This is a genomic window from Haloferax sp. Atlit-6N (assembly GCF_003383195.1).
In the GTDB taxonomy this organism is placed as follows: Archaea; Halobacteriota; Halobacteria; order Halobacteriales; family Haloferacaceae; genus Haloferax; species Haloferax gibbonsii.
In genome coordinates this window covers 1154876-1210020 of sequence record NZ_QEQJ01000001.1, presented here as the reverse complement: position 1 = coordinate 1210020, position 55145 = coordinate 1154876, and the positions used below count along the sequence as shown (strand labels likewise).

Annotated in this window: 57 protein-coding genes, 1 tRNA gene and 1 pseudogene (2 of these 59 running past the window's edge); 33 read left to right on the top strand and 26 right to left on the bottom strand. The window is 68.7% G+C overall.

Annotated features, from left to right (window positions below; translation table 11 throughout):
- On the top strand, positions 1-360 hold the end of the coding sequence (locus tag DEQ92_RS06225) for an ATP-binding protein (RefSeq protein ID WP_115820568.1). Its footprint begins 1779 nt before the window's first position; only the last 360 of its 2139 coding nucleotides appear in the window; its start codon lies beyond the left edge, outside the window; it ends in the stop codon at positions 358-360.
- A gap of 6 nt (positions 361-366) precedes the next feature.
- Here DEQ92_RS06225 and DEQ92_RS06220 read toward each other — a convergent pair whose 3' ends face one another.
- Entirely contained in the window at positions 367-627 is a 261-nt protein-coding gene (locus DEQ92_RS06220; RefSeq protein ID WP_115820567.1) for a glutaredoxin family protein, read from the bottom strand.
- A 352-nt stretch (positions 628-979) separates the two neighbouring features.
- Between DEQ92_RS06220 and DEQ92_RS06215 the strand changes: the two genes are divergently transcribed.
- Positions 980-1477 carry a hypothetical protein gene (locus tag DEQ92_RS06215; RefSeq protein WP_004973284.1) on the top strand — a complete coding sequence of 166 codons (498 nt, stop codon included), beginning with the start codon at positions 980-982 and terminating at the stop codon, positions 1475-1477.
- A 158-nt stretch (positions 1478-1635) separates the two neighbouring features.
- Positions 1636-1791, top strand: coding sequence for a hypothetical protein (locus DEQ92_RS23790; protein ID WP_004973279.1), 156 nt, complete (start codon positions 1636-1638; stop codon positions 1789-1791).
- A 42-nt stretch (positions 1792-1833) separates the two neighbouring features.
- Here DEQ92_RS23790 and DEQ92_RS06210 read toward each other — a convergent pair whose 3' ends face one another.
- The 5 genes from DEQ92_RS06210 to mutS all read right to left on the bottom strand — a co-directional run bounded on the left by DEQ92_RS06210 (position 1834) and on the right by mutS (position 8978).
- Positions 1834-2478: a DUF6663 family protein gene (locus DEQ92_RS06210; protein WP_115820566.1), complete on the bottom strand. Its 645-nt coding sequence runs from the start codon at positions 2476-2478 to the stop codon at positions 1834-1836.
- A gap of 61 nt (positions 2479-2539) precedes the next feature.
- Positions 2540-3496 (bottom strand): bifunctional 2-dehydro-3-deoxygluconokinase/2-dehydro-3-deoxygalactonokinase, encoded by a 957-nt coding sequence (gene kdgK1 / locus DEQ92_RS06205; protein ID WP_004973274.1) that lies wholly within the window; start codon positions 3494-3496, stop codon positions 2540-2542.
- Positions 3497-3584: 88 nt separating this feature from the next.
- A complete protein-coding gene (locus DEQ92_RS06200) occupies positions 3585-3887 on the bottom strand; it encodes a hypothetical protein (protein WP_115820565.1) in 303 nt (100 codons plus the stop codon).
- Positions 3888-3996: 109 nt separating this feature from the next.
- Entirely contained in the window at positions 3997-6243 is a 2247-nt protein-coding gene (gene mutL, locus DEQ92_RS06195) for a DNA mismatch repair endonuclease MutL (RefSeq protein ID WP_115820564.1), read from the bottom strand.
- Complete coding sequence (gene mutS, locus DEQ92_RS06190) at positions 6240-8978, bottom strand: DNA mismatch repair protein MutS (protein WP_115820563.1); 2739 nt, start codon at positions 8976-8978, stop codon at positions 6240-6242. The genes mutL and mutS overlap by 4 nt, the downstream gene beginning before the upstream one ends.
- A 284-nt stretch (positions 8979-9262) precedes the next feature.
- Between mutS and DEQ92_RS06185 the strand changes: the two genes are divergently transcribed.
- The 3 genes from DEQ92_RS06185 (at position 9263) to DEQ92_RS06175 (ending at position 14826) form a co-directional block, all read left to right on the top strand.
- Positions 9263-10441 carry an ABC transporter substrate-binding protein gene (locus DEQ92_RS06185; protein WP_394325149.1) on the top strand — a complete coding sequence of 393 codons (1179 nt, stop codon included), beginning with the start codon at positions 9263-9265 and terminating at the stop codon, positions 10439-10441.
- A complete protein-coding gene (locus DEQ92_RS06180) occupies positions 10438-12906 on the top strand; it encodes a methyl-accepting chemotaxis protein (protein ID WP_115820562.1) in 2469 nt (822 codons plus the stop codon). Before DEQ92_RS06185 ends, DEQ92_RS06180 begins: the two co-directional genes overlap by 4 nt.
- Positions 12907-13167: 261 nt before the next feature.
- Positions 13168-14826, top strand: a complete 1659-nt coding sequence (locus DEQ92_RS06175) for a methyl-accepting chemotaxis protein (RefSeq protein WP_004973266.1) — start codon at positions 13168-13170, stop codon at positions 14824-14826.
- A gap of 47 nt (positions 14827-14873) precedes the next feature.
- Here DEQ92_RS06175 and DEQ92_RS06170 read toward each other — a convergent pair whose 3' ends face one another.
- Positions 14874-15686, bottom strand: coding sequence for a molybdopterin-synthase adenylyltransferase MoeB (locus DEQ92_RS06170; RefSeq protein WP_115820561.1), 813 nt, complete (start codon positions 15684-15686; stop codon positions 14874-14876).
- Positions 15687-15826: 140 nt separating this feature from the next.
- Here DEQ92_RS06170 and DEQ92_RS06165 point away from each other — a divergent pair, with 140 nt between their 5' ends.
- The gene (locus DEQ92_RS06165) at positions 15827-16174 is read left to right on the top strand and encodes a rhodanese-like domain-containing protein (RefSeq protein WP_004973262.1); all 348 of its coding nucleotides are present in this window, start codon (positions 15827-15829) and stop codon (positions 16172-16174) included.
- Between the two features lie 55 nt (positions 16175-16229).
- Here DEQ92_RS06165 and DEQ92_RS06160 read toward each other — a convergent pair whose 3' ends face one another.
- The 5 genes from DEQ92_RS06160 to DEQ92_RS06140 form a co-directional block, all read right to left on the bottom strand.
- Positions 16230-16463 carry a hypothetical protein gene (locus DEQ92_RS06160; protein WP_115820560.1) on the bottom strand — a complete coding sequence of 78 codons (234 nt, stop codon included), beginning with the start codon at positions 16461-16463 and terminating at the stop codon, positions 16230-16232.
- A 119-nt stretch (positions 16464-16582) separates the two neighbouring features.
- The gene (locus DEQ92_RS06155) at positions 16583-17173 is read right to left on the bottom strand and encodes a 50S ribosomal protein L15e (RefSeq protein ID WP_050458643.1); all 591 of its coding nucleotides are present in this window, start codon (positions 17171-17173) and stop codon (positions 16583-16585) included.
- A 228-nt stretch (positions 17174-17401) separates the two neighbouring features.
- On the bottom strand, positions 17402-18478 hold the full coding sequence (locus DEQ92_RS06150; RefSeq protein WP_050458644.1) for a sugar ABC transporter permease: 1077 nt from the start codon (positions 18476-18478) through the stop codon (positions 17402-17404).
- Entirely contained in the window at positions 18475-19410 is a 936-nt protein-coding gene (locus tag DEQ92_RS06145) for a carbohydrate ABC transporter permease (RefSeq protein WP_115820559.1), read from the bottom strand. The genes DEQ92_RS06150 and DEQ92_RS06145 overlap by 4 nt, the downstream gene beginning before the upstream one ends.
- Before the next feature lie 5 nt (positions 19411-19415).
- Positions 19416-20708 (bottom strand): substrate-binding domain-containing protein, encoded by a 1293-nt coding sequence (locus tag DEQ92_RS06140; RefSeq protein WP_115820558.1) that lies wholly within the window; start codon positions 20706-20708, stop codon positions 19416-19418.
- 229 nt (positions 20709-20937) lie between these two features.
- Between DEQ92_RS06140 and DEQ92_RS06135 the strand changes: the two genes are divergently transcribed.
- Positions 20938-22077 carry an ABC transporter ATP-binding protein gene (locus DEQ92_RS06135; protein ID WP_115820557.1) on the top strand — a complete coding sequence of 380 codons (1140 nt, stop codon included), beginning with the start codon at positions 20938-20940 and terminating at the stop codon, positions 22075-22077.
- 63 nt (positions 22078-22140) lie between these two features.
- Here the strand turns inward: DEQ92_RS06135 and DEQ92_RS06130 are convergent, their stop codons facing one another.
- Positions 22141-24147 (bottom strand): glucan 1,4-alpha-glucosidase, encoded by a 2007-nt coding sequence (locus DEQ92_RS06130; protein ID WP_115820556.1) that lies wholly within the window; start codon positions 24145-24147, stop codon positions 22141-22143.
- Between the two features lie 104 nt (positions 24148-24251).
- On the opposite strand from DEQ92_RS06130, the gene DEQ92_RS06125 reads away from it, so the two are divergent.
- The 4 genes and pseudogenes from DEQ92_RS06125 to DEQ92_RS06110 form a co-directional block, all read left to right on the top strand.
- The gene (locus DEQ92_RS06125) at positions 24252-26435 is read left to right on the top strand and encodes an alpha-amylase family glycosyl hydrolase (RefSeq protein WP_115820555.1); all 2184 of its coding nucleotides are present in this window, start codon (positions 24252-24254) and stop codon (positions 26433-26435) included.
- 5 nt (positions 26436-26440) lie between these two features.
- Positions 26441-27511 (top strand): TrmB family transcriptional regulator sugar-binding domain-containing protein, encoded by a 1071-nt coding sequence (locus tag DEQ92_RS06120; RefSeq protein WP_004973235.1) that lies wholly within the window; start codon positions 26441-26443, stop codon positions 27509-27511.
- Between the two features lie 108 nt (positions 27512-27619).
- Complete coding sequence (locus DEQ92_RS06115) at positions 27620-28468, top strand: YihY/virulence factor BrkB family protein (RefSeq protein ID WP_050458649.1); 849 nt, start codon at positions 27620-27622, stop codon at positions 28466-28468.
- A 148-nt stretch (positions 28469-28616) separates the two neighbouring features.
- Positions 28617-29144 (top strand): annotated as a pseudogene (locus DEQ92_RS06110) (zinc ribbon domain-containing protein); the annotation flags it as partial.
- Positions 29145-29193: 49 nt separating this feature from the next.
- On the opposite strand, the gene DEQ92_RS06105 reads toward DEQ92_RS06110, so the two are convergent.
- Positions 29194-29397 carry a DUF1328 domain-containing protein gene (locus DEQ92_RS06105; protein WP_004973225.1) on the bottom strand — a complete coding sequence of 68 codons (204 nt, stop codon included), beginning with the start codon at positions 29395-29397 and terminating at the stop codon, positions 29194-29196.
- Positions 29398-29612: 215 nt separating this feature from the next.
- On the bottom strand, positions 29613-29813 hold the full coding sequence (locus tag DEQ92_RS06100; protein ID WP_147299476.1) for a hypothetical protein: 201 nt from the start codon (positions 29811-29813) through the stop codon (positions 29613-29615).
- 95 nt (positions 29814-29908) lie between these two features.
- On the opposite strand from DEQ92_RS06100, the gene DEQ92_RS06095 reads away from it, so the two are divergent.
- Positions 29909-30577 carry a helix-turn-helix domain-containing protein gene (locus tag DEQ92_RS06095; protein ID WP_050458650.1) on the top strand — a complete coding sequence of 223 codons (669 nt, stop codon included), beginning with the start codon at positions 29909-29911 and terminating at the stop codon, positions 30575-30577.
- A gap of 127 nt (positions 30578-30704) precedes the next feature.
- On the opposite strand, the gene DEQ92_RS06090 is transcribed toward DEQ92_RS06095, so the two are convergent.
- The 5 genes from DEQ92_RS06090 to DEQ92_RS06070 form a co-directional block, all read right to left on the bottom strand.
- Complete coding sequence (locus DEQ92_RS06090; protein ID WP_004973221.1) at positions 30705-31613, bottom strand: serine/threonine-protein kinase RIO2; 909 nt, start codon at positions 31611-31613, stop codon at positions 30705-30707.
- Between the two features lie 214 nt (positions 31614-31827).
- On the bottom strand, positions 31828-32589 hold the full coding sequence (locus tag DEQ92_RS06085; RefSeq protein ID WP_115820554.1) for an MBL fold metallo-hydrolase: 762 nt from the start codon (positions 32587-32589) through the stop codon (positions 31828-31830).
- A gap of 79 nt (positions 32590-32668) precedes the next feature.
- Entirely contained in the window at positions 32669-33436 is a 768-nt protein-coding gene (locus DEQ92_RS06080) for a helix-turn-helix domain-containing protein (RefSeq protein WP_115820553.1), read from the bottom strand.
- Positions 33437-33581: 145 nt separating this feature from the next.
- Positions 33582-34637 carry a sensor histidine kinase KdpD gene (locus DEQ92_RS06075; RefSeq protein WP_115804526.1) on the bottom strand — a complete coding sequence of 352 codons (1056 nt, stop codon included), beginning with the start codon at positions 34635-34637 and terminating at the stop codon, positions 33582-33584.
- Between the two features lie 48 nt (positions 34638-34685).
- Positions 34686-35336 (bottom strand): VOC family protein, encoded by a 651-nt coding sequence (locus tag DEQ92_RS06070; protein WP_115804527.1) that lies wholly within the window; start codon positions 35334-35336, stop codon positions 34686-34688.
- Between the two features lie 168 nt (positions 35337-35504).
- On the opposite strand from DEQ92_RS06070, the gene DEQ92_RS06065 reads away from it, so the two are divergent.
- From DEQ92_RS06065 to DEQ92_RS06055, 3 genes are all read left to right on the top strand, one after another.
- On the top strand, positions 35505-36332 hold the full coding sequence (locus DEQ92_RS06065) for a biotin/lipoate A/B protein ligase family protein (RefSeq protein ID WP_050458655.1): 828 nt from the start codon (positions 35505-35507) through the stop codon (positions 36330-36332).
- A 75-nt stretch (positions 36333-36407) separates the two neighbouring features.
- Positions 36408-37289 carry a deoxyribonuclease IV gene (locus DEQ92_RS06060; protein WP_050458656.1) on the top strand — a complete coding sequence of 294 codons (882 nt, stop codon included), beginning with the start codon at positions 36408-36410 and terminating at the stop codon, positions 37287-37289.
- A gap of 114 nt (positions 37290-37403) precedes the next feature.
- Entirely contained in the window at positions 37404-38156 is a 753-nt protein-coding gene (locus tag DEQ92_RS06055; RefSeq protein ID WP_115820682.1) for a class I SAM-dependent methyltransferase, read from the top strand.
- 61 nt (positions 38157-38217) lie between these two features.
- On the opposite strand, the gene DEQ92_RS06050 is transcribed toward DEQ92_RS06055, so the two are convergent.
- Positions 38218-38856 carry an NAD(P)-dependent oxidoreductase gene (locus DEQ92_RS06050; RefSeq protein WP_004973200.1) on the bottom strand — a complete coding sequence of 213 codons (639 nt, stop codon included), beginning with the start codon at positions 38854-38856 and terminating at the stop codon, positions 38218-38220.
- Between the two features lie 137 nt (positions 38857-38993).
- Between DEQ92_RS06050 and DEQ92_RS06045 the strand changes: the two genes are divergently transcribed.
- Positions 38994-39341 (top strand): helix-turn-helix domain-containing protein, encoded by a 348-nt coding sequence (locus DEQ92_RS06045; RefSeq protein ID WP_004973197.1) that lies wholly within the window; start codon positions 38994-38996, stop codon positions 39339-39341.
- A gap of 18 nt (positions 39342-39359) precedes the next feature.
- Here the strand turns inward: DEQ92_RS06045 and DEQ92_RS06040 are convergent, their stop codons facing one another.
- Positions 39360-39575, bottom strand: coding sequence for a zinc ribbon domain-containing protein (locus DEQ92_RS06040; RefSeq protein ID WP_004973188.1), 216 nt, complete (start codon positions 39573-39575; stop codon positions 39360-39362).
- Between the two features lie 75 nt (positions 39576-39650).
- Here DEQ92_RS06040 and DEQ92_RS06035 point away from each other — a divergent pair, with 75 nt between their 5' ends.
- On the top strand, positions 39651-39932 hold the full coding sequence (locus DEQ92_RS06035; protein ID WP_115804529.1) for a hypothetical protein: 282 nt from the start codon (positions 39651-39653) through the stop codon (positions 39930-39932).
- Between the two features lie 26 nt (positions 39933-39958).
- On the opposite strand, the gene DEQ92_RS06030 is transcribed toward DEQ92_RS06035, so the two are convergent.
- Positions 39959-40606 (bottom strand): hypothetical protein, encoded by a 648-nt coding sequence (locus tag DEQ92_RS06030; RefSeq protein WP_115820552.1) that lies wholly within the window; start codon positions 40604-40606, stop codon positions 39959-39961.
- Positions 40607-40750: 144 nt separating this feature from the next.
- On the opposite strand from DEQ92_RS06030, the gene DEQ92_RS06025 reads away from it, so the two are divergent.
- Positions 40751-41716: a TIGR00269 family protein gene (locus DEQ92_RS06025; protein WP_004973180.1), complete on the top strand. Its 966-nt coding sequence runs from the start codon at positions 40751-40753 to the stop codon at positions 41714-41716.
- 179 nt (positions 41717-41895) lie between these two features.
- Here DEQ92_RS06025 and ftsZ read toward each other — a convergent pair whose 3' ends face one another.
- The 3 genes from ftsZ to DEQ92_RS06010 all read right to left on the bottom strand — a co-directional run bounded on the left by ftsZ (position 41896) and on the right by DEQ92_RS06010 (position 44103).
- Positions 41896-43107 (bottom strand): cell division protein FtsZ, encoded by a 1212-nt coding sequence (ftsZ, locus tag DEQ92_RS06020; protein ID WP_004973177.1) that lies wholly within the window; start codon positions 43105-43107, stop codon positions 41896-41898.
- Positions 43108-43109: 2 nt separating this feature from the next.
- Positions 43110-43295, bottom strand: coding sequence for a ribbon-helix-helix domain-containing protein (locus tag DEQ92_RS06015; protein WP_004973176.1), 186 nt, complete (start codon positions 43293-43295; stop codon positions 43110-43112).
- Positions 43296-43512: 217 nt separating this feature from the next.
- Positions 43513-44103 (bottom strand): zinc ribbon domain-containing protein, encoded by a 591-nt coding sequence (locus tag DEQ92_RS06010; protein WP_115820551.1) that lies wholly within the window; start codon positions 44101-44103, stop codon positions 43513-43515.
- A gap of 125 nt (positions 44104-44228) precedes the next feature.
- Here DEQ92_RS06010 and DEQ92_RS06005 point away from each other — a divergent pair.
- The 14 genes from DEQ92_RS06005 to DEQ92_RS05940 form a co-directional block, all read left to right on the top strand.
- Positions 44229-44302, top strand: a tRNA-Tyr gene (locus DEQ92_RS06005).
- A 312-nt stretch (positions 44303-44614) separates the two neighbouring features.
- Positions 44615-45598 carry an aldo/keto reductase gene (locus DEQ92_RS06000; protein ID WP_115820550.1) on the top strand — a complete coding sequence of 328 codons (984 nt, stop codon included), beginning with the start codon at positions 44615-44617 and terminating at the stop codon, positions 45596-45598.
- A 64-nt stretch (positions 45599-45662) separates the two neighbouring features.
- Positions 45663-46298, top strand: coding sequence for an HAD family hydrolase (locus DEQ92_RS05995; protein WP_115804530.1), 636 nt, complete (start codon positions 45663-45665; stop codon positions 46296-46298).
- A complete protein-coding gene (locus tag DEQ92_RS05990) occupies positions 46289-47197 on the top strand; it encodes a CobD/CbiB family cobalamin biosynthesis protein (RefSeq protein WP_115804531.1) in 909 nt (302 codons plus the stop codon). The genes DEQ92_RS05995 and DEQ92_RS05990 overlap by 10 nt, the downstream gene beginning before the upstream one ends.
- Positions 47188-47952: an adenosylcobinamide-GDP ribazoletransferase gene (gene cobS, locus DEQ92_RS05985; protein ID WP_004973164.1), complete on the top strand. Its 765-nt coding sequence runs from the start codon at positions 47188-47190 to the stop codon at positions 47950-47952. The genes DEQ92_RS05990 and cobS overlap by 10 nt, the downstream gene beginning before the upstream one ends.
- Positions 47937-48575, top strand: a complete 639-nt coding sequence (locus tag DEQ92_RS05980; RefSeq protein WP_233510265.1) for an NTP transferase domain-containing protein — start codon at positions 47937-47939, stop codon at positions 48573-48575. The genes cobS and DEQ92_RS05980 overlap by 16 nt, the downstream gene beginning before the upstream one ends.
- Entirely contained in the window at positions 48566-49600 is a 1035-nt protein-coding gene (locus tag DEQ92_RS05975; RefSeq protein WP_050458663.1) for a nicotinate-nucleotide--dimethylbenzimidazole phosphoribosyltransferase, read from the top strand. The genes DEQ92_RS05980 and DEQ92_RS05975 overlap by 10 nt, the downstream gene beginning before the upstream one ends.
- Positions 49590-50612, top strand: a complete 1023-nt coding sequence (gene cobD, locus DEQ92_RS05970; RefSeq protein WP_115804533.1) for a threonine-phosphate decarboxylase CobD — start codon at positions 49590-49592, stop codon at positions 50610-50612. The genes DEQ92_RS05975 and cobD overlap by 11 nt, the downstream gene beginning before the upstream one ends.
- Positions 50605-51354 carry an adenosylcobinamide amidohydrolase gene (locus tag DEQ92_RS05965; RefSeq protein WP_115820549.1) on the top strand — a complete coding sequence of 250 codons (750 nt, stop codon included), beginning with the start codon at positions 50605-50607 and terminating at the stop codon, positions 51352-51354. The genes cobD and DEQ92_RS05965 overlap by 8 nt, the downstream gene beginning before the upstream one ends.
- Before the next feature lie 99 nt (positions 51355-51453).
- Entirely contained in the window at positions 51454-52467 is a 1014-nt protein-coding gene (locus DEQ92_RS05960) for a histidinol-phosphate transaminase (RefSeq protein WP_004973151.1), read from the top strand.
- Between the two features lie 263 nt (positions 52468-52730).
- Positions 52731-53504: a P-loop NTPase gene (locus DEQ92_RS05955; protein ID WP_004973148.1), complete on the top strand. Its 774-nt coding sequence runs from the start codon at positions 52731-52733 to the stop codon at positions 53502-53504.
- Entirely contained in the window at positions 53501-54085 is a 585-nt protein-coding gene (locus tag DEQ92_RS05950) for a hypothetical protein (RefSeq protein WP_115804535.1), read from the top strand. The genes DEQ92_RS05955 and DEQ92_RS05950 overlap by 4 nt, the downstream gene beginning before the upstream one ends.
- 64 nt (positions 54086-54149) lie before the next feature.
- Positions 54150-54605 carry an OsmC family protein gene (locus DEQ92_RS05945; RefSeq protein ID WP_004973143.1) on the top strand — a complete coding sequence of 152 codons (456 nt, stop codon included), beginning with the start codon at positions 54150-54152 and terminating at the stop codon, positions 54603-54605.
- Positions 54606-54667: 62 nt separating this feature from the next.
- Positions 54668-55145, top strand: the 5' portion of a protein-coding gene (locus tag DEQ92_RS05940) for a hypothetical protein (RefSeq protein WP_050458667.1). It continues 254 nt past the right edge of the window; the window shows 478 of its 732 coding nt (coding positions 1-478); its start codon is at positions 54668-54670; its stop codon lies off the right edge, out of view.

The following is a 55145-nucleotide window of genomic DNA, read 5'->3' as shown; positions in this document are numbered from 1 at the left end:
ACAGGCAGTCGGACTCCATCCGACGACGCTGTGGAACACGGTTCCACAGGCAACCAGACTACGTCTGGTGACGCTGTCGAGCACGGCGCCGCGGCCGCGACCGTGACCGTCGGCCGACTCGACGACGACGCGGGCTTCTACGTCGAAGACGACGGCGACGGCATCCCCGAGTCGCTCCGCGAGCGGGTGTTCGAACACGGGTACACGACCGACCGAACCGGGACGGGCTTCGGGTTGGCTATCGTCGAAAACATCGCCGAGGCCCACGGCTGGTCGGTCACGCTCACCGACGGCACCGACGGCGGCGCGCGCTTCGAGTTCCGCGGCGTCGAGTGGGTCGACATCGACGACGCCGAGTGACGGCGCTCACTCCTGGGCCGCGGTCAGTTTCTCCCTGAGCCGGTCGGCGTCGACGCGGAACTTGAACGCCGGTCGGCCGTCCACGTAGACGTACGGCACTCGCTCCCCGTACTTCTCGCTGAGTTCGTCGTCGGTATCGACGTTCACGAGCTCGATATCGACCGGGACGTCCGTCTCGCCTGCGACCTCGTGGACGGTCTCCTCCGCCTCGTCGCAGAGGTGACACTCCGTGCGCGTGTAGATGATGACGGGGACGGGGTCGCTCATCGCCCGATGTCGTCGCCGCGGCCTGTTGAGTCTTCTCGTCGGGCTCGTCGGGCTCGTTCCGCCGGACGCCCCGCAGGCGCGGGGCCGTTGGCGACGACCGCATCGTAACCCCCGGTGATGCGTGCGAGGAATTCGTGTCACCGGGCCACTACGTTTCGGGTCGCGTCGGGCGCAGAACGTGTCATTAATGTATCTTTTGGCCGATTGGCAGTCGAAATAGAGCCGCAATTCGGGCGTTAGAGTGAAATAAGGGCCTTGGTTTCTGCCGATACTCGTTATTCCGGACGGCGATTCCGGAGGCGAACTGTTAATATAGAAGAAGCGACCAGTCACAAATCGATCGAATCCTCGTATGGCGACAACATCCGAACCCGGACTCTCCGAGACGCGAATTCACGAGGTACTGAGTAACGACCGCCGTCGGATGGCCATCGAGTTCCTCCAAGACGGCGACCTGACCCTCCGCGAACTCTCGGAGCGCATCGCGGAAGCGGAGACCGGGGAGTCGCCGCCGCCGCGGAACATCCGCCAGAGCGCCTACGTCTCGCTGCAACAGACCCACATCCCCAAACTCGCCGAACTGGACATCGTGAACTACGACGACGAGTCGAAGGTCGTCTCGCTGGCCGAGGCGGGCGACGTGACGGTCTACATGGAGGTCGTCCCCGAGGGCGAACTCTCGTGGAGCGAGTACTACGCCGCGCTCGCCGCACTCGGCATCGTCCTCATGATCGCCGCTGCTGTCGGCGTCCCGGTCATCTCCGGCGTCGGCGCGCCCGGTCTCGGCTCGCTCGTCTTCGCCGTTCTCGGCGGCTCCGCGGTCTACCAGCGCTGGACCCAAGAGAACTAACGCTTCGTCGCCCCGCTTTTCTGTCGAGTCTGTCAGTTCAGTCGAACTCGTCGCCGGCCGCACCCCGCCCGCTCGCCGGCCGCTCGCCGCCCGGACACGACGGCGTCGGCGACGACTGGCGACGGTGGCATTTAGTCCTCTCCGCCACGACTCGGCGTATGCGCGACCCGTCCGACCCGAACGGACCGCCGACGGTCTGCGACGAGTGCGGCGCGAGACACTCGTTTCGGCGGCGGTTCGTCACCGGCGGCGGCTGGCGGGCCGTCTATCGGTGTTCTGAGTGCGGTTCCCGTGCGCCGAGCGACGCCGAGTGACCGAGTGCGCCTCGGGAGTGACCGGCGACGACCCGCGGCGCGTCAGCAGTAGGTGTCGCGCATCGTCCGCGCGAACAGTCCGTCTCGGTCGAGCGCGATGGCGACGAGGACGAACTCCTCGTCGAGGGGGCGCAAGACGAACACCTCGCGGGGCGCGTCGGGGACGTCGGCCTCGTCGTCGAGGCGGTCTAAAAGCGGGTCCACGGGGACGACGCCGTCGCCGAACTCGTCGAACAGGTCGCGCGCGCCGGGCTGTTTCGCGAAGACGTAGAGCACGGCGTTCGGGTCGCCGTCGGTGCCGTAGGTGACGCGCGAGCCGATGGCCTCGCCGTCGCCGGTCGCCTGCCACGTCTCGCGGGCGGCCTCGAACAGCCCCGTCGCGGCACCGACGAACCGAAAGCGGGTCCGGTCGCGGACCGACACGTTCGCAAACTGCGGGTCGCCGTCGTCCCACGTCAACGTCGCCTCGATTTCGTTTCCGGGTTCGAGCGCCGAGACGCGCTCTGCGAGGTCGCCGTCGTAGCCGGTCTGTGGCACGTAGGTCGGTGAGTAGGCGTCGTCGGCGTCGGTCTCGACGGCCGGGTCGGTCCAGTCGACGCGCTCCTCGGGGAGTTCGAGCAAGAGGAGTTCGTCTCCGTCGCGCGGACTGCGATAGACCCGGAACCGGCCGGTCGTCGTGACCTCCATGTCGGCGGCTACTGGACGGACGGAAATACGCCTGCCGGTCGCCGCCGGTCGCCGGGCGACCCTACCGCGAGATGCCGTCGCCCTCGTCGGCGACGACGCGCTCGACGTCCTCGGGGTTGACGACCGCGATGTCGCCGTCGACGGTCCGCTTGAGCGACGCCGTCGCCGACGCCCACTGCAGCGACTCGGCCACGCTCCCGCCGTCGAGGTGCTTGGCGAGGTAGCCGCCGACGAAGGCGTCGCCGGTCCCGATGGCGTCGCGGGTCTCCGCCTCGTAGACGCCCTGTTCGGACACCGCTCCGCCGGAGACGGCGAGCGACCCCTCCTCGCCGCGGGTGACGACGACGGTCTCGATACCGTAGTCCTCGGCGAGCCCGCGGGCGACCGACTCGGCGTCGCCGTCGCGCCCGAGGACGGTCGCCGCGTCGCGTTCGGCGGCGAACAGCAGGTCGACGGAGCCGAGCAGGGCTCGGTAGCCCTCGGCCGCCTCCTCGGGCGACCAGAGCTTCGTCCGGTAGTTCAGGTCGAAGGCGGTCGTCGTCCCGGCGTCCTGCGCCGCATCGAGCACGTCGGCCGTGGTCTCGCGGAGCGTCTCGGAGAGCGCGGGGGTGATGCCGCTCGTGTAGCACACCTCGGCGTCGCGGACGGCGTCGAGGTCGGTTTCGCCCGTCTCCAGCGTCGTCACGGCCGCGTCGGCGCGGTCGTAGACGACGTTCGTCGGGCGCGGCGACGCCCCGTGTTCGAGGTAGTAGACGCCCTGCCGGGCGTCGTCGGTCCAGACGACGCCGTCGGTGTCGACGCCGTGGCTCCGGAGTTCGCCGACGATTCGCCGGCCGAGCGGCGAGTCCGGGAGCTTCGAGAACCACGCTGCGTCCCCTCCGAGTCGGGTGGCGGCGACGGCGACGTTCGACTCCGCGCCGCCCGCCTGCACTTCGAGTTCGCGGGCGGTCTCGAGTCGCTCGCCACGCGGCGGCGACAGCCGAAGCATCGTCTCGCCGAAGGTCACGAGTGCTGTCATGGAAGGCCGTTCGCGGGCGCGATATAAACCTCCGGCGTTGCCGTCGAATGACACGCCTGCGGTCGATTCGCTCGCCCCCCGCGCCGGCTCACGCGGCTGTCAATCGCCGGATCAGGTAGATGAACGCGATTGGGATGCTCAGAAACGGAATCGCGACGAGGTAGTACACGGGCGAGGGAACCCAGTCGCTCTCGCGGGCGAGGTCCAGCCGGTCGGCGTGGAGCGCCAGCGGGCCGACGACCACGGCGGCCGCCGTCCCGTAGAGCCGAATCGCCTGCCCGGCCGCGTCGGCCCACGGCGGCACGCTCGGTCCGGTCGCCGCCGTGAAGAGATACGAGACGACGAGCGCCAGCGGCCCGAAGCAGATGCCCAGAAAGACCAGCGGGTTCATCGCCTCCACCGTCTCGGTGCCCCGACTTGAATCCTCGCCGATGCTATCGGTTCCGAGAATCGGAGGTCGGGTCGCGGATAGCGGCGGCAACGCGACCGACCCGCGCCGGCTACTCCTCGCGTCGCCGCCCGCCGTGGCCGGGGTAGTCGCGCTCGAAGCGCGAGGCGATTTCGTCGCGGTCGAACTCGATGATGACCGGGCGACCGTGGGGGCAGGCGTAGGGATTCTCGCAGTCGTCGAGCGCGGCGAGCAGGTCGAGCACGGAGCCCTCCCGGAGCGACGTGTTGCCCGTAATCGAGGGGTAACACGCGAGGTCCGACAGCAGTTCGTCGGCGACGGCGTCGACGGTCTTCCGGCCGCCGTCGGCCTCCTCGCGGACGAACGCCGTCAGCGCGTCGCGGAGCAGTCCGGGGTCGAGCGCGGCGTCGAACACCGCCGGCACGGTCCGCACGGAGACGGTCCGCTCGCCGGTCCGCCCGGCGTGGAAGCCCACCTGCGCCAGCGCCTCGCGGTACTCCTCGAACAGCGCCGCCTCGCGCGCCGTGAGTTCGAGTTCGACCGGTTCGGCCAGCGCCTGCGTCGGCGTGTCGCCTTCGACCTCGCCCTTCAGGCGCTCGTAGTTCACGCGCTCGTCGGCGGCGTGCTGGTCGACGAGGACCAACCCCTCGCCGGTCTCGGCGACGATGTAGGTGTCCGCGAGTTGGCCGATGATTCGCATCGACGGGAGCGAATCGAACTCGGGCGAGAGGTCCGCCTCCTCCCCGGAGAGGTCGCGCTGGGTCGTCGGCGCGGTAATGCGCGAGGGACGACGTGGCGGGGTTTCGCTGTCCGACTCGGTCTCCGATTCGGGGTCGTCGGACGGCCTCGGTGCCTGCGCCGCCTCCGGTTCAGTCTCGTCGTCGGTCGAAAGCGACGACTGCTCGGTCGTCTCCGGTCCCGGCGCGAGGTCGTACTCGCGGGGCGGCGTCGGCGGCGCGGACGCCGGCGTCGAGGGCGAAGTCGAACCGGACGAACCCCCCGAACCCTCGGGCGTCTCGGCGGGCGTATCGGCGTCGCCGTCAGTCGGATTGTCGGTGCCGACTCCCGCCCCACGTTCAGTTGCAGTCGTGGTGTCTGGTCCGGCGTCGTCGGCCGCGTCCGGGTCCGGGTCCGGATTCGACCGCGCGTCCGACTCGCGGGCCTCCCGCGCCGACTGCACGTCCCGCGCGGACGGGGGGTCCGCGTCGTCTGTTTCGCCGGCCGATTCCGCTTCCCGGACCTCGTGGGGGTCCATCGACGCCGCGTCGTCGTCGTCCGGCGAACCGGGTTCGATGGCCGCCTCGTCGGCTTTCGACCGGCCCCGCGGGGCCGACGACCGGACGAGGCCGTGATTCAGCAGGGCGTCTTCGACCGCGTCGGTCACGTCGCGCTTGACGCCGGCCTCGTCGTCCCAGCGGACCTCCATCTTCCGCGGGTGGACGTTCACGTCCACGGCGTCGGCCGCGACCTCGACGAACAGCACCGCGAAGGGGTAGCGGTCGGCGTCGAGTTGGCCGCCGTAGGCGTCGAGGACGGCCTCGCGGAGCACGCGGTCGGTAACGTAGCGGTCGTTGACGAACGTCGAGAGATAGTCGCGGGTGCTTCGGGTCGTCTCGGGGTGGCTCACGAGCCCCGAGACGGAGACGCCGGGGGCGTCGCGGTCGACCGGAACCATCGACTCCGCGACCTCGCGGCCGTACACCGAGAGCACGGTCGACTGGAGGTCGCCGCGACCCTCGGTGGCGAACACCTCGCGGTCGTCGTGTTCGAGCGAGACGGCCACGTCGGGGTTGGCGAGGGCGTAGTGGGTGACGACCGCGTTGACGTGGTCGAACTCGGTCGCCGTCGTCTTGAGGAACTTCCGGCGCGCGGGCGTGTTGTAAAACAGGTCGTCGACCTCGACGACCGTCCCCTCGGGACAGCCGGCGGGCCGAATCGACTCGACCTCGCCGCCCTCGTAGTTCAGCTCTGTCCCCACGTCGCCGCCGCGGGGCTTCGACCGGATGGTCAGCCGCGAGACCGCGCCGATGGTGTGCAGCGCCTCGCCGCGGAAGCCGAGGGTGCCGACGCCGGCTTCGAGGTCCTCGATGTCGCCGATTTTGCTCGTCGTGTGCTCGCGGACGGCGAGTTCGAGGTCCTCCTCGCTCATGCCGACGCCGTCGTCGCGGATGCGGACGCCCTCCACGCCGCCGGCGTCGACGGCCACGGAGATGCGCGTCGCGTCCGCGTCGAGGCTGTTTTCGAACAGCTCCTTGACGACCGAGGCGGGTCGTTCGACCACCTCGCCGGCGGCGATGCGCTGGATGGTCTTCTCGTCGAGCTGTTTGATGTCGCTCATGCGCCGTCACCGCCGTCCAGTTTCGACTGCCAGGCCTGCACCTTCGCCATCAGGTCCAGCGGCGACGTGTCGTTCACGTCGGTCGCCCGGAGTTCGTCGAGGACGGCTTCGGCCTCCGGGTCCACCGCGGCCCCGGACTCGGTCTCTGTCTCGGCGTCGGCCGCCTCGGTGCTCGCCCCGGCGAGCGCCCCGGCCGACCCGTTGCCCGTCGCGCCGTTCGCGGGCGCGCCGGAGCCCGCCGAATCGCCGGCGGCGTCGCCGCCCCCCGCGACGTTCATCTGTCCGCTCCCCACGTCGAAGACGGCCTGTACGGGCTCCGAGGTTCCGGACCCCTTCGCCTCGATGGCCTTCTCCTCGCGGAGCCGGTCGAGCACGTCGGCGGCGCGGTCGACGACCGGGCGCGGAACCCCCGCCAAATCGGCGACGTGAATCCCGTAACTCCGGTCGGTCGGGCCGTCGACGACGGTCCTGAGGAAGGTCACGTCCCCGTCGCGCTCGTCGGCCGCGACGTGGACGTTGGCGACGCGGTCGAGGTGGTCCGCGAGGGTCGTCAGCTCGTGGTAGTGCGTGGCGAAGAGCGTCTTGGCCCGTATCTCGTTATGCAGGTATTCGGTGGCCGCCCACGCGATGGAGATGCCGTCGTAGGTGGCGGTTCCGCGGCCCACCTCGTCGAGGATGACGAGCGAGTCCTCGGTGGCCGAGTGGAGGATGTTCGAGAGTTCCTGCATCTCGACCATGAACGTCGAGCGACCCTGCGCGAGTTCGTCCAGCGCGCCGACGCGGGTGTAGATGCCGTCGACGACGCCGACGGTCGCCGAGCGCGCGGGGACGAAACTGCCGACCTGCGCGAGGAGCGTGATGAGCGCCGCCTGCCGCATGTACGTCGATTTGCCGGACATGTTCGGCCCGGTGACGATGAGGAAGCCGCGCTCGTCGTCCATGCGGAGGTCGTTCGGGACGAAGTCGGTCGTCGTCTCCACGACCGGGTGGCGACCGGCCTCGATGTCGAGCGCCCCGGCGTCCGTGAGTTCGGGGCGCGTCCAGCCGTTGCCGGCGGCGTGGGTCGCGAGCGACGCCAGCGCGTCCACCTCGGCGATGGTCCGGCCCACGTCCTGTAAGAGTTCGGCGCGCCGGGCCACGCGCTCGCGGAGGTCCTCGAACAGTTCGTATTCGAGGTCGCCGCGGGCCTCTTCGAGCCGGAGCACCTCGCGTTCTTTCTCCTCTAACTCCTCGGTGACGAAGCGCTTTGAGTTCTTGAGCGTCTTTATCTGCCGGTAGTGTTCGGGCACCTGGTCGGCGACCGACTTGCCGACCTGGATGTAGTAGCCGTCGGTCTTGTTGCGGTCGACGGTGACGTGCGAGAGGCCGTGGTCCCGCTTTTCGCGGTCGGCGAGCGTGTCGAGCCACGACTTCGCCGACTCGTGGCGCTCGATGAGGGCGTCGAGTTCGTCGTCGTAGCCCTTCTGGAACAGCCCGCCCTGCGTGACCGTCTTCGGCGGGTCCTCGGCGAGCGCGTCGGCGAGGTCGGCGCGGAGGTCGGCCGCGGCGTCCCGGTCCGGCCGCGAGACGACTTCCGCGAGCGGGGAGTCCGCGAGTTCGGTCCCCTCGATGGCGTCGGCGAGCGCGGGAAGCACGGAGAGGGTGTCCCGAACCGAGAGCAGGTCGGACGCGCCGGCGCTCCCGGACGCCGACCGGGAGGCGAGCCGTTCGAGGTCGTACGCCCCGTCGAGCACCTCGCGAACGCGCTCGCGGGCGAGGGCGGCCGCGGCGAGCGACTGCACGGCGTCGAGTCGGCGGGCGAGTTCGTCGCGGTCGCGCCGCGGTCGGGTCAACCACTCCCGGAGGAGGCGGCCGCCGGGAGAGGTGACGGTGTGGTCTATCGTGTCGAACAGCGACCCCGAGCGGTCGCCGTGCATCGTCTCGATGAGTTCGAGGTTGCGCTGGGTGGTCGCGTCGAGTTCGAGCAGGTCCGAGGGGTGGTAGACCTGCAGGCGGGTCATCGACCGGAGGACGCCCGCGCCCGTCTCCTCGACGTAGGCGAGGACGCCGCCGGCGGCGCGGGTCGCGAGGTCGGAGTCGAGACCGACGCTGTCGACCGTGGACGCGCCGAACTGCTCGCGGACGGCGTGGCGGGCGCGACCCGGCGCGAACGCCTCGGTGGAGAAAAGCGAGAAGGAGGCGTCCGTGGCCTCGCGCAGCCGAGAGAGCGTCTCGTCGTCGCCGCGCAGTTCCGGGCCGGGGAGGACTTCGACGGGGGCGAAGCGGTAGAGTTCGGCCGCGGCGTCGTCGACGGTCGCGGCCTCGGTGACGAGGAACTGGCCGGTGGTGATGTCGGCGAACGCGAGGCCGACCCCGTCGCCGTCGGTCACGACGGCCGCGAGGAACTGCGCGTCGGCGCGCGACGTTTCGAGGAGCGTCCCCGGCGTGACGACGCGCTTGATTTCGCGGCGGAGGTCGCCGGACTCGGTCTCGTACTGGTCGGCGACGGCGACCCGGTAGCCGCGCTCGACGAGCGCCTTGAGGTAGGGCGTCAGGTCGTTCAGCGGCACGCCCGCCATCGGATACGACGACCCGTGCGAGGACTTCTGGGAGACCTTGAGGTCGAGTTCGCGGCCGACGGTCTCGGCGTCGTCGGCGAAGAACTCGTAGAAGTCGCCGCACTGCATGGCGAGCAGGTCGGCGTCGGTCTCCTCTTTCAGCGAGAGGAACTGTCCGACGATTCCCTGAGTAGTCATGTCCGCACGTGGGCGGGCCGGCGGATAAAACGCTACGATGCCCCAGTCGTGAGGGAGTGCGAGCGCCCCGAAACTGACCCCTCGGCGCGACGACTCGCTCGGCTGTTGCGTGGTAGCACATCCATATCTCGTGTTCGATGTTGGACAATCGTCCCAAAAATACAGCGTATGATAATCGGCGGCCCAAAATTATATACGGGAGTTGTCTCGGGAAATCTGTGACAGCAAGGTACGACAGACGAACGTTTCTCCGCACCGCCGCCGGCGCGGTGGGGCTCGGCTCGCTGTCCGGGTGCGTGGGGACGTTCGGAACGGAGTCCGGGGAGCCCGTTCGATTCGGGGCGATGTTGCCCGTCAGCGGGTCGCTGGAGCAGGTGGGAGTGCACGGCAAACGCGCCGCCGAGCAGGCGGTCGAAGACATCAACCGCGCGGGCGGCGTGCTCGGGCGGCCGGTCGAACTGACCACCGTGGACACGGAGGGGTCCGCGTCGGTCGCGACGGACGGCTACGCCTCGCTGGCCGACGCGGGCGTCGTCGGCTTCGTCGGCGGCCTCGTCAGCGACGTGTCGCTCGCGCTCGCCCCCGAGGCGGCCGACGACGCCGTCATGGAGATGAGTCCGGCGAGCACGAACCCGCGGCTCTCGGAGGCCGGGCGCGCCGACGGTCGGAAGTTCTTCGGCCGCACCGTCCCGAGCGACAGCCTGCAGGCGACCGCGATGGCGAAGATTCTCGACGCGCCGCAGTACGCCGACGCCGACCGGGTCGCCGTGCTCACCGTCGACGGGGCCTTCGGCTCCGACCTCGGCACCGCACTCGGCGACCAACTCGACGCGGAGGTCGTCACCGAGGTCAGCTACGACCCGGCCGCGGACGACTTCGGCGGCGTCGTCGACGAGGTGTTCGCCGACTCGCCCGACGCGGTCGGCTTCGTCAGCGTCCCCGGACAGGAGGGGGGCGTCCTCGACGCCTACGGCGCGTCCGACTACGAGGCCCCGTGGGTCTTCTCGGCCGGCCTGTTCGACGGCGAGATTCCGCCCTACTACGAGGGCTTCTACAGCGCCTCGCTGTCGTCGGTTCGGACTGACGGCTACTTCCACCTCTCCCAGCGGCTCTCCGACATCGCCCCGCTGCAACCCTACGCGGCGAACGCCTACGACGCCCTGTTCCTCATGGCGACCGCGGCGGAGTACGCGGGCGAGGCGTCGGGTCCGGCCATCGCAGACGCCCTGCAGACCGTCTCGGGCGGAACCGGACACACCGTCTCTGTCGGCGAGTTCGACCGGGTTCGAACGCTCGTCGACGCCGGCCGCGAACTGAACTACCAGGGCGCGTCGAGCGGGGTCGACCTCACCGAGGCGCTCGAACCGCTGAGTTCGTACCTCGTCGAGCGGGTCCACAACGGCTCGGTCGAGCAGGTCGAACTCCTCCAGCGCCAGTTCTTCGAGTCCGGAGGTGACCAATGAACCCGTTTTCGCGGCTGACGAGCCTCCTCGAACGGGCGCTTCCGAACGTGATTCGCCGCCGCTACGCGGCGAAATTCGGGGTTGTGCTCCTCCTCATCGCGCTCGTCATGGGCGGCGCGGGCGCGTACATCCACTTCGACACCAAGTCGGTCGTCGAGTCGCAGACCGAGTCGCAGATTCGCGGCGCGGCGGCGACGGAGGCCAAGTCGGTCGCCGACTGGGTGACCTCGAAGGAGTCCACCGTCTCGTTCCTCGCCGAGTCGCTCGCGGACCAACCGGCCGGGACTCCGTCCGCCGACCACCAGCGGTGGCTCGAAGGGAAGCTCATCCAACTCTCCGGCGACGTTCGCTCGCTCCACTACGTCGACGCCGACACCGGCGCGGTCGTCGCGAGCACGACCGACAGCGCGACCGGGCAGTCGCTCGACTCGCTGTCCGCGCCGTGGGCCGACGACGCCGCGTCGCTGGCGTCGGGCCAGTCCGTGACCGTCACCGAGCCGTACGAGTCCGGCGGCGAGCCGGTCGTCGCGTTCGCCGCGCCCGTCTCCGGGGCCAACGGCGCAATCGTCCTGACGGCGTCGCTCGCAGCGGGCTCCCACCAGTTCGAATCGCCCTACGCGACCGGCGACACCAAGGTCGTCTCCGAGTCGGGAACCATCCTCTTCGACAACCGGAAGGCGTCCATCCTCGACCAGTACGCGGCCGCCGACGGCTCGTCCATCGAGGTCATCGACGCGGCGCTGTCCGGCCAGACCGGCTACGAGGTCGTCTCCGCCCGCACGGGCATGGCGTCCGGCGAGTACGCGATGGCGTACGCGCCCATCACCGGCACCGACTGGGTGCTCACCTACCACGTCCCGGCCGACCGGGCGTTCGCGCTCCAGTCGCAGGTGACGACGAACGTGATGCTCCTCGTCGCGTTCGGCGTCGGCGCGCTGTTCCTCGTCGGCGCGACCATGGGCCGCGGCACCGCGCGGTCCCTCTCGGTCGTCGCCCGCAACGCCGACGACATCGCCAACGGCGAGGTCGACGGCGACCTCCCGAACACCGCCCGCATCGACGAGATGGGCCGGCTGTACGACTCCTTCGAGTCGATGCAGTCGTACCTGACGACCGTCGCCGGGCAGGCCGAGGCGCTCGCGGACAAGCGCTTCGACGACCCCGTCCTCGACGAGGACATCCCGGGGTCGTTCGGCGAGTCGATGGGCCAGACGCACACGGAACTCGAAGCCCTCATCACCGAACTCGAAGCGACGGCCGCCGAGTTCAGTGAGACGATGGCGGACGCCGCCGACGGCGACCTCACGCGCCGGATGTCGGAGGACGCCGACAACGACGCGATGAACGAGATGGCGCGGTCGTTCAACGACATGGCCGACGAGCTCGAAGCGACCGTCGCGGAGGTCGTCGAGTTCGCCGAGACCGTCGCCGCGGCCAGCCAGGAGGTCACCGCGAGCTCCCAGGAGATAGAGCGCGCGAGCCGACAGGTCAGCGAGTCCACGCAGGTCATGGCCGAGGGCGCGCACGAACAGCGCGAGAACCTCCGGCAGACGACGAGCGAGACGAGCAACCTCTCTGCGACCATCGAGGAGGTCGCCTCCTCGGCGAGCGAGCTCGAACGGACCGCCCAGCACACCCTCGAAGCGAGCGAGGACGGCCACGAGGCGGCCGCCAACGCCATCGACACCATCGAGACCGTCGAGACGCAGACCCGCCGGACGGTCGACCGCATCGAGGACCTCGAAGGCGACATGGCCGAAATCGGCGACATCGTCGAACTCATCACCGACATCGCGGAGCAGACGAACATCCTCGCGCTCAACGCGAACATCGAGGCCGCCCGCGCCGGCGAGGCCGGCGAGGGCTTCTCGGTCGTCGCAAACGAGGTCAAGGAACTCGCCGGCGAGACCAAGGCCTCCGCCGAGGAAATCGAGGCGACTATCGAGGAGGTCCAAGCGAAGTCCGCGGCGTCCGTCTCCGAGATGCGCGAGACGCGCGACGCCGTCGACTCCGGCGTCGACGCGGTCCAGACGGCCCGCGACTCGCTCGACACCATCGTCGAGAACGTCCGCGAGACGACCGACGGCGTCGACGAAATCAGCCGGACCACGGACGAACAGGCCGCCTCGACCGAGGAGGTCGCGTCGATGATGGACCGCGTCTCCGATATCAGCGACGAGACCGCCGAGCGCGCCGAGTCGGTCGCGGCCGCGGCCGAAGAACAGACCGCCTCGCTCAGCGAGGTCTCCGACGGCGCGGACCGTCTCGCTACCCAGTCCGAGCGGCTGATGTCGCTCGTCTCCGAGTTCACCGTCGACCACGACGCCGCCGACCGCGACGGCGCGTTCGCCGACGCAGACGCCGCGTCGACCGCCGAACTCGACGCCCCGGCGACCGACGGCGGTCTCGACGCAGACGGCCGTTCCGACCGCACCGACGACGGCCGTTCCGACAGACTCGACTGACGCCGCACCCGTCGCAGGGCACCCTGCGACCCTCCGAACGACTCGTCCCCCATTCGGCCCTCCGGTCCTTCATCCGGCCCTCTCCGGTCCCTCACTCGGCCTTCCTCGGTCCCCATTCGGCTCTCCCGCCCGACGACCGCGTTTCTCGACCGTTCGTTCTCCGTCTCCGTTCGCCAGAAAATATCACTTTCATATCACCCAATATCAAATATGATATCTCGGAGCGTAGCGTTATACCGGCAATCCGCGTGAGGTGGACGTATGGACCTGCTTTCGCGACTCGCGGCGCTGGTCCCGGGGGTCGGGGCTCGGACGCGGACCGACGGTGGCGCACAGGCTGACGAACGAGGGACGGTCGCGCTGGCGGCGGAGCGACTGGACACCGGTAGCCTGCTCGACGGCGTGGGAATGCCGGTGTTCGTCCTCGACGCCGACGGCCGGGTCATCACGTGGAACGGCCCGATTACGAAACTCACGGGCGTTCCCGCGGCGGAGGCGCTCGGGTCGGAACACGTGAGCGAACTGTTCTACCCGGACGGCCGGCGGGCGAAGACGCTCGCCGACAAGGTGCTCGACGACCCGCGGACCGCCGACGAGGTCCACGGGCTCGACGTGGTCGACGAGGGGAGCCGGCTCTACCGCGACACCAGTACCATGACCGACCGACACGGCGCGGACCGGCACATCGCTTTCACCGCCCAACCGCTGTTCGAGGGCGACGAACTGGTCGGCGTCGTCGAGGCGGTCCACGACCGGACCGACGCCGTGGAGAAACAGCGGGCGTCGGAGGCGCTCGTCGACGAGGTCTCGACCACCATCGGGAGCCTCACGGCCGGCGACCTCTCGGCCCGCGCGTCGTTCGCGGACGACCGCGGCGTCCTCAACGACGAGACGCTGGCGGTCGTCTCGGACCTCAACGAGATGGCGACCCGGTTCGACCGCCTCGCCAGCGAGGTCGACGCCACGACGGCCGACCTCGGCGGCGCGATTCAGCGGGCCGCGACCGCCGCGACCGACATCGAGTCGCAGGTCACGGAGCAGGCGGACCTCCTCTCGACGGGCGCAGAGGAGATGCAGGACCTCTCGGCCAGCATGGAGGAGATAGCGGCCACCTCCGACGAGGTCGCGTCGGCGGCGAATCAGGCCCGCGCGGCCGCCGAAAACGGGCAGGAGGCCGGCCAGAGCATCCGGTCCGCGACCGACCAGGTCATCGACATCTCCGACGAACTGCTCGACAGCGTGACCGAACTCCAACAGCGCATGGTCGTCATCGAGGAGGTCGTCGAGGTCATCGCGGAGGTCGCAGACCGGACGAACCTGCTCGCGCTCAACGCGAACATCGAGGCCGCCCGCGCCGGCGAGGCCGGCGAGGGCTTCTCGGTCGTCGCCGACGAGGTCAAACAGCTCGCGAACCAGACCCACGAGCACACGGAGGAAATCGCCGACAGCATCGCCGAGATTCAGGAACAGGCCGACGAGACGGTACTGGCCTCCGAGCAGTCCCACGAGCAGATTCAGGTCGCCTCCGGCGAAATCGAGGACGTGCTCGCCTCGCTCTCGGAAATCGCCGATGCCGCCGACTCCGCGGCCAACGGCGTCACCGAGGTCGCCCGCGCGACCGACTCGCAGGCGACCAACATCGAGGAGGTCACGACCACGATTCAGGTGGCCCAGGAACACGCGACCGCGGCCGAGGCGTCGACGACCGACATCACCGACGCGACGGCCGACCAGACGGTCGCGCTCGACGCGCTCGCCGACCGGGTGGACGCCCTCGTCGGCGGCGACGCGGCGGCGGTCGAGGAACTGGACGCGATGGACTTCGACGAGGTGGTCGACGGCGCGGACGCCGACTCGGTCCGCGCGGCGACCGACGGCGGCTCTGCGGACGAGTTCGGCGGGTTCCAGTTCGACCGGTAGCGCGACCGACTCGGGGCGTTCGACGACGCCGCGTTGGAGTTCTCTTCTCAGTCGAGACTGATTGCGCAGCTCTCGACGTAGTCGATGTCCTCGATGGAGTCGACGCCGCCCTCGCCGCAGACGGGGCAGTCCGGGTTCTTCCGGTACGGGACCGTCTCGAACGTCATGTCCATGGCGTCGTAAAACAGGAGCCGGCCGTCGAGCACCTCGCCCTCGTCGAGGAGGAGCTTCATCGCTTCCGTCGCCTGAATACAGCCGACCGTCCCGGGGAGGACGCCGAGGACGCCGGTCGTCGCGCAGTCGGGGACAGTCCCCGGTTCGGGCGCTTCGGCGAACAGACACCGGTAGCACGGCCCCTCGGGGACGAGCGTCGTCGCCTGCCCCTCGAACTTGTAGATGGCTCCGTGGACCAGCGGAATATCCTCGAAGCGACAGACGTCGTTGAGGAGGTAGCGCGTCGGGAAGTTGTCGGAGGCGTCGACCACCACGTCCGCGCCCGCGAGAATCTCGTGGACGTTCGACTTGTCCACGCGGGCTTCGACCGGCTCGACCGACACGTCGGGGTTGAGCCCGCGGACGAACGCGGCGGCGCTCTCGGCTTTGGCCACGCCCACGTCGTCGTCGCGGTGGATGACCTGCCGCTGGAGGTTGCTCCGCTCGACCACGTCGTCGTCGACGACGACGAGTTCGCCGACGCCGACCGCCGCGAGGTACTCGATGGCCGGCGCGCCCAACCCGCCCGCGCCGACGACGACGACCCGCGCCGAGAGCAGTCGCTCTTGGCCCTCCGGGCCGACCTCGTCCATGATGATGTGCCGCGAGTAGCGGTCCAACTGGGTGGCGTCGAGTGAGAGCGTCATATCCCGAGGTTGGCGTCGGCCCCGAATAAAGCCGCGGCACGGGCGGACCGGTTCCCGTGGCCCGGGTCGCGGACCGCTGTCTCCGACGACGACATCGCCGGAAGCGACGCGCCTTTGACGCTCCGCCCGTCACGTCGGGTATGGTCGCCGAGACGACGCCCGACGAACTACGCGAGAGACTGGCCGACGACGAAGACATCGCCGTCGTCGACATTCGAGACCCCTCGTCGTACGCGTCCGGACACATCCCCGATTCGGAGAACCTCCCGGCGGCGACGCTCGGCCCCGAGGTGTTCGACCGCGAGTGGCCCGCCGAGGTCGTCGTCTCGTGTTACGTCGGCAAGAGTTCGAAGCAGGTCGCCTCGGTGCTGGACAGCAACGTCGACGCCGACGTGTCCAGCCTCCGCGGCGGCTTCGACGCGTGGGACGGCGCGGTCGAAGACGGGTCCGAGGGCGAGGCGGACCTCGGACCCACGTCGCCGTTCTGAGTCGCCGACGGGGTTTCACGACTGCTCTTCTCGACTCGCAGAGCGACGCCCGAACCTACGCCCCGGGAACCGCGACGGGCGACCCCCGCCGCCGGTTCCGGTTTCGGAGGTAGAAGACGAAGACGGCGAGGCCGCCGAGCACCGGCAGGAGGACGAACGCGACGAAGAACCCGACCGCCCACATGTCCGCCGTGTCCATCGCGCGGCGCTTCGCGTCCCGGTATATCCACGTCGCCCCGAGGACCGCGGCGGCGAGGAGCAGCGGTCCGCTGATTTCGATACTGACCATGCAGTCGTGTCAGTAGTCCGGAGCGGCCGGAATAAGCGTACGGGCCGTCGATTCCGACGGCGACGAAGCCGCGGCTCGGCGGTCGATAAAGAGAGGAGATTGGCGCGGTGCGCGGGGCGTTACTTGCCGCGGCCGTTGCCGGCGCGGATGGACGGACGGATGTGCTCCGTGCCCTTGCCGCGGTTCTGGAGACCGCGGTTCTTCTTGCCCGCGTTGGTGAGACCGCGGAAGGCGCGGCCCTCGTGGGTGTCGTCGCAGATCCAGTTGAGGTCGTCGTCGTTCTGGATGGCCGGGTGCTCGGGGTCGACGAGGATGACTTCCTGCCACTTCTGGGAGCCGTCCTGTCCGACGCCGTAGGAGTTCAGCACGCGCAGGTTGGGGTGCTTGCGAGAGGCGCGCTCCTCCGCGATGCGCGGGATGGACTTGCGGCGGCCGATGCGGTTGACGCCCTGGCGCTTCGTGCGGCGGCCGGCCTTGTGGCGCTGTTTGCGCGCGCCGCCCTTGCGGACGGAGACGCGGACCACGACGATGCCCTGCTTGGCCTTGTAGCCGAGCTCACGGGCCTTGTCGAGGCGGGTGGGGCGCTCGATGCGCTCGATAGCGCCCTGGTTGCGCCACTCCTGTTTTCGCTGCCACTGGAGTTCGGCCAGCTTGCCTTCCTTCGGGGTCTTCCACGCTTCCTTGATGTGGGAATAGAAGCTTCGTGCCATTGTATATCACCGCGGGCGCTTGCGATTCAGTCCGTCGGGGAACTCCCCTGAGACCACATTTCGTCCCGTTCGTGACGGGTGCCCTCTGGCGTGCCCGCATTGCCAGCGAGTTGGCGGAACTACCAACAGGGGAGGGTTAAGGACTTCGGATTCGAGCGACGCGCGTGCCACCGACTGGCGCGGTGAACCGGCCGAAAAAGACGGTATCGAGGGTGCCGCCGACGCGGCTCAGCCTTCCATCCCGCCGAACGACAGGCCACCTTCGATGTAGCGCTGTGCGAACAGGTAGATGAGCATGATGGGCGCGGCGAACGTCAGCGCGAACGCCGAGAACCGGGCCCACGGGATGGAGTACCGGCCGACGAGCGAGTACAGCCCGACGGGGAGGGTGTAGTTGTCCGTCGAAAGCAGCGTCTGGGCGACGACGAACTCGGTCCATCCGGTGAGGAAGGTGAAGATGAACACCGTCGCCAGCCCCGCCTTCGACAGGGGGAGGATGATTTCGGTGACGATCTTCCACGACGGCGCGCCGTCCATCATCGCGGCCTCCTCGTAGGAGACGGGAATCCCGTCCATGTACGTCTTCAGGAGCCACGTGTTGAACGGGACCGCGGTGGCGGCGTAGTACGCCGACAGCGCGAGTTTGCTGTCGTTGAAGCCGAACTGGACGAACAGGGCGTACAGCGCGATGAGGAGCGCGACGCCGAGGCCGCCGCCGATTTGCGTGAACAGCACGTAGCCGTACAGCACCTTCGAGCGCCCGATGAACTGCCGGCGCGACAGCGCGTAGGCGCTGGGGACGATGAGACACATCGCCAGTATCACCGTCGGAATCGCCACGGTGAGGCTGTTCGCGAAGAACCGCTTGAACTCGGAGGTCTCCGTGACCCCGTACTGCGACACGTCGAGGAACGTCAGTTCGGGCGTCTGCAGGAACACCTCGTAGCCGCCGAGGCCGAGGCTGATGCGGTAGCTCGGGACGATGAGGTCGCCGATGACCCACAGGAACGGCTCGATGGTCGGGTCGGCCGGCCACAGGCGAATCCCGCTCGACGAGTACAGCGACGCGCCGGTGCCCGAGAAGGCCCCGACGGCGACCCAGTACAGCGGGAACAACAGGAGCGCGACGACGACCGCGGCACCGAGGGTTATGCCGGCGGTCTTCAGCACCGTCGCGGGGCTGACGCGCCCCTCGCGGATGCCTTCGAGGGTGTACTTGGCGTCCTTGACCGACTCGACGGGGGCCATCGCGGCGGTCCGCGCGTCGTCGGCGAGCTCGGCCGCGATGTCGGAGATGGCGCTCATGCGTCGTCCACCCCCTCGGCGAGCTGTCCCTTCTTGACGTTCAGCATCATGAAGACGCCGATGACGGCCACGGCGACCAGCATGATGGCCGCGCCCTCACCGTACTTCTGGAAGCGGAACGCCTCGCGGTAGCCGTAGACGATGAGCAGTTCGTTCGTCCGCGACGGCCCGCCCTGATTGAACACGTACGGGATGAGGAACTGCTGGAACGACGCCGCGGCCGTGAGAATCGAGGCGAACAGCACGGGGCGCTTGATAGAGGGAAGCGTCACGTGCAGGAAGCGGGCGAAGAACCCCGCGCCGTCTATCATCGCCGCCTCGTGGAGCTCCTCGGAGACGTCCTGCAGGGCGCTCACGGTGATGATGACCATGAACGGGTACGCCAGCCACGCCTCGGTGACGTTGTAGGCGAGAAAGGCCATCCAGCGCTCGGAGAGCCAGGCGATGGAGTTGAGGCCGGCCATCCGGAGGAACTGGTTGGCGAGGCCGAACTCGGCGGAGCTGAAGATGCCGCGCCAGATGGTGATGGTGAAGATACCCGGCAGGCCCAGCGGGATGATGATGAGCGCCCGCATGAACCGCTTGCCGCGGACGCGGTTGCCCGTCACCACGAGCCCGATGCCGAGGCCGACGAGCACCTTGAGCGCGACCGACGTGGCGACGAACAGCCACGTCACGCCCATCGAGTTCCAGAACTGGCCGTCCGAGAGGACCGTCGCGTAGTTGGCGAGGCCGACCCACTGCTCTTTGCCCTGGAACAGCGTGGCCGGCTCCGCGTTGGTGAACGAGAGATACACCAGGTACAGGACGGGAAAGAGCATGAACGCGAGGAAGACGAACAGCCCCGGCAGTACCAACAGCAAGGGCAGGTCGTCCTTGCTCACGACCGGGCTGTCCGCGACGCGCTCGACGGCGCTGTCGACGACGCTCATCGTCCTTACTCCCAGTTAGACCGGATGTTTTCTTCGGCCTTCGTGAACGCGGGTTCGAGCTCCGCGTCGCCGTTTTTCACGCTGTTGAAGGCGTCTTCGAGCGGCCCCCACACGTCGCCCATGTTCGGGTGCGTCGGGATGGGCGTGCCGAGCGAGACGGACTCCGAGAAGCCCTTGACGGCCTCGGGGAGGTCGCTGCTCGAAGCGAGTTCCTTGTGGACCGGGATGTAGCCGAACTCCTCGGCGTTCGCCGAGAGCACGTCGGTGTTCGTGGTGTACCACTCGGCGAACGCGCGGGACGCGGCCGCCGTCGCCTCGTCGCCCTCCAGCGTCGACGTGAAGTAGAGCTGCTTGACCGTCGTGTACGGCTTGGGCTCGGCGTCGCCCTCGGGCGAGGGGAGCCGGGCGATGCCGGCGTCGATGTCGTTGGAGCGAACGTCGCCGAGGAACCACGGCCCGTTGATGGCGAAGGGCGCGTTGCCTTCGAGGAAGACGGCCGCCTGCGGGTCGTAGCCCGTGTCCTTGGGCTGGTACGGGACGAAGTTGTCGAGGATGAACTGGAACCCGTCGAGGGTCGCCTCGTTCGACAGGCCGAGTTCGACGTTCGACTCGTCGAAGTAGTAGCCGCCGAAGGCGTGAGCCCACGCGCTCATGAAGTAGGCGTCCAGCGGGTAGCTGAGGCCGTACATCCCGTTTTCGGGGTCGTGGTACTCCTCCATGATGGCCGTCATGTCGGCGATGGTCTCGGGCGCTTCGTCCACCATCTCCTTGTTGTAGATGAGGCCGACGGTCTCGGCCGCGTAGGGGAGCGCGACGGTCGCGCCGTCGAACTGGACCGCCTCCTGCGCGGGGCGGGTGTAGACCGAGAGGTCCACGTCCAGCTGGTCGCTCTGGTCCGAGAGGAAGCCGTTCTGGTAGTACTCGCCGGTCCAGTCGTGGGCCCAGTCGAACATGCCCGCGCCCTGTCCGGCCGGGATGGCGGAGGTGGTCTTCTTCCGGAGGTCGGCGATTTCGGCGGGCTTGGCCGTGTGGTCCGTCTCCGAGGTGAACGTCTCGGCGTTGGCTTCGAGCGCCTTCTTCTCGGCTTCCGCGCGCTGATGCCAGAGCGTGAACGTCCCGCTCGGGCCCGCGGACTCGGTCTCCGCTCCCGCGGTGGCCTCTTCGCCACCGTCGTCGCCCTCCGCACCGCTCTGTTCGGGCGTCTGCGTCGAATCGGTCTCCGACACGCCCACGCACCCTGCGAGTGCGCCGACGGCCGTCGTGCCTGCCAGTTGCTTCAGGATTGTGCGGCGGTTCATTGGCATAACGAATCTATGATGAACTATGTGTTCATATATTTAATAGTTCGGAATGACGGCCGCATTCGCGGAGAAAATTGCCACTCCGGTGGTCGTGCTCGGTTCACGATATGTGGTGTAGAGGCTTTCAGTAAGCCGAAAACAAGAGATAAAATATAATACGAACTATTGCATCACAAATTCAGAAAATAGGAAAACGATTATGGACGATGGGGCTAGACAGGGAGTAATGGCACGTCTCACGCTCGAAGCGCTTCGCAAGGAGTACGACCGGGGTCGCGTCGTCGCCGTCGAGGACCTCTCGCTCGACGTCGAGGACGGCGAGTTCATCACCGTCGTCGGCCCCTCGGGTTGCGGGAAGTCGACGACGCTCCGCATGGTCGCGGGGCTGGAATCGCCCTCCGGCGGCACGATTCGAATCGGCGACGAGGACGTCACGGACCAGCACGCCCGCAAGCGCGACGTGGCGATGGTGTTCCAGAACTACGCGCTGTACCCGCACAAGACCGTCATGCAGAACATGGCGTTCGGCCTGCGGATGAGCACCGACCTCTCGAAGGACGAGCGCCGCGAGCGCGTCCGCGAGACGGCGTCGATGATGGGCATCGAGGACCTCCTCGACGACAAGCCCGACGAGCTTTCCGGCGGGCAGAAACAGCGCGTCGCGCTCGGCCGCGCCATCGTCCGCGAACCCGACGTGTTCCTGTTCGACGAGCCGCTTTCGAACCTCGACGCGAAGCTCCGCACCACGATGCGGACCGAGATTCAGCGCCTCCAGAACGAGCTCGGAATCACCTCGCTGTACGTCACCCACGACCAGGAGGAGGCGATGACGATGGGCGACAAAATCGTCATCCTCAACGACGGGAAACTCCAGCAGGTCGGCCGCCCGAAGGACGTGTACGAGAACCCCGCCAACGAGTTCGTCGGCGGCTTCGTCGGCTCGCCCTCGATGAACTTCCTCGACGTGTCGGTCGAACGCGAGGGCGACCGCCTCGTCCTCGTCGGCGACGGGGCGTTCTCCTACCGCCTGTCCGAATCGTTCTCGGCGACGCTCCGCGAGGCCACCGACGCGACCGACCTCCGAGTCGGCGTCCGCCCGGAGGACGTGGTGACGGCCTCGTCCGGCGAGAACGTCGTCGACTCGACCGTCGGCGTCGTCGAGCCCATCGGCTCGGACAACTACCTCCACCTCGACATCGGCCCCGACTTCATCGCCCGCGTCGACTCGGACATCGAACCCGAGACGGGCGAGACGGTCGGCGTCACCTTCGACGAGTCGGACCTCCACGTCTTCCACCCGCGGACCGGCGAGTCGCTCCTCTACCGCGAGTCCAAGCGGCGCGCGGCCCCGACGCAGCAGGCGTGAAGAAGTAGTTCGCTGTTTTCTCGCGGCGGTCCCTCGCTGTTCGACAGCCGCGTCGCCGCCGACTTACTCCCCGTCGAAGGCGTCGTCGGCGTCGAGCGTCGCCAGCGTCGCCAGCCGGAGCGCGTGCGGCCAGCCGAGCGGCGTCGCGCTGTCGGGCGTGCCGTCGTCGAAGAACTGCTCCGCGAGGTAGCCCTCGTCGGTGCACAGCGGGCCGTCGGGGAGGACGAGGTCAAGGAGCGCCCGGCCCTCGTCGGCGAACTCCCCGGCCCGGTCGTCGCCGTGTTCGGCCAGCAGGGCGGCGAGCTCGACGCCGGCGTTCGCGCCCCACGCGGTCGAGACGGTCCAAATCTTCTCGGAGGACTGCTCGCGCATCCGCCAGTCGTCGCCCTCGAAGCGGACGAGTCCCTTCACGTCGCTGTCGTCGGGGTCGTGCCAGAGGCCGTCGAAGACGGACTCGACGTGGCGGACGAGCCGGTCCAGCCGGTCGTCGTCGACGCCGTCGAGTCGGTCGTAGGTCCGGTGGGCCGACGCGAGCGCGAGCGCGGCGGAGTCGTAGCGGTCGTCGAGTTCGCCGTCGGCGACGCGGAGGGCGTAACAGCCGCGGCCCTCGCTCCAGAGGTGGTCGATGCCCACGTACACCTCGCGGGCGCGCTCTGCGGCCCGGTCGGTCAGCGCCGAGTCGAGGTCAGACAGCGCGAGTTCGGCGTAGGCTTCGAGGAACGTCGCCGCGGTGTGGCTGAACCGGCCGGTCATGTTCTCCCACGCGTTCTGGCAGTCGACGGGGAGGCCGTCGTCACCGAGGGTGTCGTCGAGGCTGTCGAGCGCGCTCGCCAGCGTCTCCTCGATGTCGGCGCGGAGGTCGTCGTCGGCACAGCGGTCGTGGTAGGCCGCGAGGAAGGCGATGACGCTCCCGGTCTGGTCGGCCTGATAGTCCGCGTCGTCGCCGGATTCGAGGCGCGCGTTCGCCCAGCCGGGCGCGAGCGAGCCGTCGAAGGGCCAGACGCGGTGGGGCCACGAGCCGTCCTCGCGCTGGGTTCGGCAGTAGGCGCGGGCGCTCTGCTCGTGCCACGCGTCGAGGCCGAGGTCGAGCCGCTCGTCGGACTCGAAGAGGAACGTCGAGATTTCGGCGTCGTCGCGGAACCACGTGTAGCCGTAGCCGCCGGAGTAGGCGTAGTAGGGGTCGAAGTCGGGGCCGGCGATGCGGAGGCCGAGCGCCCCGGACAGAAGCGAGAGCACGCGGATGTCAGCGCGCATCGCGGCCGATTCGCGGTGGTCGGGAACCGCGCCTTCGACCTGTCCCGCGGTGCGCTCGCGGAGGTCGTCGAGGTCGCGGGCGACGAGGTCGCGGACGCGGTCCAGCGCGTCCTCCCGGCTCGTCTCGGTGTCGTCGGTGAGCAGGTGGCCGACGGCGGCCGCGCCCGCCTCGAACGGGACGGTCCCGACGACCGCGCCGCTCAGTTGGCCCTCCTCGTAGCAGTCGTCGGTGCGGGGGCGCGGCAGTTCGACCTCGCCCTCCGAGAGCAGTTCGTCGAAGCCCTCGGGCACGCGACCCTCGACGTGTTCGAACGCCGGCGACGACGCGAGGAAGTCGTGTTCCTCGGCGTGGTAGGCCTCGACGGCGTCGCCGTGGGTCAGTTGCCCGACGAGCGTGTCGCGGCCGTCCGGCTGGAAGTGGACGAAGGCGACGAGTTCCACGTCGGCGTCGGTCTCGAACCGGCTGACGTGGCCGTCGCCGACCGCGAGGTCGTACTGCGTCACGCCGCCGTGGGGCGTCTCGTGTTCGGTGACGACGAGCGCGCCGTCGCCCGCGTACGACTGGCTCGCGCCCTCGTCGAACCAGTGGACGCCGGATTCGTCGCCGACGGGGCGGACGCCAAACCGGGAGCGCTCGACCCCCCAGAGCCCGGACAGCGGGTAGCCGAAGTCGCGGAGCGAGCCGTCGGTCTCGACGTGGACTAACCGGCTTCCGAGGCCCGAAAACAGGCCGCTCGTCGTCCGTCGCTCGCCCGGGAACCGAGTCGGGTGGTCTGCGTGCCGCTTGTAGTCGGCCAGCGCGTCGCGTAGTTGCATTGCTGAGTCGTGGGACCTCCGCAGATAATAATCTTGGTGTAATGTTCCTTCAAACTTTCATGCCGTTTCGAAACGGTAAGGGCCCCCCTCCCCGGAGAGGTGGTATGCATCACCCCGGTCCGCCGCGAGTCACGACGGTCGGCCGCCCCGTCGAACTCGCCCCGAGAGCCCCGGAACGAGACGCAACGTACCGCTGGCGCGTGCTCGACGCGCCCGAAGAGAGCGCCGTCGCGGTCGGCTCCGGGCCGGTCGCCCACCTCGCCCCCGACGTTCCCGGCACGTACCGTCTCGAACTCGACGCGCCCGACGGCCGCCACGAACAGACCGTTCGCGCCTTCCCCGACGACCGCCGCCCGGCGACGCTGGCGGTCCCCGCGGCCGACCTCGAACCCGCGGCGCCCGACGAGGTGTCCGTCATCGGGCCGTTCAACGACCGCCTCGTCGGCCGCGACCGCCCGCGCCGCGTCGGCGACGACTACGCCCTCGACGTGGACCTTCCGCCGGGAACGCACCCGTTCGGGTTCGCCCCGCACGACGACCTCGCGGAGCAGGTCCGCGGCGAAGTCGAGGTTCCCGGACCGGGCCGCCCGCGGGTTCGACTCGACGCGCGAGTCGGGCAGGAGAACAGCGACGAACTGGTCGTCGTCGCGGACGCGGAGCCAGCGCCCGACGCCGAGGAGGCGACTCTCTCGGTCGAGTTCCTGTTCGACGGCCGCGACGCGCTCGAACCGGGCGACTGCGAGGTCGATGGCGACAGCCTGCGCGTCCCGGTCGAAACGCTCCGCGAGTTCGACTCGTCGGAGCCGGTCCGCGTCCACGCCGTCGCGGTCCAGACGACGACCGAGTCGGGCGAGTCGTCCGTCCGGCACTCGGTTCTCGACACGCTGGTCGTGGAGTCCGGAGGTACGGGTGACGAAACCGGTTCCGGCCTCGCCGGCTTCGCCGTCTCGCGTCCCGGCGACGCGCCCGAGTGGGCGCATCACGCGACCGTCTACGAGGTGTTCGTCCGGTCGTTCGTCGGCGAGACGCCCGACCCGACGTTCGACGAACTCGCCCGGCGGGTTCCCTACCTCGAATCACTCGGCGTCGACTGCCTGTGGCTCACGCCGATACTGGAGAGCCACACGACCCACGGCTACCACGTCACCGACTACTTCGAGACCGCCTCGGACCTCGGCACGCGCGAGGACTTCGAGGCGCTCGCCGACCGCTGTCACGACGCCGGCATCCGCGTCGTCTTCGACCTCGTCATCAACCACACGTCGCGGGACCACTCGGCGTTCCAGTTCCACTCGACCGGCGTCCCCGGCTACGAGGACCACTACGCCCGCGTCCCCGAGCGCGAGGACCCCTCCGAGGTCGACTGGGGCGGCCCCGGCGCGGCGGAACACTACTTCAACTGGACGCGCATCCCGAACCTCAACTACGACTCGCCCGCGGTCCGGTCGTGGATGCTCGACGTGGTCTCCGAGTGGGCGGCGGTCGTCGACGGCTTCCGCTGCGACGTCGCGTGGGGCGTCCCCCACGGCTTCTGGAAGGAGGTCCGCGAGCGGGTGAAAGCCGACGACCCCGACTTCCTGCTCCTCGACGAGACCATCCCGCGGGACCCCGCGTACCACGAGACCGAGTTCGACGCCCACTACGACACGACGCTGTACGGGTCGCTCCGCGACGTCGGCGCGGGCGAGAAACCGGCGACGGCCGTCCTCGACGCGGTCGCAGACGCCCGCTGGCACGGCTTCCCCGACGACGCCGTGCAACTTCGGTACATCGAGAACCACGACGAGGAGCGCTACCGGAGCGAAGTCGGTGAGGACGCGCTCCGGGCGGCCGCGGCCGCGACGTTCACGCTCCCCGGCGCGCCGATGATTTACTACGGCCAAGAGACCGGCGTCGAAGCCCAGCGCGGGACGATGCGCTGGTACGACGCCGACACCGACCTCGTGGAGTTCCACCGGCGGCTCTCCCGTCTCCGCGACGCCCACGAAGTCCTCCGCGTCGGCGACGTCGAACCCGTCCCCGCCAGCGTCGCTCCTGCCGGAAACGGCGGCGTCGAGTCCGACCGCGTGGTTGCGTTCGCCCGCGACGACGGCACCGACCGGCTCGTCGTCGTCCTGAACTTCGACGGGGAGCCGACGACCGTCGAACTCGGCGTGGAAGTCGAGGGGACCGACCTCCTGACGGCCGAGCGAGTCGACGCTGGCGGCGCGGCCGGGGGCGACGGGCGCGCTCGCGTCACCGTCGCCGACGCGGCCGTGCTCCGAGCCGCCGGCGATTCGAGCCATTAAGTATCATGGTCGATGACAGTCCGACCATGGACGACCGGGAACTCGCCGACCTCCTCGAGCAGTTCGGGCTCTCAGAGAAGGTCGTCGACACGTACCTGACGCTGCTCGAACTTGGGGAGGCGAAGGCGAGCCAGATCGCCGACGCGGCGGGCGTCTCCAAGCGCTACGTCTACAGCGTGAGCAAGGAACTGGAATCGCGCGGGTTCGTGGAGGTCAACGACCACGTCGTGCCGACGACGATTCGGCCCCTCCCGCCGATGGAGGTCATCGAGTCGCTCTCCGAGAGCGTCGAGTCCATGCGCCCCGCGCTGGAGGAACGCTACACGGCCACCGCCCGCGACCAAGAGCGCTTCGAGGTCATCAAGTCCCGCGTGACGGTGCTCAAGCGCATCGCCGAACTCGTCGGCCGCGCCGAGTCCGAAATCACGCTGTCGCTCCCCTACGACGTGCTCGACGAGGTCGAAGACGAGCTTCGGGCGGCCCGCGAGCGCGGCGTGCTCGTCTCGCTCGTCGTCAGCGGCGTCGAACCGCACGACGACCTCGCGCTCGACGGCGTGGCCTCGCTGGTGCGCGTCTGGCACGAACTCATGCCCACGATGCTCACCGTCGACTCGCGAACGGGGCTCATCTCCCCCGGCGAGATGGTCGCCCGGTCGAACTCCGAGTCGCAGGCCATCGTCTTCGCCCAACCGCACCTCGGCCCGGTCATCGTCGGCTCCTTCTTCGGGAACTACTGGCCGATGGCCGCCGAGGCGTACACGACAGACCCCGACCCGCTCCCGGCGACGTACCACAACTTCCGCCACGCCGTCCTGCAGGCGGCGCTCTGCGAGCGCGCGGGCATCGACCTCGACGTGACCGTCAGCGGGCGGATGGTCCACACCGACGGCCCGACCGAACTCCACGGCCGCGTGGTCGACATCCGGCAGGGGCTCCTCGAACCCGCGAACAACTCCTTCCCGGTCGAGAACGCCTTCGTCGTCGAGACGGACGAGGGGACCTACAGCATCGGCGGACAGGGCGCGTTCGTCGAGGACTTCGAGGCCGACGCGGTCGAGTTCACCGCGACCGAGTAGCCTGCCTGACCCCGTTCCTGTTCCTTCGAGACCGCCCGCATCGCCGCCCGCGTGGTACGTTCGCGGACCCGCCACCGAATTATTACGTGGGCCTCGCGTTGGACGCTCATGGACCGCGACGGAGCCCGCCGCCTCGCCGCGCGGACGCTCGCCGTCATCCGCGAGAAGAACGTCACGGTGACGGCCGCGAGTCTCGCGTACTACGCGTTCAACTCGCTCGTCCCGCTGACGCTCCTGCTTTTCGTCCTCGTCACGACGTACGGCCGCGTCGAAGCCTTGCTCCCCACGTTCGAACTGCTCGTCGGCGTCGACCTCTCGCAGTTCGAACCGACGCTCAGAGCGGTGAGCGGGAACTCGGCCGGGCGAGTACGCGCCGCGGCGCTCGCCCTCGGTATCTTTCTCTGGAGTTCGCTCCGGCTGTTTCGCGGGATGGACAGCGTCTTCAGCGAGGTGTACGGCACGCGGAAAGAGGTCTCGGCGCTCAGGCGATTCCTCAACAGCGTCCTCGTCATGGCGACGGTCGCGGTCGGCGTCGGCGTCATCGCCGCCGCCGGTCTCGTCGTCTCCTTCCGCGTGACACAACTGCTGTGGTCGGTCGTCGCGCCGGTTCTCCTGTGGGCGCTGCTCACCGTGCTTTTCGTTCCGATGTACGCGCTGTTTCCGGGCGTCGACGTCTCTCCACTGGAACCGGTCCCGGGGGCGGCGCTCGCGGCGCTCGGGTGGACGGCGTCGCTCCAGGCGCTCCGCCTCTACTTCGGCGTCTCTCAGAGCATCGAACTCTACGGTGCCGCGGGCGGGGTCTTGCTCATCCTGACGTGGCTGTACGTCGGCTCGCTGGCCCTGCTCGTCGGCGTCGTCGTCAACGCGGTGCTGGCGAACCGGGTCGATGCCGACGCCGACTGGTACCCCGGCGACGAGGCGGCGGGTGACGAGACGACGGGTGACGAGCGAGGCTGACGGTGGCGCGTCGCCGCGAAAAAGCGTTCAGCGTCCCCTACCTGAATCGAGGAGAGAGTCCCGCCGTTCACGGCGGGCGTGAATCCGACAACAGGGACACAACCGCCGACAATGCTCAGTCCGGGGTATCCAAATCCTTCGCCGCGTGGAGCAACTTGTCCGTGACCTCATCGAAAGGTTGCACGGCGAAGGCGTTTCGACGGTGTACGTCGGGGCGTTGACGGACGTACTCGATACGCACTGGTCGGTGGAGACGAACGCCAAGACGCACAACTTCTGGGCGTTCCGCGCGTTCATCAACCGCCTCGCCTGTACCGCCGAGGAGTATGGTATCTCGGTGGAGGTTCGTTCGGAAGCATGGACCTCTCAAGAGTGTCCGAACTGCGGTTCAACAGATCGGACGACACGCCACCGCGACACGCTGACGTGCCCGTGCGGTTTCGAGGGCCACGCAGACCTCACAGCGTCCGAAACGTTCCTGAGACGTCATCAGAACTCAGAACGTTCTGATTGGCGAACGAGACACGGTGTGTCTCGTCAACGGCAGACCGACGTAGCACGGCCGATGGCACGGCCCGTGTGCCTCAAGTGGAACGACCACGACTGGTCAGAGTCACCACGCTCTTGTTCCAACGAGGAGCGCACGAACCCGCAAGTTGCCTCCGTGGGTTGGTAAGCGATACCCCCAGCGAGAGGAAACCCCGGCGTTCGCGCCGGGGAGGATGTCATAGGAGGAACGTGACGACGGCCAGCACGAGGAAGATGACGACGAGGATGCGCGCGACTTTCATCGAGAGCCCCGCGATTCCACGGAAGCCGGCGAGCCCGGCGACGAGGGCCAAGACGAGGAACACGACGGCGTAGTAGAGGAACCCGCCGCCGCCCTGCAGCGGCGTGAGCGCGGCGACTCCGAGCGCCGAGAGCGTCATCGTCCGGCGGTGGGCCGCGTGCCCCCGCGTTTCACCTCCCGCACGTGTGCGACGGGTTTCGGCGGCTTCGGAGCGCGAGCGTCCCCGGTCTCATCGGCGTGAACTGTGTGTCTCATCGCGTTCGTGATTGCCACCCGCACACAATGAGGTCGGCCCCTGCATTGGCAAGGTTCGGTCCGTCGCGGGGGCCTGATTCGCCGACGCCGACCCCCGAGTTAGCGACGGTTCAACGCTTCGGCGGCGAGTTGCGCCGCGAATCCGGCGCTACTCCACCGGAGCGAGAGCGCTCCGGCAGCCAGAAACAGCACTCCCTGTTTGGTTCGGCCCTTCGCCAGCGCCCTGAACCCCGCGACGGCCGAGGTCAACACGCTCAGCGTTCTCGTCCACTTCGAATCCAGCAGTTGGCGTCCAATCACGTTCTGAACGAGCATCCGAAGCAGTGTAACCGGCGGGCCTGCGTGTGCCCCGGGCCGCCCGCAGACAAATGTACCACGCTCGCCTATCCACCGCCATGGCAACTATCGTACGGGGCGCGATTCCGTCCGAAGAATTCGCGTTAGGTCACACGCTCTCCGCGCTTCCGGGCGTCGAAATCGAGTGCGAGCGTATCATCGAGAGCGGCGAACAAACCGTGATGCCTTTGGTGTGGATTCGTCACGCCGACCGCTCGGACATCGACGACGCCCTGCGAGAAGACCCGTCGGTCGACGAAGTCACCTGTCTCTCGGAGTTCGACGACGAATATCTCTACCGGATGGCGTGGGTCGACCACGTTCACCTGCTCCTGCAGATGATAACGAACTCTCACGCGACGATTCTCGACGCGTACGGTTGGGGCGACGAGTGGCAGTTCCGCGTACTCTACCCGGCTCGCGACGACTTCGCGCGGACGCACGACTTCGCGGAGGAACACGGACTGCGATTCGAAATCGAGTCGATTCGAGAGATGGACGCCGAACCGGCGGGACGGTACGGTCTCACCGAAAGCCAGTTCGAGGCGCTCGTGACGGCGGCCCGAGAGGGCTACTTCGAAGTGCCCCGGCGAATCTCGCTCTCCGAACTGGCCGACAAGATGGGCGTCTCTCACCAGTCGCTCTCCGAGCGAATCAGGCGGGGAACAGATGCGCTCGTCGAAGACTCCTTGCTCATCGGGTCGGTCCCGGACGATTTCCGGGACTGAGACGCCGTATTCGGGATTTCATATCGCGGTATGTGATTTATTCTCTCGTCCAGCGGCCCCTCGTCGAGCGAGAGCGGTAGCTGACGCTCGCAACGGGTGACACGCGGAGTCGCCGAGCGAAAGGCCGTCAGGCGTGGGTGGTGACGCTCTCGAACTCGTTTTCGGCGATGGCGGCCGACAGCGCGTCGATATCCACGTCATCGGGCATCTCGGCGGGGTACTTGCGGCGGAAGTAGCCGACGATGTTCTTCGCGTCGCGCGCGAGGAGTTCGCGGGCGTTGTCGTGGTCGGTCGGGACGGCCTGCGGCCAGTCGAAGACCGTGATGCCGCGCTCGCCGACCGCGACGTTGTACTCGGACATGTCGGCGTGGACGTAGCCGGCCTCGTAGGCCTCGGCCATCTCGGAGAGAATCAGGTCGAGGACGCCCGTCACCTGCTCGGATTCGAGCTTCGCCTTGGCGAGTTCGACGCCGTCGAGTTTCGCCATGATGATCGCGTGGCGGTTGTGGTCGACGGGGCGCGGGACCGACACCTGCGGAAAGAGGGTTTCGAGCGCCTCGTACTCGCGTTCGGCCGCCTTGCGGGCGGTGTAGAGCCACGAGACGTGGTGGTTCTCGGAGGTGTAGTCGCGCTCGCGGCGCACCTCGCGGAAGTTGGTGTACCCCTCGCGGTGGAACTTGAGCGCGAGCGGCTTGAACGACTGCACCTCGAACACGTCGCTTTCCTTGCCGACGCCGAGGGGCGCGCCGAACCCCTGAATGGTGTCTCGTTGGGCGAACGTCCGGAGGGCGAGCGCGTCGTACCCCTCGACCGTGAGCTTGTACCCCTCGTACTGGATGGTCTTGCGCTCGATGAGCTCGCGGGTCATACAGCGGTCGATGCGGTAGTCGACCTCTTCGGCGGTCAGCCCCGAGTTCTTCGGGAGCTTCTCCCGGTTGACCCACTCGCTGAAGCGCATGCCCTGCTCGACGCCCGAGAGGAGGTAGAAGTCCTCGGGCTCGAGTTCGGCCATGACGCCGGCGACGTTCCGTACCATGCACGTCCGTCCGTCGGCGAGGCGTAAAAGGCCCGCGAGTCGGCGAATGTCGCCCATGATAAATTGCATGTGACGATACGAAATCGGGCGTGACGACTCACGCAGTTTCGGAGGGTGGTGTGGGGGTCGGCGTCCCCGTCAGAACTGACCGAAAGAGTTGCTACGCACAGTGCCTACCTACCGTTCGTACCGTAGTCGCCCCGTGGAACTGCCGTTACAGAGATACCTGCTCACCGTCTTCGGGGACGAGGACGTTCTCGGTCTCCGCTCGCAGTTCCTCACGGGAGAGCAGACAGTGGTTGATGGCTTCCATATGGACAACTGCCACGGTCGCATCCGTGGCCTCCCGGACGGCCGCGATGTCTTCGACGCCCATCGTGATTGGTTCGCCCTGGTCGAACTGTGCTTCCCCACCGTTGAGGACGACCATCTCAGGTTCGAACCGGTCGAGCGTTTCCGCTACTGGGTCGTACCAGATGGTGTCCCCGGCGATGTACAGCGACTTCTCGCCCTCGAAGACGAACCCGGAGACAGGGCCCATCCCCTCGGCGAGTTCGCCGTGGCCGTGCTGTCCCGGCGTCCGGTGGATCGTCACCCCGTCGAACGACGTCTCGTCCTCGACGGGTCGCACGTCGGTGAAGCCCTCGTCGCTGAACGCGCCTGCGTCCTCGGGTTGGCAGAACAGCGGCACGTCCGCATCGAGTTTCTCTCTGGCTGCCTCGTCCCAGTGGTCGGGGTGACGATGCGTGACGACCACGGCGTCGTAGTCGAGTTCGACGTCCGGGAGCGGCACCAACGGATTTCGCTTCTGGTTCGCCGTCGTGAGGAACTCGGGCACCGCCGGATTGTCCGTCACCGTCGGCATCTCGCCCTGCGGCGTGAACATGGGGTCAACGAGGAACGTGGTGTCATCGACCGTCGCAAGCACCGTCGCGTTTCGCACGAGTCGTACGCGAATCTCGGAGTCGTTTGTCATACGTACCTCGCTTGGGGAGTTGACCGGTTACGATTTGTTCTGAAATATTCCAACTCCCTCGACTCGGGCGTGGTGGCAACTACTCGATGAACTCAACGTCCCCGAGGTCGAGGGACGTGTCGATATCGACGGTCATCGAGTCGGCGGCGAACTGTTCGGCAAGCCACGCCTCGGCTCGGTTGAGTCGGTACTGGAGCGTGGAGCTCGGCACGTCGATCTCCTCGGCGATCTCGCTAACCGAGGCCTTCCGAGGTTCTTCGTAGTAGCCGCGAGTGAGCGCGGCTTCCAGTGCTGTCTTTTGCGCTGTCGTAAGGTCGTGCTGTGTCCGTCCATCTTCGAGCAGACAGGGGGGTTCACCGAGTCGTTCGACCGTCAGCGAAAGTCCGTCGCGGAGATTCGTTCGAACGTCGTCGTGTAAGGTTCCGAGCGAGCCGTCGACGAGGAGGTGCCAGCGGAACTGGTCGCCGTGGCGTTCCGACCGCATTATCACTCCCTCACCGAGGTGGTTCGCGGCGGCGATCGGGAGTGACCGCGGGCCGTCACCTTCCCGCTGGAGCGAGTAGATCTTCCGCGATTCCGGGTTCGACGAGAGCATCTCGTACCTGTACTCGGTGACCGGTGCGCCGCACATCCCGACCAAACTCGACTCTTGGGTGACCCGTTCGAGGCGCTCGTCGTACTCGTCGAGGACGGACGGTGTGCCGACGAGCTTCTCGATGCCCCATACCGCCTCGCTGGTCGCTTGCACCTGCATCGACCGCGCGTACAAATCGGGAGACTCGATGAAGACGTCCATCAGTGGGTCGACCCCTCGCTCGTACTCGATGGTAAACACGACCTCGCGCATTATTGGATAATTCCGCTCGGTGGGTATAACCGGTCGGCTCCTATCCCAGAAACGCGCTCCTGATTGGGAGTACGTCTCCGAGCGCCCGGTTCAATCGGCGAAACCGCGCGAAAATCACTATCTCCCCGCCTCCGAGGCTGTGGACTCAGGCCGCGTCGAGGTGGAACTCGACGACCGCACCCTCGCCCTCTTCGGTCGGCGGGAGTCGGAGTTTGCCGCCGTAGGCCTCCACGATCCACTTCGAGAGCCAGAGGCCCAGCCCGTTGCCGTGGGCGAGGTCGCTCTCTTCGACGTTCTGCTCGATGAGTTCGCGCTGGTGGTCGGGGATGCCCGGTCCGTCGTCGGTCACGCGCACGACGACCTCGCTTCCGACGCGCTCGTACGCGAGTTCGACCGTCGGAGCCGGGCCGGCGTGTTCGAGCGCGTTCTCGACGACCTCGCGGAAGGCGATTTTCAGCTTCTTCCCGCCGACGACTGTCGCGGGGCCGTCGCCGCTGACGGTGATGGTCGCCTCCGGGGTGGCCGCCGAGCGGTCGTCGACGAGCGATTCGAGGAGCGCGCTGAGGTCGACCGTCTCGCCCTCGGGTTCGCTGTCGACGAGTTGGGTGACGGTCTTGACCTGGTCGCTCATCGTGCCGAGGTCGTCGCCGGTCGCTTTCAGGCGCTCGCCGATGCGGACGGTCTCGTCGTCGCCGCCGTCGGTCGCGAGTTGGTCTCCCCAGCCGAGGAGCAACTGCGCGGTGTGCCGGAGGTTGTGGCGGACGAGTCGGTTGATGACCGCCGACCGCCTGTACTGTTCGGACAGCTCGCGGGTTCGAATCCGGCGCACGTCGTTGAGGCCGATGAGGACGTGCGCGACGGCGCTCACGCCGACGACCACGGCGGCGCTGAAAAGCGGTTCGCTGACCGTCCCGCCCGCGGCCCGCTGGTAGCTCCCGATGAGCGCGAGGACGAACACGGTGACGACGACGCCGAGGAGGTTCCAGCCGGCGACGCGGGCGACATGGACGGTTTTGAGGTCGCTTCGGTAGACGACGGGGCCGACGGCGACGAAGAGCACCGCGATGAGGAGGCCGAAGCCCGCGGCGACGAGCCCCGCGAGGTCGGATGCGACCGAGGCGACGCTGTTCGAGACGATGGCGAACAGGGCCAGCCCGGTGAGGCTGAGCGACCCCGCGCCGACGAGACGAGAGACGTTCACGGTTCGTTGACTCTCGTGAGTGTAATAACGCTTCTCTGAAACGAGTTGTCACTCGACGTTGACGCGGTACGGAAGTCCCTCGGGGTCGAAGACGCCGTCGGCGTCGCACTGCGCAGAGACCGGGCCGACGGTCGCCTCGCTGTCGGTCGGGTACCACGCGCGGCCGACCGGCGAGACGACGAAGCGGGCGTCTCGGTCGCCGACGAACACGAGGTCGCCGCCCTCGAACGACTCCAGCGGCTCGATGCCGAGGGCCTCGGTCAGCGACGCCACGAACTCCTCGACGTTCGGGACCGCCATCCCGACCTCGGTCGCGCCGCGGAGGTCGGTCGCCGGGTCGAACTCGCCCGTGGCGTCGCCGTCGTAGCAGACGTACTCGATGACGTTGCCCTCGGGGTCCTCGAAGTAGACGGAGTCACAGCCGAGGAAGTCGAACCGGACGCTCGGCCCCCCGTCGGTGTCGAGCACGTCAACGTCCGCGCGCTCGTCTAACCACGCGACAACGGAGTCGACCGCGGCCGAGACGGTGAAGGCGAGGTGGCCGGGGTCGGCGTCGCCGAGTTCGAACCACAGGGTCGTCTCCCCGGCGGTCGCCGAGCGTTGTGACCCGGTGACCGGCGCGAACCCGAGCGTCTCGACGTAGAACTCACACAGCGAGATGGGGTCGGTCGCGGCGAGGGCGACGCGGTTGAACTTCATGGTTCCACGTCACCGCGGTGCGGTTTAATCGAATCGCTCGCGTCGGCCGCGCCGGCCGCGTCGACTGCGCCGCCGGTCGGCCGCCCGACCGGTGACCGTCGCGACGAGGCCGGACGGCTCGCGGCCGAGCGTCGAAATCGCTTTCTCCCGGATGGACGAAGCCGACGTATGAACGACTCGCAGGGGTCGATTGCCGACCGCGAGTGGCGCGTGATTCGCGAGGAGGTCCGACCGGGGCCGATGCAGATGGCGCTCGACGAGGTCGCGGGCGAGACGGCCGCCGCGGGCGGCCCCCGGACCGTCCGCGTCTACTCGTGGGAGCCGAGTTGCCTCTCGCTCGGCTACGGACAGGACCCCGAGACCGTCGATTGGGACTACTGCGAACGCGAGGGAATCGACGTGACCCGCCGACAGACGGGAGGCGGCGGCATCTACCACGACCGCCACGGCGACGTGGCCTACTCCATCGCCGCGCCGAAATCGGAGCTGCCGGGCGACCTCATGGACTGCTATCACCTCCTGTGCGAGCCGATTCTCGACGCGATTCGCGCGGTCGGCGTGGACGTGGACTTCGTCGACGACGACGTGCCCGTCATCTGGCATCCCGCCTGCTACCTGCGGGCGCTCCACCCCGCCCACGACATGGTCGCCGCGGGCCGGAAGGTCGCGGGCAACGCCCAGTACCGCCGCCGCGACGCCGTCGTCCAGCACGGCTCGCTCACCTACTCGGTGGACGCCGAGACCCACCTCGACGTGTTCGACGGCCACGACGTGACGCCCGAGGCGTTTCGGGAGCGCGTCGTCGGTATCGACGAACTCGTCGACGCCTCCCGCGAGGAGTTCGTCGCGGCGCTCACCGAGTCGCTCTCGGGGTTCGTCGACGCCGACGAGGGGTCGTGGACCGACGACGAACTCGACCGGGCGCGCGCGAAGGTCGACGAGAAGTACCGCGCTGACGACTGGGTACGCCGGCGTCCGGGGTCGCGGTCCGACTGACCGGCCGCCACCGCTCCCGTCGCCGTCGCCGCCGACTCCGAAGTCCCTTTGTTCGGGTACGCCGTCGGACTCTGCATGCACGTCGGCGCACACGTCTCGATGTCCAGTTCGAAGGTCTCCTCCGACGACGAGACCCCACCGCACGGTAACGTCGCCAACGCCGTCTTCCGGCAGGTCGCCTTCGGCGGCAACTGCGGGCAGATTTTCACCACCTCGCCGCAGGTGTGGCGCGACCCCGACATCTCCGACGAGGAGGCCGAACTGTTCCGCGAGGAGACCGCCGACGAACTGTCGGGGCCGTGGGTCATCCACTCGTCGTACCTCGTCAATCTCTGTACGCCCAAAGACGGCCTCCGACAGAAGTCGCTGGACTCGATGCAGACGGAGGTCGATATGGCCGACAAGCTCGGCATCGAGTACGTGAACGTCCACCTCGGTGCCCACACCGGCGCGGGCGAACAGCAGGGCCTCGACAACGCCGTCTCCGTCCTCGACGACCTCGACATCCCCGACGGCGTCACCGTTCTCATCGAGTCCGACGCGGGGTCGGGCACGAAGATGGGCGACGACTTCGCCCACCTCGGCTACGTCCTCGAGGAGTCCGAACAGGACCTCGACGTCTGTCTCGACACGGCCCACGCGTTCGCCGCGGGCTACGACCTCTCGACGGCGGCGGGCGTCGACGAGACGTTCGAGGAACTCGACGCCGAGGTCGGTCTGGAGCACCTCAAGTGCGTCCACCTCAACGACTCGAAACACGAGTGCGGGACGAACAAGGACGAACACGCCCTCATCGGCGAGGGGCTCATCGGCGAGGCGGGCATGCGCGCGTTCATCAACCACGACGCCATCGTCGACAACGACGTGCCGCTCGTCCTGGAGACGCCCACCGAGGACGGCAAGGGCTTCGCGTGGAACATCGAGCGCGTCCGCGAACTCCGCGCCGACGCGGAGTAAGACACCGGACGGGGAGTCACTGACCCGTCGCATCGACTGTTTTTTGGGTCGCCGCGCCCGACACCGCGTGTGCGACGTTTCTCGGAATCGTACCTCCGGCGGACGCGAGCGGGCATGTGGGACGACTCCCGCGCGGCCCTCGCCGACCTCGACCTCGACGGCCGGGCTCGCATCCTCGACGTGGGCTGCGGGACCGGCGAGTTCACGCGCGTCCTCGCGGAGGCCTCGGACGCCCGCGTCGTCGGCGTCGACGCCGACACCGACCTGCTTTCTGTCGCCAGCGACCGCGCCGGAATCGAGGCGGTCGCCGGCGACGCGACCCGACTTCCCTTCGCCGCCGACAGCTTCGATTTGGTCGTCTGTCAGGCGCTCCTCGTGAACCTCCCCGACCCGACCGCCGCGCTCTCCGAGTTCGCCCGCGTCTCGTCGGACCTCGTGGCGACGGTCGAACCCGACAACGCCGCCGTCGGCGTCGACTCGACCGTCGAGGCCGAGGCCGCGCTCGACCGCCGCGTCAGAGACGCGTTCCGCGACGGCGTGGCGACCGACGTGGCGCTCGGCGACCGCGTCCGCGGGCTGTTCGCCGCCGCCGGCCTCTCGGTCGTCGGAACCCGCCGGTACCATCACCGGAAGCTGACCGAGCCGCCGTACGACGACCACGACGTGCGGAGCGCGGCCAAGAAGGCGACCGGCGAGGGGCTCGACCGCCACGAGGCCGACCTCCGCCGCGGCCTCGACGACGACTCCTACGAGTCCGTCCGCCGCGAGTGGCGCGAGATGGGGCGCGAAGTCGTCCAGCAGATTCGGGACGGGGAGTACCGCCGGGCCGAAGTCGTCCCGTTCGACGTGACGACGGGGCGAGTGTAGTCGGGTCACCGCCGGACCGATTCAACGCGACCCGACTCGACGGCCGAAAAAAGCTATCTGTTCAGTAGCCGACCGCGAGCTGTTCGTGGACTGCGTCGCCGCTCTCCAGTTCGTCCGCGAACGCGATTGCGAAGTCCTCCATGGAGATGCGGCTCTCGCCGTCTTCGTCGGCGACGAGTTCGCCGAGCGCGGTCCGGAACTCGCCGGTCCGCTCGCCGGGTTCGATGAACGCCGCGGGCGCGACGTAGGTCCACCGCAGGTCGTCGGCGTCTTCGAGCAGGCCGTACGCCTCGATGGCGGCGCTGGCGACCGGCTTCCACTCGTCGGGGAACTCCGGCGAGTCGATGAGCCGCGTGTCGGGGGCGACGTTCAGGATGCCCGCGCCGCCGGTCCAGACGAGGCGGTCGACCGAGGCGCGGCGCATCCCGTCGACGACGGCGTCGAGCATCTCGACGAGGACCTCCGGCGACTCGTCGTCGCCCGGGCCGAGCGCGGAGGCGACCGCGTCGTGGCCCGCGGCGAGTCGCGCGATTTGGTCGGCGTCGGTCGCGTCGCCGGCGACCGCCGAGAAGTCGGGGTCGTCGACGCCGTCGACGTCGCCGCTTCGGGAGACGCCGGTCACCGCGTGGCCGCGGTTCAGGAGTTCGTTCGCGATTCGCGTGCCGATTCGGCCGCTCGCACCGAGGAGGAGTACGTGCATGATGGTGTGTTGTGGGTCGTGTCGTGAGTGTGTTCGTCGCTCGGTTCGCCGCGACGATGCGGTCACATCGTCATACTTGGTCAACGAGGGTGAGTTTATTATATCTAAGCGAACCTCGGTGTGAGTAGGTCACGCCGATGTCACCGCACCAGAACCTCGAAACGAAGTACGAACAGTGTCCGGTCATCAAGACGCTCGAAGAAATCGGCTCGCGGTGGCGGATGACGGTCATCCACGTGCTGCGTGAGGGCGACCTCCGGTTCAACGAACTCAAGCGCGCGAGCGGCGCGAACTCCCAGACGCTCTCGCGCGTGCTGGACGACCTCCAAGAGCTGGGGTACGTCGAGCGGGAGGTCGAAGACGGCAGTCCAATCGCGGTGTACTACTCGCTCACGCAGAAGGGCGAAGAGCTGCTACCGGCGTTCGACGACATCTCAGAGTGGGGCGAAAAATGGATGTCCGAGGACGGCGGCGCGGAATCGTAACCGGCGCAGCGTGGTCGCTCAGCCGAGGAACAGGTCGACGAAGTTCCCGCTCGACTGCCCGCGGTAGAGTTCGGAGTAGCCGCAGTTCGCACACGAGACGACGGTGAACTGGCGGTTCTGGATGTCGAACATCTTGGAGAGACCGGTCCCCGAGGTCGCGATGGAGTCGATTTCGGTCTCGGAGTGGCCGCACTTCGGACAGCCGTCGCGGTCGGCACTTGGTGGAGGGCTCATGTTGGGTAGTTGAACTACTCCAGTGAAAAAACCACCTCCAAAACGATTTCCTGCCTCCCGCCCGCGAGTACGCACATGCCCGCCGGTGGTCTCGTGTTCTTCCTCTTCGTCCTCCTCAGCATCGGTGCCGCAATCGCCCTTTACGCCGCGATTCAAGGCGAGACGAGCGACTTACCGACGATGAGTCGCGAGGAGGCGGAACGCCGCGCCCGCGACGAGGGGATGCGGTACAACGAAAAACACGGTCGCGGAACCGACCGCCGCCCGGACGAGAACGACCGAGGTGACGGCTCTGGCTGGGGCTCCGAGCGCATCGACGACCGCGACCGCGGCCGCGACGACGCCCGTGACTGGTAGCCGGTCGGCCCGGCTCGGTTCCGCCCTCAGACCACGTCGCCGCGGACCGACGTGCCGGTCTGTTCGGCCCGGTAGGTTCGCATCGCCTCGACGGCCGTCTCGGCCTCGTCGCCTTCCAGCCCGAGCATCTCCAGCGCGCCCGAGAGCGTCGGGAAGGCGAACTCGCTGTTCCGGAGTTTCGACATCGCGTCGGGCGAGCGCTGGCCGTCGGCGTAGAGGCAGACGCCGCGGGGGTCGAGAATCTGTTCGTAGGCCTCGCGGGCGACCGCGCCCTTCAGCCGCTGGGTGACGTTGTCCTCGAACGAGGCGTTGCACACTTCGAGGTGGACCGGTTCGTCGTCGTCGGGGAGCAGGTGAGCGGCGAGGCATTTCTCGGGGGCCGCGTAGCCGTTCGCGTTGGCTCGCAGCAGGTCGGGATGCTCGCGCGCCCACTCGGCGCGGACGCTCTTGCCGACGCCCTTCACGCCGTGGGACCGCTCGAACGCCTCGGCCGCGTCGGGGTCGCCGCGGAGGAGGATGTCTTTCGTCACGTACACGTCGAGTCGGTCGAGGGGGTCGAGGCCGAGCGCCACGTCGCCGTAGACCCACACCTCGCGGACCGGAACGGGGAGCGTCTCGGACTCGACGGCGTCGACGACGGCGTCGACTCGGTCGAGGGCGGCGTCTCTGTCCATCGACTGTCCGTGGGGTTCGGAGGGTCAAACCGGTTGCGACCGAGCGTGATGGGTGTGACCGAGCGCGGTCGGGTCGCCGGTCGAGCGAGCGACGCCCGCCCCGAGGCGAAACCCGTATCCCTCCCGCCGGGCAAGCGACCGGCAATGGAGTGCGACAAGTGCGGCCGCGACGCGGTGATGCACGCGGCCTACTCCGGGGCCCACCTCTGCGAAGACCACTTTTGCGCCTCGGTCGAGAAACGCGTGCGCCGCCGCATCCGCGAGGACAACATGCTGCCTCGCGACGCCAGCCCGGAGAACCCTCAGACGTGGGTTATCGGACTCTCCGGCGGCAAGGACAGCGTCGTCCTCACACACATCCTCGACGACACGTTCGGTCGAGACCCCCGAATCGAACTCGTCGCCCTCACCATCCACGAGGGCATCGAGGGCTACCGCGACAAGTCCGTCGACGCCTGCGTCGAACTCGCGGAAGACCTCGACATCCACCACGAACTGGTCACCTACGAAGACGAGTTCGGCGTCCAGATGGACGACGTGGTCGAAAAGGACCCCGAGAACATGGCCGCCTGCGCCTACTGCGGCGTGTTCCGCCGCGACCTGCTCGAACGCTTCGCCGACGAGCTCGGGGCGGACAAACTGCTCACGGGCCACAACCTCGACGACGAGGCGCAGACGGCGCTCATGAACTTCTTCGAGGGCGACCTCAAGCAGGTCGCAAAGCACTTCGACGCCAGCATCGGCGACTTCGAAAAGCGCCGCGACGCCGGGGAGTTCATCCCGCGGGCCAAGCCGCTGCGCGACGTGCCCGAAAAGGAAGTCGCGCTCTACGCCCACCTGAAGGACCTCCCGGCGCACATCACCGAGTGCCCCCATTCCTCGGAGGCCTACCGCGGCGAGATTCAGCAGTTGCTGTTGAAACTCGAAGAGAACCACCCCGGCACCCGCCACTCCATCATGGCCGGCTACGAGGAGTTAGCCGAACTGACCGCCCGCGAGTACCGCGGCGAGGGCCGCGTCGACCTCAACGACTGCGAGCGCTGCGGGTCGAAGACCGCCGGCGACGTCTGTCGGAAGTGCCGGCTCATCGAGTCGATAGAAGCGGTCTGAGCGGTACGGAACGCCGATTTCTCGCCGTGTCTTACGAGTCGGACAGTCAGACAGCCACGGGTGAGGTCACACCGACCGAGCCGTCGTCGACGCTCACGGTCGGAGAACCGCGTCAGCGAAAAAGAACCCACGAGTGTACCCGACGGGCGCGGCGGCGTCCGCGCGGGTCAGACAGGGCGTTACCGGATGACGTCGAGACCGTTGTTCTTCTCGACCTCGTCGCGGCCGCCGTCGGACCACGTGCCGCTCTGCGCCGTCTGGGCTCGTTCCGAGCTATCGAACTCCGAGCTTGAACCCGAGTGCTGTTGTTGCTGCGACTCGCGCGACTGGATGCTCTGACGCGACTTGTCGGCCTGCTTCTGCGTCGTCGGACCGAGGACCTGCGCGGACTGGACGCCCGTCATGATGGCCATGACGCGGACTTTCCCCTTGTACTCGTCCTGAATGCGAGCGCCCCAGATGACGTTCGCGGCGGCTTCCAGCCGTTCGGTGATGTTGCTCGCGATTCCCTCGGCCTCCTTCAGCGTGAGGTCGGGGCCGCCCGTGATGTGGACGAGACCGCCGGACGCACCGCGGTAGTCCACGTCCAAAAGCGGGTGGTTCATCGCGTCGTTGACCACTTCTTGGGTCTTGTTCTTGTCTTGCGTCTCGCCAACGAGCATCACCGCGACGCCGCCCTGATTCATGATTGTCGACATGTCGGCGTAGTCGAGGTTGATGAGCGACGGTTGGGTAATCGTCTCCGAGATGCCCTTGACGGTCTCGGCGATAATCTGGTCCATGACCGAGAACGCCTTGCCGATGGGCAGGTTCGGGACGTAATCGAGGAGGCGGTTGTTGTCCAGCACGATGATGGAGTCGGCCTCGTTGCGGAGGTTTTCGAGTCCCTCCTCGGCCTTGACCGTGCGGGCGCGCTCGACGTTGAACGGGGTCGAGACCATGCCCACGACGATTGCGCCCTGCTCCTTTGCGATCTTCGCGACGACGGGGGCCGCACCGGTACCGGTGCCACCACCCATCCCCGCGGTGACGAACACGAGGTCGGCGTCGCCGAGCACGTCTTTGATCGTGCCCTGTGCCATCTCGGTCGCACGCTCACCCATCGACGGGTCACCACCGGCGCCGAGACCCTGCGTCAGGGACTTCCCGACGAGGATTTTCGTGTCCGCTTCGATCATCTTCAGGTGCTGCTTGTCGGTGTTGATGGCGACCGTGTCGGCCCCCTCGACACCGATGTTGTACAGGCGGTTGATGGTGTTGTTGCCAGCACCACCGGCGCCGACGATGACGATTCGCGGGTCACCGAACTGGTCGTCGCTGTCGTCGAGCGACGACTGCGTCTTGCGCTCGGCCTCGTCCCGTTCCATCGCCTCGCGAACGATATCCTGCATAGTTACACCTTTGCCCAGCCGCGCTTGCTGGTAGATTCGCGCTGTCGCTTGTCAGTAGTCTGTTCGTTGAGCATATCGCGAACGGCTGAACGGATGGCTTCGGATCGGTTCGGGAACTCTCCCGTCTCGACCATCCGCTCGACCTCCTCGATTTGCTGCTTCGGAATTCGTAGTGTCACACGCTCCATGTTTACATTCCCCCGGTAAGACGGCGCGCCGCACTCGTGTGCGAGTGTCTTACACCCGAAAACCGACGGACGACGCCGGGATGCGGGCCGCCGTCGGGTGGCTGTAAGACAACCGTCTTACGCGATAATCACCACAGAGGGATAGAATATAAATGTAACGGCGATTGTAAGACGGGGCTGAATATCCCGTATAGGACGCTTTAATCGCCGGTTATGCTCATTCCAGAACGTCGGCTGCGGGCGTCCGGCGACCGCAGTCGGGGCAGAACGCCCAGTCGGAGCGGAGTTCGTCGCCGCACTCGCAGAACACGCGATGGGAGGTTTTCTCGCCGCAGTTCGGGCAGTACACGTGGTCCTTCCCCACGGGTTCGCCACATTGGCCACAGCTCATCTCGCGGTCGTCAGCCTTTGACGACTGCAGTTCGTCCCGTGTCTTACGAACCGTATTCGGGTTTTCTTCCCGGGCTACACCCGCGTTTACGCGTGATTCGCCGTTCGAACCATCGACGTTGATGTTGACGTTCAGGTCCGAGGGCGTCGGACGCTCGGACTCGCGGGCCGCCGCCGCTTCCTCGACGAGCGTCGGGAGTCGTTCGTCGAGTCGCTCGTCGACGAGTTCCTCGACCCGCGCCGAGAGCGCGCCGTCGAGGCCGTCGGTGTCGGACGCGTCGTCGTCCGCGGCGTCGTCACGTTCCAGGTCGTCGAGGTACCGGCGGAGCGCCTCGCGCATCACCTCGCTTTTCGAGGTGTCGAGGCGGTCCAAGCGCTCGACGAGGGCGTCGTCGGCGCGGAACGTGATTTTACTCATTACTCCGGGATTATCTCGGCGGCATATCAATGTTCGCACCTGTCTGACACACGGCACACATGCACGGTGCACGCGGCGGCGAGAATGATAATGGTTAAACGCATCGACCGGATAGCAATCGGTGACCGCTCTTAGCTCAGCCTGGCAGAGCAGCCGACTGTAGATCGGCTTGTCCCCCGTTCAAATCGGGGAGAGCGGATTTTGCTTGCAAAACCCGGTCGAGCCGGTTTGAGCAGGTCAGTCGCAGCGCGTGAACGAAGTGAACGCGTCGTCTGACTGGGTTCAAATCGGGGAGAGCGGACTGAACTTCAACACCCGCGAGCGCAGCGAGCGGTGTTGCATGTGACGGACTTCTCGACCCGATTTGAGCAGCGAGCGACGCGAAGCGTTGCGAGTGAGTTCAAATCGGGGAGAGCGGTCAGATTCTACCCCGCTAGAATCCTCACGAACAATCGGCGTATATCTCGCCGCGACCCCGTCATTTACCCCCGTCTGTTCGAAATCGGACGCCATGGATTCTCGACCGCTCGGTACGACTGGATTCGACGTCTCTGAGGTCGCGCTGGGAACGTGGCAACTCGGCGGTAGCTGGGGCCCGGTGACCGACGAGGAAGCGTACGACGCCATCGAAGCCGCACTCGACGCGGGCATCAACTTCCTCGACACCGCGGACGTGTACGGCGACGGCGACAGCGAACGCCGAATCGGCGACGTGCTCGACGACCGCGACGACGACGTCACCGTCGCCACCAAGGCGGGGCGACGACTCGACCCGCACGAGGCGGACGGCTACAACCGCGAGAACCTCGAACGGTTCGTGGACCGAAGCCGGGACAACCTCGGTGTCGACTCGCTCGACCTCGTCCAACTCCACTGCCCGCCGCGGGACGTGTACTACCAGCCGGAGGTGTTCGACGCGCTCTCTGACCTCCGCGACGGCGGGAAGATAGACCACTACGGCGTGAGCGTCGAGAAGGCCGAAGACGGCCTCAAAGCCATCGAGTACGACGGCGTCGAGACGGTGCAGATAATCTTCAACCCGCTCCGACAGCGGCCGGCCGAACTGTTCTTCCGGGAGGCACAGCGCCGGAACGTCGGCGTCATCGTCCGCGTCCCGCTGGCGTCGGGGCTGCTCACCGGCGCGCTCTCCGAAGACGCCGAGTTCGGCGAGGACGACCACCGGAACTACAACCGAAACGGCGAGGCGTTCGACGTGGGCGAGACGTTCGCCGGAATCCCGTTCGAAGACGGTCTCGCCGCCGCGGACTCGATAGCAGAGGTCGTCCCCGAGGGAGTGTCGCTCGCGCAGTTCACGCTCCGCTGGATTCTCTCGTTCGACGCCGTGAGCACCATCATCCCCGGGTCGACGTCGCCGGAACACATCCGCGACAACGTCGCCGCGGCGTCGCTCCCGCCGCTGTCGGCGGAGCAGTTCCAGCACGTCGAAGAAGCGTATAACGCGTACGCGCGCGAACACGTGCACCATCGCTGGTGAGTGCGGTCGCGGCCGAACCCCCCGCTTCGCTATATTCAAGTACAGTTTCGCCAATGAAATTCTAGTGGCAGTCACGTTCGACCTCTTCGGTACGCTCGTCGACGCCGAGTACCCCTCAGACCCCGGCGCGGCGGTCGCAGACGCGCTCCGCGAGTACGGCGTCGCCGTCCCCGACGACTGGGACGACGCCTACCGCGAGGTCCACATCGACGCGCCCGAGGGCGCGGAAGTCCCGCTTCCGGCCCACGTCGCCGCGGCGCTCCGCTCTCGGGGCGTCGCCTCGCCGGACAACGCCGCTCGGCGGGCGGTCATCACGGCGTTCGACCCCGAGGTGACCACCCGTCCCGGCGCGGTCGAAGCGGTCGCGGCTGCCCGCGAGGCCGGCCCGGTCGGCCTCCTCTCGAACTGCTCGGTCCCCGAACTCGTCGCGCGGACGCTCATCCGGTCGGACCTCGACAGACGCGGTTTCGACGACATCACGACGAGCGTCGCCTGCGGCTGGCGGAAACCCCACCCGCAAGCGTTCGAGGCGGCCGCTCGCGGCCTCGGCGTCGAGGCGACCGAGTTAGTCCACGTCGGCGACGACCCGGACTCCGACGGCGGCGTCGAGGGCGTCGGCGGCCGGTTCGTGAACCTCCGGGAGACGACGCTCGAATCGGTCGCGGCGAGGCTACGCGCCGGGGAGGACCCGTGCCCGTGACCGCCGCGGCCGCCGTCGTCGCCGCCGCGGCGCTGGACCGAGGGTTCGCCGAACCGCCGGCGCGAATCCACCCGGTCGCGCTGTTCGGACGACTCGTCTGCCCCGTCGACCGCGAGTGGGCCCGTCCGACGCTCGTCGGCGGGGTCGCGGCCGTCGCGCTCCCGGCGCTCGCCGCGGGCGTCGCCGCGGGCGCGACGTGGGGTGCGACGCTCGTCTCGCCGTGGCTCGGCGCGGCCGTCGCCGCGCTCGCGCTGTTTTCGACCACGAGCCTTCGCATGTTGCTCGACGCGGCGGAGACGGTCGTCTCGGCCACGGCGGACGAAGCCGACCTCGACACCGCCCGGTACGAACTCCGGGCGCTGGCCGGGCGCGACCCGTCGTCGCTCTCGGCGGCCGACATCCGGAGCGCCGCCGTCGAGAGCGCCGCGGAGAACCTCGCCGACGGCCTCGTCGCCCCGCTGTTCGCGTTTACGCTCCTCGCGCCCGTTTCGCTCCCGCTCGCGGTCGGCGCGGCCGCGTGGGTGAAAGGCGTCAACACGCTCGATTCGATGCTCGGCTACCGACACAAGCCGGTCGGTCGCGTTCCGGCCCGCCTCGACGACGCGGTGATGTGGCTCCCGGCGCGCGTCTCGGCCGTCTTGCTGGCCGTCGTCGCCGGCGCGCCGGCCACGGTGACGCGGGTCGGCGAGCTGGCGCGTCGCCCGTCGTCGCCCAACTCGGGGTGGCCGATGGCGACCCTCGCGGTCCTGCTGGAAACGCGACTCGAAAAGCCCGGTCACTACCTGCTCGACGGGGGACCCGAGGCCCCCGACGCGGCGACCGCCGCGCGGGGCGTCCGACTCGTCTCGCGGGCGGGGCTCGCCGCGTTCGCCGTCGCGGGGGTGGTCGCGTGGTTCTGACCGCGCTCCGCGGCGCGCTCGGCTTCCTCACCCGTCTCCCCGTCGGCGGCGACGAGTCGAACTGGGACGCCTTCAGACGCGCGCCCGTGGCGTTTCCGCTCGTCGGCTACGTCGTCGGCGCGCTCGCCGCGCTCCCGCTGTTGCTCCCGCTCCCGATTCCGACCGCGGCCGCGCTGTACCTCGTGACGCTGTACCTCGTGACCGGCGTCACCCACGCCGACGGCCTCGCAGACCTCGGCGACGCCGCGGTCGTCCACGGCGACGCCGACCGGCGGCTGTCGGTCCTGAAGGACTCCCAGACGGGGGTCGGCGGCCTGCTCGCGTTCGGCCTGACGCTCGTCGTCCTCGCGCTCGGCGCGTTCGGTCTCGCGGGCGCGGGTGGCCGTATCGGCCTCACGGCCGCCGTCGCAATCGCGCTCGCCGCCGAGGTCGGCGCGAAAGCCGGCATGGCGACGCTGGTCTGTCTCGGCACGCCCGCCCACGAGGGGCTCGGCTCGGCGCTCGTCGGCGAGAACAGCCCCTCGGGGCTGCTCGCTGTCGCCGTGGCCTGTCTCCCGGTCGTCGCGCTCGCGCCGGTCACGGGCGGTCCCGCCGTCGTCGCGGCGCTCTGCTGCGGGCCGGTCGTCGCGCTGCTCGTCCGCTCGTGGGGTCGCGCCCGACTCGGCGGCGTCTCGGGCGACCTGCTCGGCGCGACGAACGAGCTGGCCCGCGCCGCGGCCGTCCACGTGGGGGTGGTGGTATGGACGCTCTCGTGATGTGCGGCGGCCGCGGCACCCGCCTCGACGCGCCGGTCGAAAAGCCGCTCGTGGACATCTGCGGGCGACCCATGCTCGACCGAGTCGCCGCGGCGCTCCGCGATTCGAGCGTCGAAACCGTCCGCGCGGTCACCTCGCCGCACACGCCGAACACCCGCGACCGCGCCGCCGACCTCGGCCTCGACCCCATCGAGGCCCCCGGCGACGGCTACGTCTCCGACCTCGGATTCGCGCTGGCCCGCGTCTCCCGACCGGCCGTCACCGTCGTCTCCGACCTGCCGCTCGTGGCTCCCGAACACGTCGACGCCGTCGTCGCGGCCGCCGATGGCGGGGCCGCCACCGCGTGCGTCCCCGTCGAACTGAAGCGAGAACTCGGCGCCAGCGTCGACGACGCGCTCGTCTTCGACCACGAGGGGACCGCAGTCTGCCCGACCGGACTGGGCGTCGTCGGTCCCGCGGACGCAGATGGCGAGACCGACGCCGAGACGAACACGGACGCAGACACCAACACTGACGCCGACACCAACACCGATTCGACCATGTACCTCTCCACAGACACCAGACTCGCACTCAACGTGAACCGCCCGACAGACATCGCGCTCGCGGAGGACCGATGCGAGTAGTCCTCGTCGCCGGCACGACCGAGACGGCGAAGATTCCCGGTATCAGCGCCGCCGGCGCGGACCCCTCGCTCGTCGGCCACACGCCGAGCGCCGACGCCGAAATCATCGAGTACGGCGAGCCCGTCCGCTCGCCGGTGACGCCGGTCAGCCCGACGGGCTGTCCGACGCCCGCGGCCGTCACCCGCGCCGTCAAGCAACTCACCGGATTCGACGTGCTCACCGTCGACGCCGGCCTCGCCAAGCCGAGCGCCGCGCCGACCATCGACGTGGGCGCGCGACCCGGCCGCGACATCCGCGAGAGCGAACCGGTCCCGACCGCCCCCGGCGCGTTCGAGGCGGCCCGGCGGATGGGCCTCGCGCTCCCCGAAGACGAACTCGTCATCGGCGAGACCGTCCCCGGCGGGACGACCACCGCGCTCGCGGTGTTCCGCGCGCTCGGCGAGGAGTTCCCCGTCTCGTCGTCGCTCCCGGACAACCCGACGAGCCTGAAAGAGGAGGTCGTCGCCGAGGCGTTCGAAGCCAGCGACGTCGAACCCGGCTTCGCGGCCCACAAGCCCCGGCGCGCCGCCCGCTATCTCGGCGACCCGGTGCTTCCGGTCGTGGCCGGACTCACCGTCGGCGCGCTCGAAAACGGCATCGACGTGACGCTCGGCGGCGGGACGCAACTGCTCGCGGCCGCCGCGCTCGCCCGCCACGCCGGCGCGAACGGCGACCTGACCCTCGCCACCACTTCGTACCTCGCCGACGACGTGCCCGAGTTGGCCGACGCCGCCGAGGCGCTCGACCTCGAGTTGACCGTCACCGACCCCGGCTTCGAGACGCACCCGCTGGACCGCTACGCCGCGGGCGAGGCCAAGGAGGGCGCGGGCATGGGCGGCGCGCTCATGCTCGCCGACCGAATGGGCGTCCTCGACGACGTGGAGGCGGCCACGCTCGACGTGCTCTCGACGCTGGACCCCGAGGCCGTCGAGACCGCGGCGGTCGACACCGACGGGGCCGACGCCGACATCGACGATGGACCCTGAATCCGTCCGGGCGGGGAGCCGCGTCCCCCACGGTGGGACCACCGACCCGACCGTCGTCGACTTCAGCGCGAACACCAACCCCGAGCGGCCCGCGGGCGTCGAGGCGGTGTACCGCGAGGCGTTCGACGCCTCGACCCGCTACCCCGACGACGACTACGCCGACTTCCGGGCGGCCGCCGGGGACTACGTCGGCTGTGTGCCCGAAGCGGTCGTGCCGACCGCCGGCGGCCTCGAAGCCCTGCGGCTCGCGTTCGAGGTGACGCTGTCGCCCGGCGACACCGCGCTCGTCCCCGAGCCGAGCTTCGGGGAGTACGACCGCGAGATTCGCCTGCAGGGCGCGGAGCCGGTTCCCGTCGCCCACGACGAACTCCTCGACGCTGACCCCGCGGGCCACGCGGTCGCGGTCGTCTGCACGCCGAACAACCCGACGGGCGAACTCGCGCCCGCCGGCGACCTCCGGGCGTTCGCGGCGCGCTGCCGCGAGGCCGACACGGTCCTCGTCGTCGACGAGGCGTTCCTCGATTTCACCGACGAGCCGAGCCTCGCGGGCGAACCCGGCGTCGTCGTCGCCCGGTCGCTGACGAAGATGTTCGGCCTGCCGGGCGTCCGCGCCGGGTTCGCCGTCGCCACCGACGACCTCGGCGACCGACTCGCCGTGGCCCGACGAGCGTGGTCGCTCTCGACGCCCGCGGCCGCCGTCGGCGCGTACTGCATGGACGACGCCGAGTTCGTCTCGCGCACGCGAGAGCGCGTCGCGGACGAGCGCGAACGACTCCGCGAGACGCTGTCCGAGGCCTTCGACGTGTACCCGTCGGACGCGCCGTTTCTCCTCCTCGACGTCGGCGACCGCGACGTCGACGCGGTGGTCGAGACCGCCCGCGACCGCGGCGTCGCCGTCCGGGACGCGACGACGTTCCCGACGCTCGACTCGCACGTCCGCGTCGCGGTGAAACGCCCCGACGAGAACGACGAACTGCTCCGGGCGCTCGCCGCCGTCGCCGACGATGTTTGAGGCGACGCGCCGCGCCGGCGTCTGTCGGCTGAGCCGTCCGGACACGCGCTGGCTCTCGACGGGCTACGCCGGCGGCGAGTCGCGAGCCGACGCCGCGTTCAACGTCACCGTCCCCGAGGGCTGGCCCGAGACGGACCTCGACGCGTACGTCGAACGTCGGCTCTCGTCGGCCGGCTTCGACGAGCGCGGGCCGACGCTCCTGACGGGCGTGGGGCAGGAACACGCCCGGCGCGCCCGGTTCGGCCCGGTCGAGGTCGTCGCCACCGCGGGCGTGTCGAACCCGGCGGAACTCCCGATAGACGGCGACCCGAGCGAGCGGGCCGACGAGTCGGGCGAATGGGACGACGAGTCCGACACCGCTGACGTGACGGCCGGCGGCGACGGCGGTGACCCGACAGGCACGGTCAACGTCTTCGTCGGGACGACGCGGTCGCTGGAGCCGGGTGCGCTCGCGAACCTCGTCGCCGTGGCCGCCGAGGCGAAGGCGGCGACGCTCCTCGCTCGCTGCGGCGCGCCGGGGACGACGACCGACGCCGTGGTCGCCGCGTGCGACCCCGCGGGCGACCCGGTGACGTTCTCGGGAAGCGCGACCGAGGTCGGCAACGCCGCGCGGGTCTGCGTCCGCGACGCGGTGCTCGCGAGCCTCGATTCGCGGTACGCCGACGACCCGATTCCGCGGGGCGTCGACGAGGCGAGTTACGGCGTCGTCGCCGACGACCGCGCGACCGTCTCTTCGATTTGAGAACTACCGAGAAAACGGCCCGTAGGGTGTGGAATCAACGGTGGTAGCTAAATGGTTCCCGTAGAAGCCTTGATTATAGTCGGTGGCTAGCACGTTGGTATGGATCCCGGTTCCGTTCCCGATGTCGACCACGTTACCCACGGCGGGACCGCCGACCACTCCCTCGTCGATTTCAGCACCGGGTCGAACCCGGAGCGGCCGGCGGGCATCGCCGGCGTCTACGAGTCGGCGCTCTCCACCTCGCGGCGATACTCGCTGGACGACTACTCTCGGTTTCGCGTCGCGGCCGCGGAGTTCGTGGGCTGTCACCCCGAGGAGGTCGTCCCCGCGGCGGGCGTCATCGAGGCGATGCGGCTCGCCGTCGGCGTGACCGTCTCGCCGGGCGACAGCGTGGCGCTCCCGGCCCCGTGCTGCGGCGAGTACGCCCGCGAAATCCGGCTCCAGGGCGGCGAGCCGGTCCACGTCCCCCACGACCGACTGCTCGAAACCGTCGACCCCGGCGAGCACGCGGCGGTGATTCTCAGCTACCCCGCGAACCCCGTCGGGACGGCGTACCCGAGAGACGAGCTTCGGGCGTTCATCGACGCCTGCCGCCGGGTCGGCACGCCCGTCATCGTCGACGAGTCGTACCTCGGCTTCACCCGCCTCCCGAGCACGGCCGGCCTCGACGGCGTCATCGCGCTCCACTCGGTGACGAATATCTTCGGCGTCCCCTCGCTTCGAGCTGGGTTCGCGGCCGCGACGGGCGACCTCGGTGACCGGCTCTCGCGGGCGCGGTGTACGTGGGTGTTGTCGGCCCCCGCGGTCGAGGTCGCGACGTTCTGTCTCAAACAGGACGCCTTCCTCGAAGCCACGCGGGACCGGGTCGAACGGGAGCGCCCGCGGGTGGTCGCGGGCTTGGACCGACTCGGCTACGAACCGCACCCGGCCGACAGCACGCTCGTCTTGTTCCGCGCCGACGACGTCGACCGCGTCCTTCACGAGACCCGGCGTCGCGGCTTCGCCGTCCGCGACGCCCGCGACTACCAGCGGCTCGACTCGCACGTCAGAATCAACGTCCGCCGCCCGGACGAGAACGACCGCCTGCTCGACGCGCTCGCCGAGGCGACCTGAGTCGCCGCGGTCGCGTCTCGCTGACGCCGAGTCACCGATTCAGATAGACGATGAACGCGATGGTGAGGAGGGTCGCGTACACCGCGAACGTCGAGTCGTCGACGACGAAAGCGAACGATTGGATTACAATTCGGAACATCAGTGGTCGTTTCGCACCATGATGTTCTCACTATTAATGGTTGTTACCGTTTGACACGGTATTCGTCGGCGCGCGTCCACAGCCGTTCCGAACACTTATGCGAAATCACCGGACACGTGGGGGCATGGTCGAGGCGTTCGCCGTCGCCAGCGGGAAGGGCGGCACGGGGAAGACGACGAGTACGCTCGCGCTGGGGATGGCGCTCGCCGAGGACTACGACGTGACCGTCATCGACGCGGACACGGGCATGGCGAACCTGCTGTTCCACGCCGGGTTGGACGACGCCGACGTGACGCTCCACGACTTACTCGTCGACGAGCGCGACGCCGCGGTGTCCGACGCGGTCTACGAGCGGTTCGGCATGTCGGTCGTCCCCTGCGGGACGAGTCTCGCGGCGTTCGAGGCCGCGGACCCCGGTCGCCTCCGGGACGTGGTCGCCGAACTCGCCGCCGACACGGACGTGCTGCTTCTCGATTCGCCCGCCGCGCTCGGCTCGAAGAGCGCGGTGCTTCCGGTCGTCCTCGCGGACCGCATCGTCGTCGTCCTCCAGCCCACCGTGCCGTCGTTGTCCGACGGGCTGAAAGTCCAGGAGTACGCTCACTCCTACGGCACCGACACGGCGGGCGTGGTGTTCAACCGCGTGCGACCCGACGAGAACGTCGACAAAATCGCCGAGCAGGCCGGCCGCTACTTCGGAGGGCAGACGCTCGCTTCGGTTCCCGAGAGCGACGCGGTCCGGGCGGCCCGCCGCGAGGGAAAGCCCCTCCTCGCGCACGCCCCCGAGGACCCGGCCGCGGACGCCTTCCGCGAGGCGGCCGCCCGACTCGACGTGCGCGACGGCGACGGCCGCGACGTGGCAGAGCGGTTCAAGAGCGCCGTCGTCCCCGAGCGGATATGAGAATCCCGCGGGGCGAACTCCGCCGGTCGCGCGTCGTCGACGACGCCGCGGCGGTCCTGCGGGCGGTGCTCGACGAGGAACTGACCGGCTACGTCGTCTTCGAGCCGCAGGACGCGCTCCTCCTCGGTGAGACCACCAGCGGCGTCGTCACGTTCGAAGACGGGATTCCCGTCCTCGCCTACGACACGGAGCGCGAGGTCGGCGGCCGCGACGGCCTGGAGGGGTTCGCCGTCACCGGCCCGACCCGCGCCGCGGTCCACGCCGTCGACGCCGCGGCCCTCGCGGACGCCCACGAGGTCGAGGCGTTCCGCATCCTGCCGGGCGAGCCGGCCCGCGTCCTCGCCGGCGACGAGCGGTTGGCCGAACGGACCGTCGACGCCGCCCCCGCCGCCCGCCGCGAGGAGGGCCGCGACCAGAGCGCGGTCGAGGCGTTCCTCGCCGACGCCGACGCGATCGAGGAGATCCGATCCGAGGCCCGCGAGGAGGCTCGCGCGAGGGCGTCGGAGTGGGGACTCGACGACGTGCTGGCGGACGACGCGCGCGACTCGGCCGCGATAGAACCCGGGACAGACAGCCGCTAACACGCTTCCCGAGGGCTGAGAACCGCCGACTGGTGTTATCCGCCGCGTGCGCGTCTGTACGGCTATGTCCGCAGAGAAACCCCAACAACTCACCTTCGACGTCAGCGCCCGCGCGGAATCCCCGACCGAGACCCGCGTCTCCACCCGCGGCTTCGAGTTCGTCGTCGACGAGCCCGAATCGCTCGGTGGAGCGAACGCCGGGCCGAACCCCGTCGAGTACGTCCTCGGGGCGCTCGCCGGCTGTCTGAACGTCACGGGGCACGTGGTCGCCCGCGAGATGGACCTCGACGTACGAGACCTCGAAATCTCCATCGAGGGCGACCTGAACCCCGCGAAGTTCATGGGCAAGCGCGACGACGGCCGCGCCGGCTACGAGGAGATTCGCGTCGCGGTCACCGCCGACGTGGACGCCGACGAGGCGACCATCGACGCGTGGCTCGCCGCCGTGGAATCGCGCTGCCCGGTCAGCGACAACCTGACCAACGCGACGCCGCTCGCGCTCTCGTTCGACCGACGGTAGGTGTCGTCCTCGCCTCGCCCACGCGGGGATAGAGCCAAACCGCCGTCGTCCGTAGTTCTCCTGTGACCGTTCTGCGCCTCCTTCGACTCCGCCGGCCCGCCGACTTCGCGGACTGGTACCGAATCGGTGCCGAGTACGTCCACGACGTGGCCGCGGGCATGGGACTCCGCGTCGGCGATTTCGAGTCGCGGGTGGTCCGCGCGACGGACGCCATGCGGGCGGGGCGGACCGACCTCCCACCGGACCTCGCCCGCTCCGTCGCCGCCGACCTGCTGGCCGACGCGGTGTTCTGCGACCCGTTCTGTCAGTGGATGCCGCTGTGGTACGAACTCGGCCTCGCGGCCCCCTGTGCCTACGCCGACTTCCGGCTTCGGCGGGTCGCCGAGCGCTACGCCGACGACCTCCCGCACCTGTCGGTGCCGCGGTTTTCCCGCCCGGACGACGTGTACGTCGACGGTCGCCCCGCGACGGCGTACGTCGACGGCTTCGCCGAGCGGTTCGTCCTCGCCGACGCGGTTCTCCATCTGGAGTGGTTCACCT

Bases quoted from the DNA above. Each gene is read 5' to 3' on its own strand.
- DEQ92_RS06220 (WP_115820567.1), bottom strand. From the start codon at position 627: ATGAGCGACCCCGTCCCCGTCATCATCTACACGCGCACGGAGTGTCAC.
- DEQ92_RS06215 (WP_004973284.1), top strand. From the start codon at position 980: ATGGCGACAACATCCGAACCCGGACTCTCCGAGACGCGAATTCACGAG.
- DEQ92_RS23790 (WP_004973279.1), top strand. From the start codon at position 1,636: ATGCGCGACCCGTCCGACCCGAACGGACCGCCGACGGTCTGCGACGAG.
- DEQ92_RS06210 (WP_115820566.1), bottom strand. From the start codon at position 2,478: ATGGAGGTCACGACGACCGGCCGGTTCCGGGTCTATCGCAGTCCGCGC.
- kdgK1 (WP_004973274.1), bottom strand. From the start codon at position 3,496: ATGACAGCACTCGTGACCTTCGGCGAGACGATGCTTCGGCTGTCGCCG.
- DEQ92_RS06200 (WP_115820565.1), bottom strand. From the start codon at position 3,887: ATGAACCCGCTGGTCTTTCTGGGCATCTGCTTCGGGCCGCTGGCGCTC.
- mutL (WP_115820564.1), bottom strand. From the start codon at position 6,243: ATGAGCGACATCAAACAGCTCGACGAGAAGACCATCCAGCGCATCGCC.
- mutS (WP_115820563.1), bottom strand. From the start codon at position 8,978: ATGACTACTCAGGGAATCGTCGGACAGTTCCTCTCGCTGAAAGAGGAG.
- DEQ92_RS06180 (WP_115820562.1), top strand. From the start codon at position 10,438: ATGAACCCGTTTTCGCGGCTGACGAGCCTCCTCGAACGGGCGCTTCCG.
- DEQ92_RS06175 (WP_004973266.1), top strand. From the start codon at position 13,168: ATGGACCTGCTTTCGCGACTCGCGGCGCTGGTCCCGGGGGTCGGGGCT.
- DEQ92_RS06170 (WP_115820561.1), bottom strand. From the start codon at position 15,686: ATGACGCTCTCACTCGACGCCACCCAGTTGGACCGCTACTCGCGGCAC.
- DEQ92_RS06165 (WP_004973262.1), top strand. From the start codon at position 15,827: ATGGTCGCCGAGACGACGCCCGACGAACTACGCGAGAGACTGGCCGAC.
- DEQ92_RS06160 (WP_115820560.1), bottom strand. From the start codon at position 16,463: ATGGTCAGTATCGAAATCAGCGGACCGCTGCTCCTCGCCGCCGCGGTC.
- DEQ92_RS06155 (WP_050458643.1), bottom strand. From the start codon at position 17,173: ATGGCACGAAGCTTCTATTCCCACATCAAGGAAGCGTGGAAGACCCCG.
- DEQ92_RS06150 (WP_050458644.1), bottom strand. From the start codon at position 18,478: ATGAGCGCCATCTCCGACATCGCGGCCGAGCTCGCCGACGACGCGCGG.
- DEQ92_RS06145 (WP_115820559.1), bottom strand. From the start codon at position 19,410: ATGAGCGTCGTCGACAGCGCCGTCGAGCGCGTCGCGGACAGCCCGGTC.
- DEQ92_RS06140 (WP_115820558.1), bottom strand. From the start codon at position 20,708: ATGAACCGCCGCACAATCCTGAAGCAACTGGCAGGCACGACGGCCGTC.
- DEQ92_RS06135 (WP_115820557.1), top strand. From the start codon at position 20,938: ATGGCACGTCTCACGCTCGAAGCGCTTCGCAAGGAGTACGACCGGGGT.
- DEQ92_RS06130 (WP_115820556.1), bottom strand. From the start codon at position 24,147: ATGCAACTACGCGACGCGCTGGCCGACTACAAGCGGCACGCAGACCAC.
- DEQ92_RS06125 (WP_115820555.1), top strand. From the start codon at position 24,252: ATGCATCACCCCGGTCCGCCGCGAGTCACGACGGTCGGCCGCCCCGTC.
- DEQ92_RS06120 (WP_004973235.1), top strand. From the start codon at position 26,441: ATGGTCGATGACAGTCCGACCATGGACGACCGGGAACTCGCCGACCTC.
- DEQ92_RS06115 (WP_050458649.1), top strand. From the start codon at position 27,620: ATGGACCGCGACGGAGCCCGCCGCCTCGCCGCGCGGACGCTCGCCGTC.
- DEQ92_RS06105 (WP_004973225.1), bottom strand. From the start codon at position 29,397: ATGACGCTCTCGGCGCTCGGAGTCGCCGCGCTCACGCCGCTGCAGGGC.
- DEQ92_RS06095 (WP_050458650.1), top strand. From the start codon at position 29,909: ATGGCAACTATCGTACGGGGCGCGATTCCGTCCGAAGAATTCGCGTTA.
- DEQ92_RS06090 (WP_004973221.1), bottom strand. From the start codon at position 31,613: ATGGTACGGAACGTCGCCGGCGTCATGGCCGAACTCGAGCCCGAGGAC.
- DEQ92_RS06085 (WP_115820554.1), bottom strand. From the start codon at position 32,589: ATGACAAACGACTCCGAGATTCGCGTACGACTCGTGCGAAACGCGACG.
- DEQ92_RS06080 (WP_115820553.1), bottom strand. From the start codon at position 33,436: ATGCGCGAGGTCGTGTTTACCATCGAGTACGAGCGAGGGGTCGACCCA.
- DEQ92_RS06070 (WP_115804527.1), bottom strand. From the start codon at position 35,336: ATGAAGTTCAACCGCGTCGCCCTCGCCGCGACCGACCCCATCTCGCTG.
- DEQ92_RS06065 (WP_050458655.1), top strand. From the start codon at position 35,505: ATGAACGACTCGCAGGGGTCGATTGCCGACCGCGAGTGGCGCGTGATT.
- DEQ92_RS06060 (WP_050458656.1), top strand. From the start codon at position 36,408: ATGCACGTCGGCGCACACGTCTCGATGTCCAGTTCGAAGGTCTCCTCC.
- DEQ92_RS06055 (WP_115820682.1), top strand. From the start codon at position 37,404: ATGTGGGACGACTCCCGCGCGGCCCTCGCCGACCTCGACCTCGACGGC.
- DEQ92_RS06050 (WP_004973200.1), bottom strand. From the start codon at position 38,856: ATGCACGTACTCCTCCTCGGTGCGAGCGGCCGAATCGGCACGCGAATC.
- DEQ92_RS06045 (WP_004973197.1), top strand. From the start codon at position 38,994: ATGTCACCGCACCAGAACCTCGAAACGAAGTACGAACAGTGTCCGGTC.
- DEQ92_RS06040 (WP_004973188.1), bottom strand. From the start codon at position 39,575: ATGAGCCCTCCACCAAGTGCCGACCGCGACGGCTGTCCGAAGTGCGGC.
- DEQ92_RS06035 (WP_115804529.1), top strand. From the start codon at position 39,651: ATGCCCGCCGGTGGTCTCGTGTTCTTCCTCTTCGTCCTCCTCAGCATC.
- DEQ92_RS06030 (WP_115820552.1), bottom strand. From the start codon at position 40,606: ATGGACAGAGACGCCGCCCTCGACCGAGTCGACGCCGTCGTCGACGCC.
- DEQ92_RS06025 (WP_004973180.1), top strand. From the start codon at position 40,751: ATGGAGTGCGACAAGTGCGGCCGCGACGCGGTGATGCACGCGGCCTAC.
- ftsZ (WP_004973177.1), bottom strand. From the start codon at position 43,107: ATGCAGGATATCGTTCGCGAGGCGATGGAACGGGACGAGGCCGAGCGC.
- DEQ92_RS06015 (WP_004973176.1), bottom strand. From the start codon at position 43,295: ATGGAGCGTGTGACACTACGAATTCCGAAGCAGCAAATCGAGGAGGTC.
- DEQ92_RS06010 (WP_115820551.1), bottom strand. From the start codon at position 44,103: ATGAGTAAAATCACGTTCCGCGCCGACGACGCCCTCGTCGAGCGCTTG.
- DEQ92_RS06000 (WP_115820550.1), top strand. From the start codon at position 44,615: ATGGATTCTCGACCGCTCGGTACGACTGGATTCGACGTCTCTGAGGTC.
- DEQ92_RS05980 (WP_233510265.1), top strand. From the start codon at position 47,937: ATGGACGCTCTCGTGATGTGCGGCGGCCGCGGCACCCGCCTCGACGCG.
- DEQ92_RS05975 (WP_050458663.1), top strand. From the start codon at position 48,566: ATGCGAGTAGTCCTCGTCGCCGGCACGACCGAGACGGCGAAGATTCCC.
- cobD (WP_115804533.1), top strand. From the start codon at position 49,590: ATGGACCCTGAATCCGTCCGGGCGGGGAGCCGCGTCCCCCACGGTGGG.
- DEQ92_RS05965 (WP_115820549.1), top strand. From the start codon at position 50,605: ATGTTTGAGGCGACGCGCCGCGCCGGCGTCTGTCGGCTGAGCCGTCCG.
- DEQ92_RS05960 (WP_004973151.1), top strand. From the start codon at position 51,454: ATGGATCCCGGTTCCGTTCCCGATGTCGACCACGTTACCCACGGCGGG.
- DEQ92_RS05955 (WP_004973148.1), top strand. From the start codon at position 52,731: ATGGTCGAGGCGTTCGCCGTCGCCAGCGGGAAGGGCGGCACGGGGAAG.
- DEQ92_RS05950 (WP_115804535.1), top strand. From the start codon at position 53,501: ATGAGAATCCCGCGGGGCGAACTCCGCCGGTCGCGCGTCGTCGACGAC.
- DEQ92_RS05945 (WP_004973143.1), top strand. From the start codon at position 54,150: ATGTCCGCAGAGAAACCCCAACAACTCACCTTCGACGTCAGCGCCCGC.